Consider the following 47,995-nt stretch of genomic DNA (forward strand, 5'->3'; position numbering starts at 1 on the left):
TTTTTGCATGCATTAGGACTTAAGCTTGTTATTCAATTCTTGAAATATTACATTACTAGCACTACGCGTTAGTTAATACATGATTTTGTAGTGAAATGGTGGCAATTATCATGATTGTCACCATTTTGTCGAATGGGGGAAATCAATATGTTTGAAAAAAATAATGATTTATCGACCGAGTTAATTACAAAAATTGTTGTTCACTTTCATGTGGGCGAAAAATTATCGCCAGTAGAACGTCGATTTTTAAACCTTCCTTTTGATATTAGCAAGCTTTCATTGACTGATCAACAGGATATGAATCATCAATTACGCTTCTACGAAGAAAGTTTCGGGAAAATGACTGTGAACCAGGTGGCCATTAAAACTGCTAGAGTACTTGATAGAACGATTCATGATAGTGGTTAATGTTTTTGGAAATAGCCCTCTTGAGAGGTTGTTCTTGGATAAATTGATGGACTACTGTGAGATGACATCTGTTAAGGAAGTAAGCCGTACAGTTCATCTTGAAAAGCTTCCAAGAGATTATAAAAAGATGCGGTACTTTCAAAATATTGGAGACACGTGGAGTGCCAGAAAAATTGGAGACGCCTTAATGGATGATAAAGAACTGGTGGACAATCCCATTTTACTCAAGTCAATGGCGTTTAACTATTCAGGGCTGTCCGATCCGTTAGCGGCGAAGTCGATCATTGAGAGGGTCATTGACAAGAAGGTGACCTCCGCTGAAGGTAATGAAAACTTGGTTAGCGCCCAATACCTTCTGGCGCTTCTCTACTCAAGACACTTACCAAAGCAATTTAAAAGTTTGTCAAAGTCTAAGAAGATTCTAAACGAGGCTTATTCTACGTGTCTGAACGAAGAGATCCCTATGAGTAACCGCGATTTTGAGCGAATTTTTAATAGAAATGGGTATGCGTTGCTATTATTCTTTGAGGGCCACTTCAATGAAACAATTGACTTAATGAAAGGGCTAATTCGCGAACTACGCCCTTTGATTAAGGAAAATGGTTTTGCGAAGTTGCATTACGCGGTATTAAACTTTAATATTTTTCAAGTATATTTACGAGCAGAGATGTTGGAACAGGCAGAAAATCAACTGAGTTTACTGATTAGACTCGACCCCAATGACGTCGAGTATCGTTATACTGCTGTGCGCTTCTTTATTGAAAACAAAAGGTTTGAGGAAGCCTTGGAGGTATTGAAAGAAATTAAGGCGTCAGGTTCCGAAGATATTGTATATCAATCTAGCTATGAAGCCCAATGCTTGATTGAATTGGAAGAATACGAAAAGGCGCTACCCTTAACGAGAGCTGCGGTCCGTTACAACATTGAGCCTGAAGTTAAAAACCTATTTCTGTATAACTATCTCGTTTGTGTAATTAATTTGAACATGCCGGTTGATAAGGATTTTGTAAATAGATTTATTGAACAAAATGAAATCTATGAGAATCAGGTCCGAGAGCTGTGTCAATAATCGAAAAGAAAGTGAAGAGATGAAAAATGTAAGACTTTATGAAGGAGTATTGAGAAAGTACAAAAGCTTGTTCATCTATATAACAATGTTTTATTTTTCTATGGGCGTTTCGAAATATACGCAAATTCTGTACTTTCAGCAAAACGGCAAGTTAATAAACTTTTCACTGGCATATTCGGCGATGGCAATTGCTGGATCTTTTTCTTTCTTGATAACCAATAGACTAGAAAGAATGAGTTTGAGAAAGATTGCGAAAATCTTTGGATTAGTTTACGCAACAGGTATGATCCTGAGAGTTTTCTTTCAAAGTAGCTGGATAGCTATCATATCGGGCAGCATCTCGGGTTTTGGAGCAGCTATTCTAATCCTAGTAGTAAGAAAGTGGATTTATGCAGAGTCGGATGAAAATCCGGAGGACAAGCAGATCCTAATCTCGTCTCGATACACAATAATGCAAATTACGTCATTATTAGCAACACTAGTCACGGGACTGATTCTATTCATCTTTTCATCAAATAACGTCGTGTATGTCTTAATTTTAGTGACAACTGCCATGGCAATAATTTTATTGCCGGCCAATTCCGTTCCCATAGATGGTGAAATTAAAATTGAGAGAAAATCAAAGATTCTTGCATTGCCAGCTAATCGTGTTCGGGGATTATCGTATTTGGTTGCTGTCATCTTTATGGGCATAACAACCTCTATCGTTGATCCGATCACTCCGGCACTACTGCGGGCTGCTGGGTATAGCGTTGGTGCGGTAAGTGTCATCATTACCTCTTTAGGGGTGGTGACCATGTTGTCGGCGTTTCTGTTTCAACTACCGATTTTTAACAAGCAGCCAGCATATTATTTTTGGCTTATTGAGTTGTTTTCGGGGAGTATCATTATTTTCTGCGGTTTGATGACCCAACAGCAATACATTTGGATCATGGTTGCTTTTATCGTAATGTCCATCGAAGGTACAGGATTTTTTATGCTGAAAGAACTAGTGGAGTATGATATGTTTCCCAAGGAAGAAACAGTCGTATATCTGGGATTAGCACAATCCGGTTTCTTGATTGGAGATGCAATCGGCGCACCAGTAGGGACATTTCTCTTTCAGCTTGTAAATGGACGATTTTTGCTTATATTGTATGGAGTAATGGCGATGATTTGTGGCTTTTCGTATATGGAGCTTTCTAAAGCATTTGAACGAGATAAACTACGTGTTTGAAGTCAGAGAGACATTCACAATGATTTAGTTCGACTTTCAAAGAGCTTTCTCTGAAAGAGATAAGACAATGTTTTACCCGAAATACTCAACACCAAAATTTTTGCAAAAAATGACGAGTTTCTAAATCAATGTTTTTCGATTTAGAACTCGTCATTTACGTTTTGAAGCACTTTTGTCGGGCACACTTTTCTTTAAGATTTTTTGGGGACTAAGCATGGTATAATAGATGATATTCTAAAAGCTGAGGAGAAGTGGTGACTGACGGTGAAACGGCGCGAGGTGCAGCCTATCTATGAAAATACGTATCATCGTCGGCATCATCGCCGGTGGTGGGCCTTACTGGTGCTGATTCTGGTCGTACTGATTGTGGGCGTGGGCTGGACCCAGTGGCAGGCGCACCAAAAACAGCAATTGGCCAACTACCCGATTCGGGGCGTCACAATCAATCAGGACAGTGGCTACCTGGATTACCAACAATTGGCGAAACACGTCCAATTTGTCTATCTGCAAGCCACTTCGGGGGCAACCTACACGGATGATGACTTTAGCGATAACTATTCGCGTTCGCAGGGGGCGAGCGTCAAAGTGGGGGTTGCCCATACATTTAGCTTCACCACTTCGGCCAATCAACAGTACCGGCACTTCCACAGTACGGTCGGGCAGAATACTGGGACCCTACCAATCATGGTTACCGTGAACTATTATGGTAAGTATAATAGTAGTAACGTCGACATGGCCAAGCAGGGGCAGAAGCTGAAAAAGTTGGTCAGTGAGCTGGAATGGTATCATCAGGGCGTGATTATCTTCGCGACCAAACAAGTCCTGACCCAATTCGTTCAGCCAGTCTTGCCCGCACAAAATTATTGGGTCGCCGGCGGTAAATTGGCCGGACACAACGCACAGGTGAAGATGATTGAATACGATGCGGATGGTAGCGTCACGCAAAACGGCCAGAGCCTGCCAGTTGCCCGTTCCGTGTTCAATGGCAACCAGCACGCTTGGCAGAAGTTCACGGCTGATTGATGACGTATGGCTAAGAGTCACATGGCACTGGCCGCCTACCGTCCGCCAGCTATGGAGATGACTCCAGCCTGAGGAACGGTCTTCCGGTTCACTTCGATGCGTTGGTGGTTGACAGTGACACTGGATTAGGTCAATAGGCCAATTGTCGCCAAGCACTAAACTGATGGGTGGTTAATCACCTCTGTAGCCGGGAGTCCGCCAAATATGAGCTCAGCCGTGGGAGTTCCCTTAGCGGCATGGTTCTTGCCGGTTAGGGAACTGGCGACTTTGAGACGTGTTCTTCGGCTCAAGGTCGAGGAGACGAGACCGATCTTTGGCTCGTCCCGCCGCCCACCGCGATCCGGCTCATATTTGGCGGACGGGAGGCGGCCAGTTCAGACACTGTAAACAAAGAGCCCCAAAAGCACATGTTTAAGCACAACAAACGAAAATTAGCTCTGTAGAACCGAATGGGTTTTACAGAGCTAATCTTTTGCCAGGCCACAGGTGCGGGGCCGGTTATTTTTCATTGGGTTTGTCTGACTTAGTCGTCAGAGGTTTCATTGCATAAGTACAGTCGTCGGCTTCATCGAAAAAAGAAATTGGTTGGCGTTCATTGGCGTGGATCGTCAGATGATAGCCAAACTTATCTTGAAACGTAAGCTGCTGTTCATTGAGGTCTTTGACGCGGACCTGCAGTTGGTGGTCATCGATTTGCACGTCAAGATTAGGACTAATTTCTAGCCGGTGGCGGCGCTGGTTGTGGGGGTCAATGAACTGCCACGTGCCAACGTAAAAGAGCGGCGACGTGCTTGGTTGTGGGTCTTTCTTTTTGCGCAACGAAAAGCCGCCAGTCAATCCGGCAACCAGTGAAATTCCAAATAAGGCAATGTCTCGACCTTTCACCGGTAATCCCTCCCTTGAATTTAGGTTTCTTCTTACAATATAACATTTCTAACCCGAAAAACCGCAATATTTCTCTTGGATTTTTAGGAAACTTAATTCTCTGGCTATCGCCGAAGCACAGAGCCTGTTAAAATAAGGATTGCGGTAGCCGCCGCTGAATAAAATTAACTGAAAGTTTAGCTATACCAAATTCTAACAACGTTGCCGCATTTTTTCAATCAGTACGCCGCGTGAACGTGGATGACCGATTACCTGATGAAGTGTGGTACGCTAAAAGTGGTCTTAGTCATTTTCACTGATAACTATTAAATAGGAACTTAAACAATCTGGAGGGATCAACATGATTCGCATGGGAACAGTGGGCACCAACTGGATTACGCAACAATTAGTCGAAGCCTTAGCCCTCAGTGGGCAGTATGAACTGGCCGGGGTGTACTCGCGCCATCAAGAAACGGCGGACGCATTTGCTGCCAAAAATCACGCACAAGCTAGCTATACCAATTATGAAGAGATGCTCACCCAGTGTCAGCTGGATGTCGTGTACATTGCCTCGCCGAACAGCTTGCATTTCAAGCAAGCCATGGCGGCCATTGACCGGGATATTTCAATCGTGGTCGAAAAGCCAGCCTTCAGCAATCGACAAGAAATGGTGGCCATCCAAGCAGCACTGGCCCAACATCCCCAAGTAAAGTTCTTTGAAGCGGCGCGACACGTGCACACACCTAATTTCCAAGCTTTGGAAAAGGCACTGCTGGGCCTGCCCATGATTCAAGGAGCGGCGTTGACCTACATGAAGTATTCGTCACGCTACGACCTGGTCTTGGACGGCGAAGTGCCAAACGTTTTTAGCCGGCAATTTTCCGGTGGGGCGCTACAGGACCTGGGGGTGTATCCCATTTATCTGGCCATCGCCCTGTTTGGCCAACCGGAACACGTGCAGTATTACCCAACCCTGATTGCGACTGGGGCGGATGGCAAAGGGGTCGCCATGTTGCGCTACGCTGGCTTTGACGTGACCGTGTCCTTTGGCAAGACCAGTAATTCCGAAGCGCCATCAGAAATCTATGGCTTGAAGGAAACGGTCTCCTTGGACAGTGCGGGTGAATTGACCCACGTCGAAGAACGCGACGCTGCCGGGAACGTGCAGGAGCTGAGCGCCCCAGCGTTGGCCAACCCCATGTTACCTGAGGTGGTCGACTTTGCCCGCGTGTTATTGGCACCGGATGAACCGCAGAACCAAGCGGACTACCAGCGTTGGCTCCAGTGGAGTCTGACCGTGAACCAAGTACTCTACAGCCTGCGGGTCAGCGCTAACCTGCGTTTCCCAGCTGATGAGAACGACTAGAAAGGAAACAGCATGTTAAAACAATTTGAAAAACACTTTACGGATTTAGGGTACCAAGCCCCAACCGCTATTCAAACGGCGGTGTACGACGCCATGGTCGGCGACAAAAACGTCTTAGGCCTGGCACCAACCGGCTCCGGGAAGACCGTAGCCTTTACGTTGCCGGCCTTAGCCAATTTATTGCCTGGTGATGGGACGCAACTGATCGTCTTAGAACCCTCCCAAGAGCTGGCGATTCAGACCAGCCGCGTCATGCGCGATTGGGGGAAGCTGTTGGACCTGCAAGTCGTCGCCTTAACGGGGGGCGCCAACGTCAAACGGCAAACGGAACGCCTCAAGAAGCGGCCGGAAATCGTGGTCGGTACACCGGGCCGGGTCTTAAATCTGGTCAATGACCGCAAGCTCAAGCTACATTTGGTCTCGATGCTAATCGTCGATGAGGCCGATGACCTCTTGACGGGTGATACATTGGACACGGTGCGTGAGATTGCCCAGGCCACGCCGGCTGACGTGCAGTTGGGCTTCTTCTCCGCCACCGATACGCCGATTCTACACGAATTAGACAAGTGGTTCGGCCAAGACGTTGAACGCGTGGACGTCCGCGACCAGGACAACACGCAAGGCGAAGTCCGTCACGGCCTGCTACAAGTCGGGATGAACAAGCGTGATCAGATGCTCAAACGCCTGCTGGCGATGCCCAACTTCCGGGCGCTGGTCTTCTTCAAGCAGTCCAGCACGCTGCGGAAGACCGCCACGCGCTTTTATCACGACCACGTGTCTGCGGCTGGCTTGACCAGTGACCTGCGGCAGGTGCAACGAGAAAAGGCGCTGCAAGACTTCCGCCAAGGTCGGATTCGCTTATTGTTGACGACGGACGTGGCGGCGCGGGGGTTGGATATTCCCAAGCTACCAGCCGTCATCAACTACGACTTGCCGGATAAGGTCAATGAATACGTGCACCGGGTCGGGCGGACCGGCCGGATGGGTGAACCGGGGCAAGTCATCAGTCTAGGGGATGACCACGACCTGCGTGATTTGAAACGCCTGCTCAAGGACACGGACTATGACCTCGTGCCACTATACTTCAGTGGTCGGACGTTGACCACTGAACGTCCGACTGCAGCGACGGTCAAGGCCAACGAGACGGCCAAGGCCGAACGGACGGCAACGACCAGTGCGGCCGGACAGACGTCAGTAACCGCCGCTGTGCCCAAGTCTGGGGCTAAGGTCAGTGTCAAGGCGGCAGCCAAAGCCGAAACGCCTAACCCAAGTAAGAAAAAGAAGCACAAGAACCGGCACACCAAGAATAAAGGGATGCGCAAGAAGTGGCGGGACCACGACGCGCAGAACTAGTCCTTTACAATTTCCCAGATCCGTGTGAAAATTATAAGCGGATCTTTATTTTGGCCCTATAGCACAACTGGATAGGGCACTCGCCTCCTAAGCGAATGATCCCGGTTCGAGTCCGGGTGGGGCCATATTTCTTAAACTGGTGTCGTCTTAAACCGTCTCAAATCGTTGATTTGAAGCGGTTTTTGTTTTTTCTGAATAGCTAGAAAACGGTGCAGATTGATATTTTGGTGAACATTTTGGTGAACATCACCCGTTTTTAGCCCTTTTGTTCACCAACTTGTTCACCGAACGCCCCATCTCGCTTAGAGCCACAAGGGTTTTGCCAGCCTCGACTTTTTCCATTTCTCGAATCATATGGGAATACACTCGAATAGTTGTTGAGTAATTTGCATGTCCCAGTCGTTCAGAAATATAGTAGATTGAGACACCTTTATAAATTAAATATGAAGCGTGGGTATGCCGCAATCCATGGAACGTAATATCTTTTGCACCAATTTTTTTTAGCACCCGATGAAGTGTTTGATTAGCAGCAGTATCGTCAGGGACCTTGCCGATTTGACTCAGAAAAATTAAATTGAGTGGGTTATCGATTTCAAGTTCTTCTAACTTAATTAGTTGGAGCTTGTGGTAGTTTCGTAGAATCTCACTCATATGGGGCGTGATTTTAATGACTCGCTTCGACTGTGGATTCTTGGTGTCGGTGAAGTCCTTTTTACCAAGGGTATCCCAGGCCTTATTAATTCGTAACGTGTTGAACTTCTCTGAAAAGCAGTCCCAAGTTAGGCCGGCGACTTCACTAAATCGTGCTCCAGTCTGTAAGGAGACTAGAGCCATGAGTTTGGTAAGGTGGGCAATATTGATGTCGGATTCTAGAGCTCGGGTAAGCTTGTCAGCGTCACCAGCGTCTAGGTACTTCATCTCCTTAGGTTTTTCCGGGCGGCCACTTATCTTAGTGTGAGCAGTGAAATCACGCTTGATTAGGCCATCTTCAACGGCATCGCGCACGGATGCCCGAATTTGGACGTTAACCTTTTCAGAACTACTTAAAGATCGTTGCTTCTTTTCTTTGCCGTCTACTGAGAGGGGATTGGCGTATTCGTTTAGAAATTGCTGATACTCACTTCTAGTGATTTCATCGAGCCGTTTGCCTGCAAAGTTGTTCATGATGATACCAATAGTGTACTGGTAGCGTAGTCGGCTTGATTTAGCCAGAATTGGCTTCTTATACGTTTCATACCAATTCAAAAAGTAGTCGGTGAATAGTTGCTTACCGCCCTTGAGATTACTGCCATTTGAAATGTCTAGTTCATTCTCATTGGCCCAGTACTGGGCTTCTTTCTTAGTTCGAAAGCCACCCTTTGTTACGAATTCGCGAACGTCGTCCTTATAGTAGCTAATCTTTGCGGTCCATGTTTTACCGCGCTTTTGAAAACTTGCCATTTTGATTATCTCCTTAATTTATAAATTCACCTAGGCGGGTAGATTTACGGTTAAGGTTGTGGCAACACCTCCTTTAGTTGTAGAATTGATGAAAAGGGTACAGCTATGTATTCTTAAAACAGCTTGTAGATTCGTCCACAGGCTTATATGTTTTGGCGAGCGCATCCAACTTCTTGGCGGGAGGGGATGCGCTTTTTTTATGAATTAAAAACATAGGTGTTCAAAACGTTGGTGTATCAATTGTCACGCTTTTTCCCATTTAAATTCAGTACCATTTGTAAGCTTTGAGTGACCGATTTTCTTAGCTCCATAGTAAATTTGAGTCGTTGGCGTAGATTCTTCAGAAACATTGTCGCCCTGAAGCACTACCTGGGCGTTGGCGAGCTTTTGAGCATACTGGCCAACAACCGTTTTACTGTCCTTATCTAGTGACGCGAATTCTGAAGTGACTTTCACAATCAGTCCACGGCTGCTATATCCTAAGGTGTCGATATAAAGCGATGCATTGTATTCCTTTTTACCATTATTTGCATATCCTTGGTCTTCATTCAAACTGTCAATTAATCCAGAGTTATAAGATTTAAGCTCTTTTGCAGAGTAGCCTGCAAGAATATCATTCTCAGTTGTGGATTGAGAAGATGAACTACTACTGGAGCTGGAAGAGATTGAAGACGAACTTTCACTACTAGAAGAGGCTTCATTTGAGTCGGATGTTGGGAAAATAACAGTTAGCGCTAAAAAGAGTATCCAAAATCCGGCAGCATATCCTAAAATTTTTCCAGTAATTTTGGACTCTGTTTTATTACGTCGGGCTCGAAACCAGAGAAAGAGTAAGATAATGAGGACGATAAGAGATAGACTACAAAGCATACTAAAAATTGCCATTGTGGAACCTCCGAATATGTATTTTGCAGCTTTTAAAGCCATCAGCATTGTTGGGCTATCATCTTATTTTTGATGGCGGTTACATTTTACACGCTTTTAACAATGCTATTTTTATAAAAGTTAACGGTGTCTGAAAATATGACTACATAGCCCTTATACTCAAACGGTTTGGAGTACTGGGTTTTAAAGTAATCAATAGCATTTTTTAGAAATTCCTCAGGCAAATCAAGTTCGCTAGCTACATCGTAGGGTGTTTCAAGGCCCATCAGATAGCAGCGAAGTAGGTCATCAATGCTGACAACAGCCTTATAAGTCAGATTACGAGCCTGTAATTCTTGTTTGCGCTGATTTAAATTGTCTTTGTCTAAAATCATGCCCACACTGTGGAGAAAGTGCATGAATTCTTCAGTAAGAATTACTCGCTTATCAATTTCGGGCTGATCTGTATCAATGAAAATATATGGTTTTCCATTTTTGACTTTGAATGTGCCAAAAGCACCAATTTTAGATTTTAAATTGGGTACTTCGATAATGGCTACGTATTTTGAATACACGTCGATAAGTTGTTCAACTTTGCTTAGTGACAATGGCAACACCTACTTATTTTTCTTTTCGTAATCATCAATGAAACTATCCAAGATCTTGGATATATGTTTTGCCTCATCAGGAGTGATTCGGTGATTAGGATCAGCTTGGTGAGCTGCTAAAGTTTCGATGCTATTTTGGTCCTCTAGCTGAGCTTGAGTATATGCGAATACTCGTTGCTTGTGGATGTCGTCAAGTTGAATGAGATGTTCAACGAGATTCTTTCCTAGACTATCGATTACGTCTTTGGCGACCTTAGTTTCATTGCTACTCTTTGTAGGACCGAACATTAAATCTACCGGGTCCACACGAAGATAAGTGGCAACACGTGTTAACTTATCCGTTGGGGCATTATTTTTCCATTTACGTAAAGTCCCGTTTGAGAATCCCAGCGCTATTTCTATTTGTCTTATAGAGGTATTGCGCTCTTTTGCTGCCTGCTGAATGTACTGGTAGGTTGTCATTTTAAAACGTCCTTTATTGGTGAAATATTTTTATAGACTAAAAGTGCAAAAATAATCGTTGACATATAGACTTTTAGTCTATATACTTACTCATGTAAGTTAGTTTAATTAATCCAAACGGTCAATCAAACACCGGAAATTGCTGAAATAAGCAATTGGGTGGGAGCAACGACTGTTTTTAATATGCCCTAATTATAGGCTATAAGTCTATTTTAGGCAAGGGAAATTTAGACTGATTAACGAATTACAGTTAGAAAGGAGGTGACATCATGTATTCTACGATTCAAAAATTTGCAAAAAAACGCCATGTACCAATCAGCCGAATTGAGTCGGACCTCGGATTTGCAAATGGTTCTATCCGCAAATGGGAAACGGCAGATTCCATTTCTTTAAAGAAGGCGAAGTCCGTTGCTGAATACCTGCACATTGACCCGTATACGTTGATTCTTGCGGGTGTGGACATGGAGCGAATCGATTCTGAAAGATAAGGAGGATGAAAAGCATGTTAACAGCAAAATTATTGTTTTTGCTATTTATCGGCTGGCTAGTCGGTCACTATGGCGACAAGCTTTTCGACTAGGAGGTGTTGAACTATGAATGACTTAGTTCAAGGATTAGCCGCTCTATTCAAGCAGGCTTACCTGAAAGGTGTTGAAGACGGTCGGAAGGAAGTAACTGTCAGCACGAAACTTCTTGATCGTAAGGATTTGTACCCAGAATTTGGCATCAAGCCAGATACGGCCGACAAATACTATCTGTACCAGCCGGATTTTCCATTCGTGCAGCAGGGCAACAACCGAAAGTATTACGCACCAGCAGTACATCAATGGCTTCTTGACCACCAACAAACAAGTAACTAATACCTAGGCGGGTAGTGGTGGTTAAGGAAGAGCGGAGGTTACGCGTTGGAAGCAGTACTGATTTTTGTAGCAGTGTTCGGACTAGGCGGCTTGCTGAGAGTCGGGTATGAAAGGTGGCGAAGATAATGGACTTTGAACTGCAGAATATTGTACGGGATTATCTGATCTCATTGATTAAGACAGAAAACAAAAGCCCCGAGATGGCGGCAACCATCACGAAGCTTTATGAATTGTTGGTACTTTATTAATCCTCATCAAAAAGGACGGCCTTTACGTCCTTAATTCGGATTGAGACGATCGTACTTCCAATGATTGTCAGATCATCAAATACGTCGCCAATGGAGAATTGTGAACAATCGCTGGGTGTAAGTGTTACAAGCGTGCCACTCTTGGGCGAGTAATGTAACTCTTTGAATTTGTAAACAACGATTGAACCGCCTTCTCTTAGTAGCAATTTAATTTTCAAATTAATCACCTCCTCTTAAACAAAGTATATCAACTTTGAAGAGGGAAAAGAATTGGAGATTGGAAGATTTTTTATGGAACTATCTAATGTTACTAATCACAATCTGTGGAGGACGGCGCTTCAAACTTTTAATCCACAGAAAAAACCCGTTAGCGTTGCACCGCTAGCGAGCCTGAGAAAAACATTTATTTATCACTATCGTAATCGAAAGCGAGGTATTTTTCAATGAAGAAAAGTGAATACTGGTACCAGAAATTCTTAAGAACCCCAGTCGGGTATGAGAACTTAGCCGCTTACCGGTTTCAGCAATACGAAAAGTATTCGAAGGAGGAACATGTATGGCTAACGAACTAGCAATCGTTGAACCGGTAATTGACGTAAAGCCAATGCCAATCACAATCAACAACTTAGATCAGGTCCAACAGGCGGTTACGGCAATTGTCTCCAAGTACAACCAAGATTTTGTGGTTACTGTGGACAACGTCAAAGACGTTAAAAACATGCGGGCCGAACTGAACAAAGTGTCTAAGGCGATTGATGAAAAGCGTTTAACTATCAAGCGGCAGTACGCGGAACCGGTCAAGACGTTTGATGCTCAAATGAATTTGTTCAAGGAGCAGATTGATTCAGTAATCTCACCACTCGATACAAAGATTCGTGAAGTCGTTGCCCAAGAGCGGGCGGCTAAGCAAGAACGGGTTGAAGGGTTGATTGCTGAAATGGCTCCCAACTATGGTGTGGAAGCTGAGTCGGTTGATATCGAACCATCATGGCTAAATAAGTCAGCTACCAAGAAGCAGATTGTGGAAGGCATTGCCGGCACCATGACGCTGATGAAAAAACATGCTGACCAACTAGCAGCCGACTGCTCAACCATCACCAAGTATGCCGAAATTCAGAAAGTTGACCCGGCAGGTTGGGTTGACCAAGTGAAACAGGGACAAGACGTTGAATACCTGATGAGAGCTATCGACAACCAAGTAGAGCGGCAAGCCGAGAAGCAACGTAAGCTGGAAGCCAAGGCCGCTGAGGAACGCACCCACCAGCAAGCTAAGGGGGACACGGTAGTTGATACCAACACTGGTGAAGTGGTCTCACGAGCCGTTGTGCTGAAGATTACAGCTACCATTCCACAGATGAAGTTGCTCAAGAGTTATATGGATTCTGAGAGTATCAAGTATGAACGGGAGGGATAGCCGTGGAAATCCAACACGCAACTGATATTAAACGCGGTGAAGATTTCTCAGTGCTGATTTATGCGCAACCTGGTGTGGGTAAGACTTCCACACTACGTTATCTCCCCGGTCGAACACTAGTCATTGATGTTGATCGAACGACCAATGTTTTAGCAGGGGTACCCAATGTTGATGTGGTTAAGCTGGACACGAAGCACCCGCTAGAAGGGGCCCGCAGTTTGCTTGGCGAAATCTATAAGACGCAGCTCAGCAATTACGATAACATCGCGTTCGACAATATCAGCGAGTTTGAGCAAGCATGGCTAGGCGAAAAAGCCAATGAAGCTAAGACCAAGTCCGGTGCTGATATGGGCATCCCCCAGATGAACGACTATAACCAGTTTGGTTTCTATCTACCTGACATGATTCGGTTCATCAACTCGTGGCCGGGGGTCAATAAAGTCTATACGGCTTGGGAGACTACGCGCCAGATTGATACACCGACCGGCCAGACGTATAACCAGTTCGTGCCACAAATGCGAGAGAAGCTAGTAACTAACGTGATGGGATTGATGAATGTGGTTGGTCGCATGGTCATTTCTGACAAGACTGGGGCTCGGGGATTCATTCTCAAACCGTCGAATGCCGCATTTGCTAAGAATCAGTTGGACGACCGGAAGTTTGCACTACCGGAGACACTGTTTACTGAGATTGGTGGTGATGTGAATGTACCAACTCCATCCGTACCAGACAAAGCTGGTAAACCAGGCACGGCAAGCACTAGCGAAGGGTAATAAATCAGTGTTACTGCAAAGTCCGGCTGGGTCCGGCAAGTCAGTCATCATTGCCGAAATAGCGCGGCTAACGGTTAATAAGGGCGGCTCAGTGATGTTTATGGTCCACCGTAAGGAGCTCGTTGAGCAGATAACTAATTCATTCCGAGAGAATGAGGTTGATCTCACTCGATGCACAATTCTGACGGTTGGCAAAATTGCTAACCGATTAAGGATTCTACCGCAGCCAGCATTAATAATTACTGATGAATCACACCATTCTTTAGCTAAGACCTACCGAAAAATCTACGACTACTACGCCGGGGTACCACGACTAGGATTTACTGCAACGCCGTGGCGTCTAAACGGGAAAGGCTTGCACGATGTTTACGATGATATGGTGCTAGGCCCCTCGATTGATTGGCTGATTGAGAACCACTATCTGGCACCGTATAAATACTTCTCAGTAAAGCTGGTCAATGACGAGAAGTTGAAGAAGTCAAGTACCGGTGATTACACCAACAAGTCGATTGATGACGCGGTAGGCCGGACTATCTTCGGGGATGTCGTTAAGACCTATCAGGAAAAGACACCGGGCCAGCAGGCTATTGTTTACGCTCACTCGGTAGAATTCTCCAAAGAAGTAGCAGAAGCCTTTAGAAAGACTGGCATTGGCGCTGAACATACCGATGCGAAAACACCCACAGCAGAGCGAGAGAAAATCATGGCTGACTTTAAGTCTGGTGAGCTCAAGGTTCTCTGCAATGTGGATTTGATTAGTGAGGGTTTCAACGTCCCTGACTGTTCTGTGGTTATCATGCTCAGGCCAACCGAATCACTGGTGCTCTATATTCAGCAGTCGATGAGGTCAATGCGCTACAGGCCAAACAAGACGGCGACCATCATTGACCACGTTGCTAATTACTCACGGTTCGGGTTACCGGATGACGAACACACTTGGACGCTTGACGACCGAAAGAAACGTAAAAGCAAGACGAGTGATGCCCCACCAATCAGAACCTGTGAGTTCTGTTACGCGGTGATTCCAGCTTCGTCCACAGTCTGTCCGGTGTGTGGAAAAGCTATCCAGCGGACGGAAACAGAGATGGAGGTTGACCATGAAGTGAAGCTTGAACAGATTCATGGTCGGCTCGATATGAAGGCCGAGTACAATTCGGTCCGGTATGGTCGAATGAAGCCCAGTGAGGCGCAGACCATGGAAGACTTGCGGGGAATTGCGAAAGCCCGGGGTTATAAGCCAGGCTGGGCATGGTTCCAAGCTAAGCAAAGAGGATTAATTAAAAATTAGGAGGAATAAATAATGGCAGATTTTATGAATACGGATTACTCAAATAACACGGGTGGCGACTATGAAGCACTTCCCGCAGGAAACTACGAAATGATCATCAATAATGCTAAGGAAGACGCCACTAAGAACGGGGCAGAGACCTTACAGATTGATTTGCTGGTGCGAAACGATTTAGACAAAGTACCAGATTTGGCTGAAACCAATGCTAAGTTCCATAATCGTCACATCTTTGTGGACAACTGGAAACGCAAGGCAACCAACCAGTACGATCTGGATGGATTCCAGTACATTCTGCAAGCAGCGGGAGTGCCAGAAAACACGCCACTACACACGGTAGATGACTTTATCAAGCTCATCAGCGGTGCAGCAGTGCGAGTGTTCGTCAAACAAGAAGATAACACGTACAACGGCACCACGACCACGGTCAATCGGGTCGCTCCATGGAACTTTGAGGTTACGCAATTCCCTCAAGTACAGCATACGTACAAGGATAAGAAGAGTGGACCTACAGCAGGAAAACCAACGCCACCACCCGCTACGAATACTAGTGACCCATTCGCTAATACTGGCGATTCGATTGATATTCCTGACGACGATCTTCCCTTCTAAGGAGGAGTGCTGATGTATGAACGAATTCCCGAGGAACTCAAGTCCCTAAAAAGGTGGGGGCTTTACAAACTCAAATGGCAACCAGAGAAGAACAAGTATGCCAAGTACCCTAAGAATCCATACAACGGTGGGGATGGGAAGTCCAACGACCCGTCTACATGGTCGGATTTCGATACAGCGTTGCAAGCAATGGGTGACTACGGCATGGACGGATTGGGATTTTACTTCCAGCCTCCCTATGTGGGAATCGATGTTGATCACTTGGAACAAGACCTAGAGCGTTGGCAACGTGGCGAGACGGATGATAACGAGGTTCAGCACTTCCTAACTATCACCAAGTCTTACGCCGAAACTAGCGTATCTGGGACTGGCATCCACATCATCATTAAGGGCGAGATTCCTGGTGACCGGCGGCGGTCAGGAAATGTAGAAATGTACACTTCTGGCAGGTTCTTTGCCATGACGGGTAACCAGATTGGACCACATGACGGTATCAACCAGCCAGAACCCAAGCTGATTAAGCTACTGTATGACCGGTACCTAAAGCCCACTAATGTGGTAGCAATGCCGAACAACCAGCTTCCACAAATGAATGACCTGTCTGAAACGGAAGTCATCGCACGAGCCGAGGCGTCCCAAACAGGTCAGCGATTCAAACTTTTCATGGAAGGTGGCTGGGAGCAATTCTATACGTCACAATCCGAAGCAGACCTAGCGTTTGCTAACGACCTAGCTTTCTGGACAGGCCGGGACTTCGCCAAGATGGACAGTATTTTCCGGCAGTCTAGCCTACTCCGAGACAAGTGGGATGAGAAGCATGGTAAGACGACCTATGGGGTTGCCACTCTGAACAAGGCGATTAACGAAACGCGAGACGTTTTCAATCGTGGTAAGGCACCACTCAAATATGATTTTGAATTTGCTAACCAGGCAGAAATGAAGAAGGATGCACCGCCCCGTAGCTGGGACGACACTGGTAACGCTGATCGCTTCATGGACCGGTACGGAGAGTTAGTTAAATACTCTTTTACCGATAAGACTTGGATTGTCTACAACGGTAGCTACTGGTCAGTTGATGATACAGGACAAGTTCACAGCCTAGTGGACCGAGTAGTTGATGATCTTAAGCATGAGAAACTGGTTGTACCACCTGACAGTGGATTAACTGAGAAAGATGCGGAGAAGAAGTTTCAAACGCACATCAAGAAGTCTCGTTCTAATGCGGGTAAGAAAGCCATGATGGAAGAGCTGAAGCACCGGGTTCCTGTTCTCCACGGTGAGTTTGATAGTGACAAGACGCTTCTCAACGTAGCCAATGGTTATGTGGACCTATCAAGTGGGATTTTGAAGGATCACGATATCAAGAAGCTATTCTCACGACAGGCGGCGGTAGAGTATACCGATACGATTGACGCACCGGAGTGGACACAATTTCTTGACCAGATTTTCGACAGTGATTCGGAGCTGATTGACTATGTGCAGAAGGCGGTAGGCTACTCGCTTACTGGTTCCACAAAAGAGCAAGTCATGTTCATTCTTTATGGGAACGGCCGTAACGGTAAGTCAATTTTTATTGATACCATTGCAGATACACTGGGCAACTACGCCCGGTCGATGCAGGCCGATTCAATCATGGTCAAGAATAATAGTTCCGCTGCTAACTCTGACATTGCCCGACTTGAAGGAGCCCGGCTAGTCACATCTAGTGAACCTAATGATGGGTTGCGATTGGATGAAGGGTTAGTGAAGCAACTGACTGGTGGTGACACCGTGACGGCCCGTTACCTTTACGGGAAAGAATTTGAGTTCAAGCCAGAGTTCAAACTATGGCTGGCGACCAACCACAAGCCAATCATTCGGGGAACTGATGATGGTATCTGGCGGCGACTCATGCTGGTGCCATTCGCAGTTAAGATTCCGGACAACCGAGTGGACAAAGATCTCAAGTACAAGTTACAGCGCGAAGAGGTCGGCATTCTTAACTGGGCTGTCGAAGGTGCGCTTAAGTGGCAACGCGAGGGATTGAAACCGCCAGAGAGTGTGGTTCAGGCTAGCCAAAGTTACCGAAACGAAATGGATGTAACGACCGAGTTCATGGAAGAATGCTGTGTGGTTGGTAAAGGAGAGATGGCGCGGGCTTCCGAGCTGTATCGACGCTATAAATCTTGGGCTGATGATAATTCTCAGTACTTGATGAATTCGACTAAGTTTGGCAAGGAGATGGCTGACAAATATACCAAGAAACGTGATTCACAGGGCGTTTACTACGTCGGAGTTAGCTTAAAAGCTTTCATAAAACCGTTTGATATAGTAACTAGCCATCCCCGAAAACGATGAATGTAGGGTATGTAGGGTTGTGTAGCCATGTGTAGGCACTCGAACCCCTTGTCCCCGTTGAGCTGTGTATAGTTATGTATACTTTCTTCTATATATCATTAATTAATAATAATAAACGTATATAAAAGAAAAGGATAAAAGTGACTACATTCGCTACATTGCCTACATAGTCCATGTGTACCAAGGGATACAGGCTGTGTAGGCACTAAATTAGCCCTGCATTCGGCTACACGAAATGGAGGTAATCCTATCGAAAGTGAGGAAAAGTGGAGACCGGTTGACGGTTTTCCAGATTATGAAGTAAGCAACGGAGGAAATGTCCGAAGCAAAGGCATGTATCGGCCGTCTAAGAATGGATCGTTCTCTTTTCATCAGGGAACAGTCTTGCATCCAGCTACGTTGAAGACAGGGTACCGGAATGTGCTTCTTTACGGTCATGAAAAACGAAAAAATAAGCTGGTACACAGGCTCGTTGCAGAAGCATTTATTCCAAATCCTGAAAACAAAATACAGGTAAATCATTTGAATGGCGATAAAACTGACAATCGAGTGATTAATTTGGAATGGGCGACGCGTTCTGAAAACATCGTTCATGCTGTTAAAAATCACTTAACTTCTAGACCTAAGACTATATTGAAATTTACGCTTAACGGTGAATTTGTAAGTAGCTATTACTCGTTACGAGAAGCGGCTAGAAGTATGGGAGGACAATCTTCCGGTATTTGTGAGGCTGCTAAAGGCAAGAAACGTGGTCATCGGTATAAGGGCTTTGTCTGGAGGTATGAACATGGAGAGTGAACATTCCTTGCAGAATAGAATCATGTTGGCACTATCGCAGAACGGCTTTACCGTTTTTCGCAGCAATGCTGGCCGAGTTCGGACTGAGTCAGGAGCGATGATCATGTTATTTCCCAGAGGGTTCCCAGACCTCTGTGGGTTCCGTCATTCGGATGGTCGATTCTTCTGCCTAGAGATTAAAAACGAAAAGGGGCGGTTGCGCCCAGATCAGAAGCTATTTGCACAATTTATTAAACCTTTCCCAGTTCTGTACGGAGTGGCTAGAAGTGTGGATGATGCTCTAACGATTGTTGGAGGTGATTGACATGTCACTGAACGCAGAATTATTGTCCCATATTCAATCGGCTGAGGATGCGTACGGCCATGTAAGCAATTGGCCAGACTCGGTGGTTAAAAAGGCTCGCAAGTTGGCGGACCGCTACGGAAATGAGGCGGAGTATATCAAGCTGGAGGAACTTGCAGATGTTCGCGAACTGACAGAGCGAGGATTCTTTGTCACACACATTGGAATAAAATTACACCACAGCAGAGGCTGGGTGCTAAACCGTATGCCAGAAGACTTCGAGTACACCGCTACTGAGGAAGACCAGCGACTACTGAAAATCCATCAGGATAAAAGTACGAGAGAGGTTGGCAGACTGCTGCACCGTGATTTGAGCTGGGTGCGGGAAATGAGACGCCATTATGGATGGACGCAAGAACAACTAACTCAGGAGGATGACTAAGATCATGGAAAGCTTAAAGCATAAGCCAGAACAGTGGGATAAGCACCCCTGCCCATACTGTGGGGGTAAAGTTGTGTACGCCAGTAATGCCAATATCTATGGCGGGCGGGAATTTGGCAATGGCCGCTGTTACTTTTGTCTCAATTGTCAGGCCAGTGTAGGAGTTTACAGTGACGGGGCCAGCAAGCATCCAACACGTATGCCACTAGGTATTTTAGCGACACCCGAGATGAAAGAGCTGAAAATGCTATGTCATTCTCGGTTCGATAAAGTATGGCGGTCACACTGGTTGTCACGGAGTCGCTGCTATAAGCGGATGGCCCACCTTATGGGCATTGACTTAGATTACTGCCACTTTGGGTACTTCAACGAAGACGATTTAATGCGGGCGCTAACGATTATGGAGACTAATGACTGGTATATGGAGGAGAGCAATGAAAACTAGCGAGTTCACGAAGTTCATGAAGCAAACCGGTTATACGGTTCGTATGACTGGTCGCGGTCGATTGGCGATTGGAAGTGAAATTATTCCAGGAACAGCACTCATCGATGTACACCAAGTAGGTAAATATCAGATTCACGATTTACCCGATTATGTTGCTAATGTGGTGATGGATTACGCCGGAACGCCACTTAACGAGCGTGAGACCGAGAAACGTTGGAACATCATTTTAGGTCAGGATGTGGGTGGCGGTTCCTACTTTTCCGCATGGTATAAAAGGGGCTCTGGCTTTGGCATAACGGCGCTTGTTGATGAAAATTCTTTGAGAATGTCGGATTTTATTTTCACTGAATCTGAATTTTTAGCTTTAATTGCTCAGCTCAAACTTTTACCTAATGGCGATGTCTATGCAAAAATCGCTGAATTTGGGAAGCAGGAGGTTAAGCGATGATTGTCTACAACCACTTATACGCCTGGTCTGGACGCCGGGTTCAGACACTCGATGAGCTGCCATTCCTAGTCTCTAAGCTGTGCGCGGTGATTAGTGATGAATGTTGAAAACGTATTACAAGCCATGATTGAAAAGGGGCAGGAAAGTGATTCCAGAAACTGGGAAAATATTTACGCTAAAGGCTGACAACTCGATTTTTATTATGGTGGATGACAGGTTCTCAACGAAAGGGGTGACACCACTGGTCTTTATGAGGCCCGAGGGATTCTGGATGAATCTGACGCCAAGAGGAAAGTCTAACTTCTGGCACCGTCAGCTTAGTAAGGGATTTGAGTATCTAAGTGTGGAGCAGCTAGCCAGGCGAGCTACAGACGAACACTGGGCAGATAATTTGGGCAATTTACTGGAGGGATTCTAATGAGCAAACAACGAAAGCACATGAAAAAAACTTTGCGTAAGAAGAAACGGCGGATGACTGAACATGTACGGGAACACGCGAAAGGAGCGTAGACTAATGTACAGTTACAGTAGTCGGCCGAGCTGGATCATGGCTGAGGACAGCAATGGCAATCGAGTGTGGATAAACCTAAGTAAAATTGACTATGCAGTTGAAAACAATACTGGTTGGACGATGCTTCTTATCGGTGATATCAAACTGCTAATCAATATTAGTTTTGACAAGTTCGGCAAGATTTTAACAGGAGGGGCAGACAAGTGAAATACGCTGAGTTTATGGAAATTGCTTTAGCAGAAGGTTTTGAGCCACACGTTGCGCCTGATGAAATTGTGATGTTCGAAGACATGGGGCGCTGGGTAGTTACTATCAGCAAGGATAAGTGCAGTTACTGTGTCCGTTCGTTTTACTGGAAGCAGGTGTCACCCGAGTTTGCGGCGGCCATAGCGGAGTTTGCCGGAACAAGCTGGATTGAGCGTGATATGCCCGACGATGAGGAGGAGCCTGAATGACACAGTACGAACAGGTAGCGTTAACTGAACCTAAAGTGATTGAGAGTACGTTGGGTATTGGCAATAATCATGATGGGACGTATACGGTTACTGCCACTAAACAGTTTCCAAGAAAGAATGATCAGGTTGTAGCGATGAAATTCACCAAGAATGGGTTATCAGCCCTGACTGGATACCTGAGAATGCTTACGGAGGCAGAATAATGGACAATCTAATTAAGCAAATTGAAGCATGGTCTGTAACCCGCCACCTAGATGAGCAGCCATCCAAGAATCAACTGCTGAAACTGGTCGAAGAAGTTGGCGAACTGGTAGCCGCCCACAACAAGCAGCGCAAGGCCGAGGTTATCGACAGCGTAGGCGACATTCTGGTGGTCCTGACCATCTATTGTCAGCAACGTGGGTTATCTATCGAAGATTGCTTAGAAACCGCTTACGAGGAAATTAGTGGGCGTAAGGGAAGGCTAGTTGATGGTGTGTTTGTTAAGGAGGCAGATCTAAATGACGACTGATCAAAAAACATTCCGTCGTTACCTACTGACTGTCTTCGATGATCAGTGCAGTGACATTATTCGAAGCATGATGTGGATGAGCAATCACTTCCAGCGTTGGCCTAATACCGTGCGGGTGGCATATCACCGGCTAACGATTGCAGAGCGTAACGCGGTAGTACGGGAGGTGTTGATGAATGGCGATTGATTTATCGGATGAAACTGTTGCTAAGATTGTGGATGGACTAATCACACGGGGGCATAAGTTCTCTAAGATTGAGTCTGAGGAAGAGTTGCGGAACACTAAGTCTTTGCTGTCTCACTACCAGCTCTTAGAGAACCACTTGACGGTTGAACTACCCGAGGTAAAGGAGGATGTTCCACTATCGCAGTATGAACGGAGCCTGTACTCTTTACTGGGGTATCGGGTGCGGTCCAAAGAGATGATGGAGTTCGTCAACAATATTTTGAGCCGGTACAAGGAAATCTGCACGGCAGGGACGTTCGAAGACCGGCGCCGGTATGACGTGATTAAGAAGTTGTATCTGATTGATGGTAAGCAGACACGATTACAACTGGCCGACTTTTACCGTGTTGATGAGAAGACCATCCGGCGGGACGAACGCAAGGCTATCGATGACCTATCGATTATGATTTTCGGCATTGATGCGTTTAACGACATGTCCAAAACGCGCCGAACAAGTGTCCAGAAATAGCCGAACTAAAGAGTTACTATAGTAATATGGAATACATTAAATAGTCTATGTATCGCGGTGGTGGAATAGGTAGACACTGCTGACTATGAGGTTTTCGCATATCTCAGATCCGTATGCTTTTACTCATAGTTGGAGGCAATTGTAGGGTGCAAATCCTTACCCGCGATGTTGAAACAATAATTTCACACTCCTTCACACTTGCCCTAGCAGTAATGCTGGGGTTTTGTTATGCTTATGAAATAAAGGGGTGCTTAAAATGACAGCATTAAATGCATTGATTGATACTGATACAATTGTTTTATCAATGGACACACTCGTTTCCATGAAGGATTCAGAAGGTAAAACTGTGCCTCAGTATTTCACACAAAAATTTGAATATTTGCCGTTTGCTCAATCCGTAATTGCAGGAACAGGGGTTCTCGATGTTTTGAAAAAGTCTTTCAATGCTTCTAGGGAAATCTTAGCTTTTGAGGTTGATGTGTTAGCGGACAACATTTCTAAGTTTCTAAAAGAGGATGAGTGGGTTAGTAGCTTGCCTAAAGAGTTGACATCAACTATTTATGTTTTAGGATTTACTAAAGACGGGGAAACAAAAGCATTTGCGTTAAGGAGCACCAATAATTTCGATGCTCAAGTAATCGCTGCCGAGGGCCAGGCTACCGCAATTTTCAAGCCCGACTTAAGTAGTACGGATGGATTTTTTGATGAGTTAGAGGCTGCTAACCGAACTGAAGATGTGGATGAACGTTTAGTTAAATTGATGAGAGTAGAAAAGAAATATGATGATTTAGATCCATATGGTGTAGGCATCGGTGGAGAAAATATCAGATTGGTTTTTAATTCGGACGCCTCAGATGCAAGAATTAGTAAGATTGATGTTTTTGATGATTACGTTTCCCAGTATCAAGAAGCATATAATAACTTGTAAGAATGATAAAGGAGGCCTGCAAAATGCAGAAACTAACGATAAAGCAACAGAAGTTCATTGAATCATACATTGTCAGTGGTAATGCTACGCAGGCCGCTATTGAAGCTGGCTATAGCAAAAAGACAGCTGGACAAACTGGAAATGAAAACCTTAAAAAACCTGATATTTTGAAAGCACTTGAAAAACGGACGGAAGAAATTCGAGATGAAAAAATTGTTGATCAACGAGAGATAATGGAATTTATCTCTGCTACCCAACGAGGCGAGGTCAGAGAGGTAGTTGTTACGCCTAGTGGCACAAAAGTCGAGGTGCCCGCTAAAATCTCCGATAGGCTTAAAGCTGCTGAACTCATGGGTAAGCGTTACGCTATGTGGACGGAGAAGCGAGACGTAACCGCCACTGTCGGCCCCGTACAAATTACCGATGATATCCCCGCTGGGAGTGATGAGGATGGCTAAGATTAGTCTAGCTCACTCAATGGCGCCGAGCTTCTACCAGCTTCACCAAGACATCAAGCACCGTCAACATTCAAATTACTGGTTATCAGGAGGACGTGGGTCGACCAAGTCCTCTTTTATTTCGCTCGAAATTGTGTTGGGCATCATGAAGGATGTGGACGCCAATGCTGTGGTTATGCGGCGGTACGCATCTAACTTACGTGAGTCAGTCTATGACCAATATCTGTGGGCGATTGATACTCTAGGTGTCTCTAACCTGTGGGCAGACTCAGTGAGTCCTATGCAGCTGACGTACATCCCCACAGGTCAGCAGATACGTTTTAAGGGTGCCGACAAGCCGGAGAAGATTAAGTCACAGAAGTTCCGGCACGGCTACACGAAGTTCAAGCACTTTGAAGAAGTTGCTGACTTCAAAGGTTGGAAGGAAATCCGGAACATCAACCAATCTCTCAACCGGGGTGGATCGGATATCGTGACCTTCTACAGTTATAACCCACCGGCCAGCATAAATAGCTGGGTCAACCAAGCTCGCGAGGAGCAAGGCCGGCGAAACGATACACTGGTACACGAGAGCGACTATCTAAGCGTACCTAAAGCTTGGCTAGGGAAAGAGTTTTTGGCTGACGCTGAACAGCTTAAGAAGGATAATCCTAAGGCCTATGCACACGAATATTTAGGTGAGGTCACTGGGACGGGCGCCGAAGTTTTCAACAACCTAACCGTTCGTGAGATTACAGACGAAGAGATTAGTCACTTCGATAAAATCTATCATGGCATGGACTTCGGGTTTGCTCATGATCCGTTAGCCTATGGCGACGCATATTGGGACGCGGCACGACGCCGGGTCTTTTTGTTTAACGAAATTTACAGTGTTGGCATGACCAACCGCGAAGCAGTGACTGCCATCAAACGACTCAATCCGATGAATGAAGTTATTACTGCTGACTCAGCTGAGCCACGTACCATCGCTGAGTTCCGGGACTATGGATTGAACGTGGTTGGCGCTCGCAAGGGGCCGGGTAGTCGTGAGCACGGGTTCAAGTGGCTGCAAGACCTACGTGAGATTGTCATTGACCCTGTCCGGTGTCCTAACACAGCCAGAGAGTTTACCAGTTACGAGTTAGCTCGTGATGCTAACGGGAACTTCAAGGCTGGTTATCCTGATGGGGATGACCATTCGATTGATAAGACTAGATACGAATTAGAATCGTTAATGAAGAAGGGAGGCTTCAGGCCTTGGAAGTAAAGGCAATGAAACAATTACTAAAGAATACTGATGGCCGGCGGATTAAGTTTGCTCATCAGTTCAGCCAGTCACTCCGGTATTACTTCAATAAGAATGACATCACTAACAGAAATAACGGGGAGTCAAAACTCAATGAAGCTGGCAAAGACGAGCCACTTCGACAGGCTGACAACCGGGTCAGTAATAACTACCACCAACTCTTAGTAGACCAGGAAGCAGGTTATGTCGCGACGGTTCCACCTTCGATTGATGTGGAGGATGAGGCACTCAATGACAAGGTAAAGGACGCCTTGGGCGACAATTTTAACTTACGGCTCAATCAAATGGTGGTGGACGCTTCAAACGCCGGGGTCGCCTGGTTACACTACTGGATTGATGAGGACGGACAGTTCCGCTATGGTATCGTGCCGCCTGACCAGGTAGTACCAATCTACTCAAGTGACTTAGACCGTAAGCTGCTAGCACTGAGACGAAGCTACAAGCAACTTAATCCTGATACTGGGAAGTTCTTTAGAGTGCATGAGTACTGGACTGACAAGGACGTGACAGTGTTTAAATCAGGAACCGCAGACTATAACGACCTGTCTCTTTATGACGACCGTTTCAATATCTACGACGTCACAAGTGGGGATGAGACTGGTACTAGCGCAGTCTTACATCACGACCTAGGTCGAATCCCGTTCATTGCCTTCCCTAAGAACAAATATCGAAGACCAGAGTTACTGAAGTATAAAGGATTAATTGACGTCTACGATAACGTCTACAATGGCTTTGTTAACGATGTTGATGACATCCAACAAGTTATCTTAGTGCTAACTAACTACGGTGGAGAAGACCTGGCTAGCTTCATGAAAGCCCTGAAGGAAGACCACGCTATTAAGATGGACAACGTCGGAACTGGTGACAAGTCCGGCGTTGACAAGCTGACTATCGATATTCCCGTTGAAGCCCGTAACTCGCTACTCGAGATGACCAAGACAGACATCTTCGTCCACGGTCAAGGTGTGAATCCTGTCGACTTCAAAGACATTGGCAATGCGTCAGGAACAGCCATCAAAGCTCTATACGGCCATCTTGAATTGAAGGCGGCTAACACTGAGGCTTACTTTAGAGACGCGCTCACCGAGCTTATCCGGGCTATCCTGACGTGGCTCGGAGTAGCCGACGCAGACAGTCGGGCGATTACTCAGACTTGGACACGGACTGCTATCCAAAACGACTTGGAGCAGGCACAAATCGTGGCTCAACTCGCTCAGTACACCAGTGATGAAGCGATTGCTAAGGCCAACCCTATTGTGGAAGACCCACAGCAGGAGCTTCGCGACCGTCAAGACAATATCGTGAAGCATGACGGCTACGACAATCAGGAAGCTCTCAACCAAGTAGGTGGTGATGGGGATGACGACGAAGAGTAACCAGAAGTACTGGGAACGACGACATCTTCAGACTAAGGCAAAGCAGATTAAGTCGACTGAAGCTTACGAGAAGGCATTACAGCCTGAGCTTAATGGCCTTTATCGAGACCTACACGGTGAGATGGAGCAGTGGTATACCAAGTATGCCAACGCCAACGGAATCGACAAGGACGAGGCTAAGAAGGCTCTCAACGGTGTCAACACAAAACACTGGCAGCTAACCCTTAAGCAGTTTGAGGCGAAGGCGAAGTCTGGTGGCTATAAGGATGAGTTGGATTCTGAGTACTACCGCAGTCGGGTGGCTCGTTTGCAGGACCTGGAGGCACAACTACAGCAACACACGCAATCCTTTACTAGTCATCGTACAGATGTCATGAGAAACGGACTGGCCAAGCAGTATGACGACACATACATGCGAACCAATTTCAATATCCAAGCGTCCAAGGGAGCTATCACATCTAACTTCGCTCGGTTCAACGAGGCACAGCTTAAGATGGCGGTATCAAGTCCCTGGGGGAAAGATGGCAAGGACTTCTCTAAGCGTATTTGGAAGAACTATCAAAAGGAATTGCCTAGCTATCTGATGGACGCAGTACTTCGTGGGACCGTACTCGGTTGGAGCCCGGCCAAAGTTAGTCAAATGTTTCATGCAAGGTTTCAGGACATTAAGAAAGTCAACATTCATAACTTGGTAGTATCTGAAATGGGGCATGTTGCCGAAGAGGCTACAGCTAAGGGCTACGAAGAAAATGATATCGAGCAGTATGAGTATATGGCTACGCTTGAAAGCCATACTTGCGACATTTGTGGTCGCTTAGATGGCCAGATATTCCGGCTAGATAAGCGAATTGTCGGAATTAACTACCCGCTCATTCATGCCCGCTGCCGGTGTACTACAGTGCCTTATATGGACGATTTACCAGAGATGACTGGCAGATGGTATCGTGATCCTGAAACTGGCAAGGGCAAGCTGGTTAGAAATATGAAATTTGGCGAATGGAAGAAGCTAGTTAACTCTGGGGCTGAGATGCCTAAGCCAACACCATACAAACCCACTGGATATGCTATTAATCTAAATAACGTTTTGAGTAGTGATGATAATGAACGCTTAAGTGAGTTAGGGACTGATGTTCCAGAGACCTTCATGAAGATACTTGAAAAAGCACCTGAGAATATGAAGAAGCTATTTGCAACACGGCCAAAAGCAGTGGCGATTAGGACTTCATCTAACCAGGGTTCCTATTATTTAGCTGATAGTAAGCTAATTCAATTTGATAAAAAATCGTTTAAGGGCAATACCAGGTATGCAAAAGAAAACGATGTATTATTTCATGAACTTGCTCACAGCATTGACGATACTGGAGATGGTGCAATTCTACAGACCGTTCACCGCTATCTAAAAAGGTCGGTGAAAGATGCTGAGATTGTAACTTACTCTAACTATAGCCTTAAGCCAAAATACGGGTTACAGGATATGCTACACAAAGAAGGACTAGCAGCAGTTCAGTCTATCTATGATGAATTTCCTGATGTAGTATCTTCTTATAATGTGGAACGGGCTTGGAGAGAGCAATATATAGCCGATGACGATACAAATTGGCGACCTTTTGCTGATCTTTCAGATATGGTTGATGCTGCTACTAATGGCGGGTTATCGTTAGGTTTTGGTCATGGGAAAGGCTATTGGACGACCAAAGAGTATGGTGGTAACAAGAAAGTTACTAACGGTCATGCAGAAGCCGAGTTTTTCGCTGAATCAACATCAGCCACGATTAATAATCCCGAATCTTTAGCACAAATCAAGAAATATTTCCCTGAATCATATAAAATATACTTGAAGATGGTTGATGACATCATTAAAGAACGTAGCGAAAAAGGAGAGTGATGACATGTTACACTTTGAAATTGGTACTTCTGAAGTATTGAACCCTGTCCTTGACGCTTATACCGAACAATTCGGTGATGATTTTCCACTTTATAAATACCTTAATGTGACTCAAAATGATGAATACGATATTTCTGTGACTGGTGCTAAAAGGCTAGTTGATTTGATTAAACAGAGTATTAGTCAGAACCGGCCGGTACCAAAGCCGGATGATTATGATGACCGTGTATATTAACATGCTTTAACCTAACGCCCGCATAGGCGTTTTTATTTTGTCCTAAGCATGACGTAAAACTGCTTTTTGTTTTGCCTCCATTCGTGGTCGCACCACGTAAATCTAGCGAGAGAGGATGTTTGAAATGAAACGAGAATTTTTAAAGGGTTTGGAATTATCAGAAGAACAGATCAATGCCATCATGGCTGAACACGGTAAGTATGTGGAAACTTCGAAGTCACAACTGGCTGAACTGACCACCGAAACCGAGAGCCTCAAGACACAGATTGCCGACCGCGATAAAGATATCAAGGGGCTTAAGAAGGACGCCGGCGACAACGAGGTCCTGTCTAAGCAACTGACCGACCTCCAAGACAAGTACAAGACAGACACTGAAACTTTGACCCAACAACTGAGTCAGACCAAGCTGAACGGAGCACTGACTACCGCACTGACTGGTGCTAAGGTTCGCAATCCCAAGGCCGTGGAAGGATTACTTGATATGGACAAGGTTAAGCTGACGGATGACGGCAAGCTGGAAGGCCTAGACGACCAGCTCAGCGCTCTTAAGGAGTCTGATGGGTATTTGTTCGACGAAGGCCAGAAGGCAGGATACGAGCCTAAGGGTGGCAATGGCTCTGACGATAATAATCAAGTTCAAACCCTAGTTGACGCATTCAAATAACGGAAAGAAGGAAATATAATATGGCAACAATTAATTACGCTGAGGCTTATCAAGCCGCAATTCAGCAAGCATTCTATGATGGTCACTTGTTCTCAGCCAACCTGTGGAACTCTCCATCTAACAGCACTATCAAGTTCGATGGTGCCAAGCATATCAAGGTACCTCGCCTGACAATCGATGAAGGGCGCCGAGATCGGAAACGTCGGACAATTACGCAACCTAGTGCCAACTATTCCAACGACTGGGATTCATACGAACTGACCAATGAACGTTACTGGTCAACACTAGTAGACCCATCTGATGTGGACGAATCTAACATGGTTATCAGCATCGCCAACATCACTAAGCAGTTCAACCTCGATGAAAAGATGCCTGAAATGGATCGTGAAATGTTCTCAAAGCTTTATCAGCAAAAGGTAGCAGCGGCCGATGGTGGTTTACACACCGATACGTTGGATGAAAAGAATATCCTGACGGCCTTCGATGACATGATGGTTAACTTCGATGAACAACGGATTCCGCAAAACAACCGGGTGCTGTACCTGACGCCTAAGAACAACGCAATTCTTAAGCGTGCCGAAGCTATGAACCGTGAACTTAACCTGAAGGACCCTCAAAATGTTCAACGCACAGTCTACAGCATTGATGATGTGACGATTGTGGTCGTGCCATCTGACTTAATGCAAACGGCATTTGACTTCAGCGTTGGTTCTAAGGCTGTGGACGACGCCAAGCAAATCGAGATGTTCCTTATCTACAACGGCGTTCAGATTGCACCACAAAAGTACAGCTTCGTGGGCTTCGATGCTCCTAGCGCCGCTAACAGTGGTAACTACCTGTACTACGAACAATCTTACGATGATGTTCTGTTGTTGAAGACTAAGACGAAGGGTATCGAGTTTGTCACGTCTGACAAGGTGGCTGCCCCAAAAGCTTAGCCCCCGACAAGCCGACTAGTGCCAGCACAGTAGCTGAGATTACTGCCTGGCTTGACGCTAATAGTATCAGTCACGATGGAGTAACCTTGAAGGCTGACCTGTTAGCGCTGGTACCGGCGGACTAAAGGGGGAATCCACATGGATAAGCATCCACGACGAGACGAACTACTGACACAACTTGGGTTACTTAACCCTGATGACGGAAGTAATCCCAGCTATCAGGTCATGCTAGAATTTGGCCTGGATAAAGTGGTCAGCGATGTGGCTAACTACACGCATTTACCAGTTACTGAGCTCCCTGTTGAGCTTGACACAGTTTTGGTGGGCTTATGCCAGCAATTCCTAGTGACTCATCAATTGCTCACACCAGTAGCCGACCGAGATGGCGACGTTAAGACACTCAGCGAGGGTGACACGTCTGTCACATTTAAGTCAGTAAGTGAGGTGTACGCGGAATTGCAGTCGGTGAATTCATTGACTGATAACTACACCGCTCAGCTCAATAGTTTTCGGGTGGTGAAGCGATGAAGGCTGCATTTGACAAGATGGGCCAGCAACTCACTAAGTTGTGGTTTGACCGAGTTACCATCACCGGTGTCAAGACGGTCAAGGACGGTGTCTTCACTGACACTGTGCCTGTGACTATCGTTGAAAATGAGCCAGCTAAAGTGATTCTAAAAGGACTAAAAGCCAGCGAGCAGACGTTCTTCGGGACGGACGCTTACGATGCTAAGTTACTCATCCGAAACGGCCTGAAAATCCCCGCTGGTGCCGACATAGATGTGACTGATGTAAATGGTCAGCTCACTCATTACAAGCGTGCCAGCAGAGGCTATGCCGGGTATGTGAGCCATCAAGAAGTAGCTATGGTCCGGGATGAGAAGGCGACTGAGGAGGTGGAGTAGATTGGGTTTTATTACGATCCATGATGATGAATTCCAAGCTTGGGCTAAGGAAGTTCAAGTTAAAGCTGACAACCCTAACAAGTTAAAAGGGGAACTCCGCCAATCGTTGAAACGCGTTGGTGTTCAGGCACTACGGCGCGCTAGTAATTCGACCCCAGTTGATACCGGTAACTTAAGACGAAACTGGAATGCTAAAGGACCTATTTTCAACGGTTCTGCAATTTCACTCCAGTTATATAACAACGTAGAATACGCTAGTCATGTTGAGTACGGTCACCGTACTCGTGGTGGGGGTGGCTGGGTTGAAGGTCGATTCATGCTTCGAGATTCCGTTGAAGCAATCGGCAATGAGCTACCGTTGCTATTAACGCCTGGCTTCATGAGTGCTATGGAGGGGCTATTGTAAATGGATATTATCGAACGTATCGGGCAACTTTTGGAGACTATTTCTCCGGGAGTCCCTATCTATCGTGAGAATCAGAAAGGCGGTTTTAAGGAGCCGTCTTTTTATGTGTCTGCGATTGGGAGCCGGGGCCAACCAGAATTGTTTGGCCGACAAAAGCGAACGCATGGGTATCAGGTAGTCTGCTTTCCAGACCCGAAGAAACAGAATGCAGATATGGAAGTGATGGAACAGTTATTACTGGACCAATTTCTGACCCTCCCAGGCTTCGCTCACATTCGGGATCGTAACTTTAATCGAGTAGACGGAACGCTGACGATAGATTTTAATGTTGTGGTTTGGGCCCATCCTGTGGATGACACGCCAAAACAAGAAAAAATGAAGCAAACTGAAAGGGTGACGAAGAGTGACCGAAGCAAAAACTAAACGAGTAGCTAAGGCTACTTATGACAAGGCCGGACTGGTGAACAGTACCGGCTTTTATAATATTCAACGTGCAATTTTGAACATCACTTTAAAGGATGGTAAAGAATACACGCTGGACGAAGCAAAGAATCAAATCAAGAAATTTAAAGGAGGTATCTAGTATGGCTGGTGGAATTTGGACAACGCAAAACAAGGTGCGGCCAGGTGCTTACATTAACACCGTAGGGGCACCACAAGCTAAGGCAGATACTACTTCAGGCCGAGTGCTGTTAGTTAATGGCAGTCAACTGGACTGGGGCCCACAAGGGATTGTGGAGCTAAATAGCGGTAGTGATTTTCAATCAATCTTGGGTGCTCCATTGTCGGATAGCAAGTTGGCAACTATCCGGGAAGCCTTGAAGGGAGCTGTGACGGTCCTCTACCTGAATTTGAATGGTGGGACGGCGGCGACGATTAGCGATGAAGCTTTACCATGGAGCTTCACGGCCAACTATGCCGGAACTAAGGGTAATGACCTCACTGTTTCAGTTACGAAGGATCCTACTGACGAAACGCGGTTAACTGTGCAATTCCTTTATGGAACTACGGTTGTCGATGAACAAGTGATCCACACGACTACGGCTGCTGGCCTTAAGAGTAATGACTTTGTGACTGTGAAGCTGGCTGACGAAACGGGTGCCCAGACTAAGCTGGAAACGCTAGCCGGGAAGACTACGTACAAACTGGCGGGTGGTGTCACCACTCCTGTGGACGTAACTGATGTATTAAGTGACACGCTTGCTACCAAGACGTTTAATGTTGCTACGACGGCGGGCTACCCCGTTGAAAGCAATGTACATGCCTTGTTAGCACAGCTGATTGAAGACCTACGTGATAACGAGGGCTACAAGGTGACCGCAGTCGTTCCAGGCGTTGAGGGGTTGGACTACGACCATGAGGCTATTACCGCAGTAATCAATGGTGTTGAGCTGACTGACGGTGAAATGCTGGATGCGACTACAGCAGCGGCTTATGTAGCTGGGGTCGCGTCGGCAGCCGGAGCCACTGGCTCACTGACCTATGTCGCCTATCCTGACGCGGTAGACGCTAATCCACGGCTGACGAACGAAGCAACTATCCGCAATCTTGCGAATGGCTATATCGTGTTTACGGCTCGCCGGGATGGCACAGTTGTCGTCGAACAGGACATTAATACGCTCACCACCTATAGCGAAGCTAAGCCTAAGGATTTCCACAAGAATCGGACTATCCGGACGCTGGATGCGATTGCTAACGACACGCAAGACGTGTTTGAAGGCCAATTCATTGGCAAGGTTAACAACGACTCGACGGGTCGCGACTTGTTCAAAGCCAACCGGGTCGCATACTTGCGGACTTTAGAGACTGCTGGAGCAATTGGTAGCTTTGATCCAACTGATTTAAGTGTAGAAACAGGGGACGATAAGGATTCAATCCTGGTCACTTTGGGGATTACGCCGGTTGATGCCATGGAAAAACTGTACATGACAATTACGGTTTACTAGAAAGGGGCGAATGATAAATGGATAACGAAAGTGTTTCAACGGTTGGCCAATTTTTAAACGGTCGCGATACGATTTCAACTAAGGACGCTAAAGTCTTTGTTACGATCAACGGTAAGGTATTGCCGATGATTGAAGCCAACAAATTTAGTGCCAAGTTAGAAAAAAATAAGGAAGACGTACAGACACTGGGGAGCCGGTGGAAGCATAAGAAGGTTACCAGCGTAGAAGGTACTGGGACGCTTGGTGGCTACTTAATCACTTCGAATTGGGCTAAGTATGCTTTGCCATATATTCGTGGAGGCAAAGACCTGTATTTTGAAGTTACGTTGACCATTGAGGATTCAACCTCTAAGGCCGGCAAGCAGACGCTGCACTTCTCTGGGGTGAACCTGGATGATGTACCATTTGCTGACTTTGAAGCCGATGATGATGTTATGCAATGGGAATCAGACTTCACGTTTGAAGATGTTGAACTGGTTGAGCCATTCACTGGCTTCGATATTTAATTTAGGAGGAATTTAGCATGGCTGATCAAGTAAGTATTCAAGATTTTATTCAAAAGAACGAGGAAGAAACGGCTGAGGTAAAGTTGGACCGTTTTCCAACGCCATTCGTTTTGCGAGAACTCAGTATCTCGGAAGGTGAACGCTTGCGGAAACAAGCGACTAAGAAACAACGTAATCCTAAGAATGGTCAGGTAGAATCAACGGTTGACCAATCTTTGGCTGGTGAGTTGATGCTGGTTGCGGGGATTGTCCAACCAGATTTGGACAACAAGGAACTTCAAACCGCCTATGGTACTTTGGGTGATAGTCTAGGCACATTGAAGGCCATGCTAAAGATGAGTGAATTCGCGACGCTGGCTAAGAAGTTTAACGCAATCAATGGCTTTGATACCTCTGTTGATGATGATGTGGAAGCAGTAAAAAACTAATTGAGGCCGGCAACGGCAATGATTTCAAATATTACTTCTTCTCTATGAATGAATACCATTGGACGCCCCAGCAATGGGCTGGACTTTCACGGAAGGAAAAGGCTGTTGTGATTGCGGGCATTGATATTCGCATCAAAGAGGAAGAACAAGAAAGAAAACGAGCTGAACGGAAGGCTAGGTCTAAGCATTAGGTCTAGCCATTTCGTCGGTTAGAAAGGAGGTAGCCTATGGCGGACAAAGTTGTTAGTGCGACGATTAAAATTAACGATGGGTTTAGCGCAGCATTAAGCAAGCTAAGTTCAGGGGTCGGCCGTGGCTCTGCGGCGATGGATCAGTTGTCGGCTGGGGCCGGGAAGACTGGCGGCATGTTTAAGTCAATGTTAGGTGCCAATATCATTGGCGCTGGCGTCACGAAGGGTATTGGGATGATTACCAGTGGCGTTGGTAGCATGATGTCGGAGCTGAACGAGTCTAGTACTGCTTGGCAGACCTTTAATGGGAACATGGCCATGATGGGAAAGAGCCCCGCACAAATTGCTAAGACGCGTGGTGGGCTACAGAAATTCGCCCAAGATACTATCTATTCAGCATCCGATATGGCTTCCACATATAGCCAACTGGCGGCTGTAGGGACCAAAGGAACTGATAAGTTAGTCAAGGGGTTCGGTGGACTGGCTGCTGCTTCTTCTGATCCACAACAGGCGATGAAGACTCTGAGTCAACAAGCCACACAGGCCGCAGCCAAGCCTAAGATTCAGTGGCAAGACTTTAAGTTGATGCTTGAACAAACGCCAGCTGGGATGTCGCAAGTCGCTAAGACTATGCACCGGAGTACCGGTCAATTGGTCAAGGACGTTCAAGCCGGAAAAGTCAAGACCCAAGATTTCTTCGCTGCTATCGCCAAGACGGGGACAAACAAACAGTTCTCAAAGATGGCCACACAGTATAAAACTGTGGGACAGGCGATGGATGGTTTAAAAGAAACAGTCGCTAACCGTCTACAACCGGCCTTTGACCAAGTTAGTAAGGTTGGCATTAAGGCGATTAGTGGCTTTACCGATAGCCTTGGAAATGTAAACTTTGACGCTATCGGGACGAAACTAGTTCCGGTAGTTCAAGGCGTTGTAAATGCCGTTAAGACCGCTGGTCAAGCTGTTGGAGCCTTCTTTTCTTCGCTGGGCAAAACTGGGGCTTTAAGCTCAGTTGGCTCAGCCTTAAGTAGCATTGGTAAAGCTTTTGGGGATGTGATGGGCAAGTTGTCTAGCGGCGGTGGCAAAGATCCATTTGCCATGTTTAAGACACTAGGGAGCATCAGTGGCAGTGCCATTAAAGGGTTGGCTAACGGCTTAAAGGCGATTGCTGATGTAGCTGGGAGTTTGGACCCCACGGCAATCAAAGTTCTGGCCGCGGCGTTTATCGCACTCAAGATGAGTGCCAAGGGACTAGTTTTGACAGGCATTGTAGTTGCACTGACAACGCTAAGCAAGTTGAATCCCGGTGTTCTAAATGCTATTGCTATGGGGATTGGACTTCTGGCGACGGCAGTCTTGGCTTTCAAAGCTGTTAAAAATGTGAGTGGCATCATTAGCGGCATCGGTCACTCTCTCGGTGGTCTTGGTAAGGGCGGCGGACTTGCCAGTGCTGCTAAGTCATCCACGGCCGCTGCTTCAGGGTTCATTAAGCTAGGCGTATCATTGTTGCTTGTCGGTGCTGCGGTTGCCTTGGCCGGGGCCGGTCTGTGGATGATGGCTGAAGCCGTCACGTCGCTAGTTAGTGCTGGTTGGCCTGCTGTAGCTGTATTTGCGGGAATGGTTGTTGGGATTGGCATCTTAGCAGCTGTGGTTACAGCACTGGGACCGGCTATGATTGCTGGCGCGATTGGTTTCGGGATTTTTGGTGCTGCTTTGATTCTCATTGGGGCGGCTACGCTGATTGCCTCAGCAGGGATTGCCCTGTTAGCTACACAGTTACCTACGATTGCCGAATCGGGTGCTATGGCAGCTCTTAACATCGTACTGTTGGGTGGCGCGCTGGCGGTGTTTGGTGCGTTATCCATCGTCGCAGCGGCTGGATTGCTACTACTAGGTGTTGGTCTTGCCGTGGCTGGTGCGGGCTTTATGGTAGCGGCTGTCGGGGCGCTTCTATTTGGAGTGGCCATGATGGTTGTTGCCGTAGGTGTGACTATCGCAGCGGTGGGCATGATGATTCTGGCAGTCGCCTTGCCACTAATCGCCGCGTCAACCATGATTGCGGCTGTGGGGATGTTACTCATGGGTACCGCTATGGTTGTTGTGGCGGCCGTCGCCATGATTGCCGGCGCTGGAATGATGGTATTTGCGTTGGCACTGGTTATCGCCGCGCCACTCATGATGGTGGCCGCAGCTGGTGCTCTGCTACTGGGTGCAGCTTCTATCGCACTCGGGGCGGGGCTTGCTGTTGCTGGTGCCGGATTGATGGTTGTCGCCGCTGGATTACGATCAGTGACTTCGGCAGTTTCGGCGATGGTTTCAGCGTTTATCAGTGGGGTTGCCCGACTTGTGAGTGGTGTAACCTCTGGCATGGCAAGTGTTGTCTCAGCAGTGCGCGGTGGTATGCAACAAGCTGTGAGTGCAGCACAAAGTTTTGCTGGGGCGTTATTTAGTGCTGGGGTTAACCTGATTCAGGGCCTGGTCAATGGGATTAAGTCGATGATTGGCTCAGCTGTTAGCGCCGTGGCAAGCGTCGCAAGTAAGGTTGTTGGTGCAGCAAAGGGTGCTTTAGGCATTCATTCACCGTCAACGGTTTTTGCTGAAATTGGTGGCTACTTGGTACAAGGATTTGCAAACGGTATTACGGGCAGTTCTCAGTTGGCTAGTCGCGCAACTGGAGCAATGGCTCAGCAAGCGATTGGCGCTATGGACGCCTTAAACCACATGCCTAGTGCTAATCCTGGTAATCTCCTGGCCAACGGATTTAATAACGCGGCCACGGCGGTTGGTGGGCTTGTTTCTGCCATGCAAGGTATCAACGGCACGTCTGTGGATGTGAACGGTAATCTGAGTAGTAGTACCACTGGGAATGCGCCTCAGAGCACATTGTTTGGTAGTAACGCTGGTGGCTATTCCACAGTGGCAAATTACTCAGATACCAGTAGTTCCGAACAAAGCGGTACTAACGTTACAATTCAGCCGGGAGCATTTGTGCTCCAAAGCTCCGGCAATGCGGACTACGATGCGGAAACGATGGTTTCAAAGATTGAGACTTACCTGATTGGACTAAAGGAACGGAGGGGATAGCTAGTGGCGGGGATGCAGTTTAAGTTAACTAACAACAAGAACAAAACGTTTGCGCTGCCAGTTAACCCCAAAGAAATTCAGTTGGATTATGGTACTGATGATAAGACTGTATCTGTAATCAAGTTAGGTCAGATTAATCTTATTGGAGACGAAAAGCTCAAGACAATTGAAATTACCAGTACAATTCCAGTCAAGCCCAAGCAGGCCCATTACCTAAGCATTTCAAAGCCGTATGCTAAAGGGCAAACATACTTGGATAAGCTTTTAAAGATTTATAAATCTAAGAAGCAAGTACGGTTAGTAGTTACTAAAACGAAAATTAGTTTCAAGGGAATCATGACCGACTTCAAGTATGGTATGACTGAAGGCTACGCCGACGAGTACACCTATACCTTCAAATTGACTGAAAACAAGCCCCACAAGGCCAAGAAGGTCAAGACTTCTAAGAAGAAAAAGAAGAAGGTCGCTAAGAAAGGTAAATCCCGGTCGGCCCCGCCAGGTAAGGTGGGCCGGGGGTCTAAGGTTGTCGTGAATGGTCGGCTGCACGCTGGCTCGAATGGTTCCGGTCCCGGGATGACCGAGCGGAACGCCACTCGAAAAATTTCGCTGATTGCTAAGGGTGCCAAGTACCCGTACCACGTGACTACGCTTAGTGGCGGGGCCCGGGGCTGGGTATCTAAGTCAGCAGTAAAGGCGGTGTAGGTGATGGCAGTAACATTTTTTCAGTCACAGACGCCAGGTGAGAAGATTAAGTGGGACCTACGGGAAATTTTAAAGACTGACATCAAGTGGACGACCGATATAGACTTCTCAGCCGGACAGCTGACTTTTGGCCTGGTTGAAGTTGACGAAGGGTACACGCCTAAGAATGGGGATGTGATTTGGTTCAATTGGGACCATGATCACGTCTTTAAGGGTAAGATTTTCAAGGTTGATTATGATGAGTCCGAGGTATTTTCTGTAACGGCCTACGATAGTCTTCGATATTTTAAGAACCAGGATTCGCTTATCTGGCCGGTGTCGACTATCTCCCAGCGTTTTACCAAGGTGGCTAAGCTAGCTGGCGTAAAGCATAAGGTAGTGGACAAGTCGACACACAAGCTGGTCGCTGAGGTGGCCGACAGTAAGAGCTATTTCGATATGCTGAAAAGTTCATTTAAGTCTACGCGGCTGGCTACAGGACACCGGTACTTTCTGCACGATAACTATGGTGTGGTTGAGTTGCGGCGCTCGCCGTACAAAAAGCTCAAGAACATCATTGGTGATGGGTCACAGCTGACCGGGTTCTCATTTAGCAAAAGTATTGATGAAGCTGCTAACGTTGTTCGTGTAGTCCGAACTGACAAGAAAAAGAAGCAGAAGTCTTCTTCCACAGCTAAGGCCAAAAAGCAGACCGCGGCCCAGAAGAAGGCTGCTGACGTAGCTAACACTAAGCTGAAAACTGTCACGGTCGCCGGCAACTCAGTCGACCGCTGGGGGAAACTCCAGATTGTCGAGAAAGCCAAGGACAAAGCCAACGCGGCGCAAATGAAACAGAAGGCCAAAGATATTCTTAAGTCTAAGAATAAACAGACCTACACGTTGAAGCTGAACACGCTGGCCACCCTGTCAATGGTACCGGGCAACGAGGCACTAGTGAAGGTGAAAAGTCTGAAAGATATCGGATTAGGTAGCAAGTACCTGTTGATTACGAAGGCCATCCATACTTTTGGGACTACCAGTCATACAGCCGAATTGGAAATGAAGGTGCGTATTTAATGGCGGGAGAGACAATGTTGAACTGGTGGGCCAGTCGCGGTGGACCAGATAGTGAGTATTCGGATATCGTGTTTGGCACGGTCGTTGCCGAGGATCCATTGGCTATTCAAATTTCAAACCAGATGACGCTTACTGAGGCTTTCCTCAACCTAAGCGAAACCGTCACCGACCACAAGGTGAAAGTGAAGCTTGATGGTGAAGAGAAGACAGTCACCATCCTGGGGGCCCTCAAGAAGGGCGACGGAGTTACGATGATTCGCCAGGATGGTGGCCAACAATTTTATGTACTAGAGAAGACGGGAGGTGACGAAGATGAATGACGACGAACTAGAAGAAGTTGAGACCGAGGACGTGGTTGATGAGGTCGAAGATGAGGTTGAGGAGGAGACGCTCCCCAGTTACACGTACCTAGTCCGGGATGGCCGGGTCATCTCAATGGTGGATGGACAGGCTGCTATGGTACAAGCCGTGGACAAGATTCTCCGAACGGAGCGGTTTGTCTACCCCATCTACGACGATCAGTACGGCAACGACCTGTCTGAACTGATTGGTAAGGACTTTGACTACGCAGAAGTTGAAGTAGACCGAATGTTGACCGAAGCCCTGGAAGCCGACGACCGGGTCACTGATGTATCGATTGATGAGACTGAACGAGTGGATGCCACTACGCTACGAGTCGCCGGGTTCTGTGAGACCATCTTCGGCGCCATTCCGATTGAGAGTGAGGTGACACTTAGTGAATCCTGAAACGCTGATTGCAGAGTTAGAATCGCATGATTTTGATTACTTCATGGATTCCATGCTTGATGAAGTGTCCGACGGCGTGGATAAGCGGCAAGGGTCAATCATCTATGACACGATGGCCCCGGCTGCTACTCTGATGGCCGAGCAATCGCTGAACATGGCAAATATCGTGCGTGCCACATACACACAGACGGCTCCAGGCGAATTTTTGGACTACCGGGGACCAGAGAGAGGGCTAGCGCGTCAAACTGCCACCGCGGCACAAGTTAGTGCCAAATTTTTAGACTCAAAAGGTATTCCAGTCAGTAATGTTGAGATTGGCGACCAGTTTGCGAGTGTGGGTGAAGAACCTATTTTCTATCAGGTCACTGAGGTCAACGAAGACTTAACCGGGCTGCTTGTTGCTGAGGAGACTGGTACGCAGGCCAATGGCTATCTCGGACAGATTCTCCCAGTCACACCGAATGATGAGCTTAGCTGGGCTGAAATTCTGTCTGTGGATGTGCCAGCGAAGGACGACGAAACCGACGACCACTTCCGGGACCGCTTGCTCTCGCCAGATGCCTACAACGCTTATGGTGGGAACGTGGCCGATTATGCCGACATGCTGAGTCGAATTGAGTCAGTAGGTTCAGGCCAGATTTATCCAGTATGGCAGGGCGGCGGAACAGTCAAACTGGTCATCCTGAATAACGCCAAACGAGCCGCTAGCCCTGAACTGGTCAAGCAAGTCAAAGAGCAGATTGACCCGCCAGACGCCGAAGGGCAGGGCTACGGCCTAGCGCCTATCGACCATCTGGTGACAGTGGTTGCGCCCACAGAGGTACCGATTAGTATTGAGACGACTATCACACCGGACACGTCGACCACAGTCGAGAGTTTGAAAGTGGCAATTGAAGCGGGTATCGAGAGTTATTTCGCCCAACGTCGCGAAGCATGGGACGATATCGACAAGGTGACTGGCCGGGGGTACTCACTCACAGTCTACCGGTCACAAATTCTAACTGAAATCATGAAGGTAGAAGGGGTCATCAACGCAACGCTGCCGGTTCTTAATGGGGCCGAGAGCGATGTGAAGATGACCTTTACGAACGATACTTCTGAGCTTCCGGTTGTTGGTGAGGTGACGCTTAATGCTTAATCTAAAGGACTATCTGCCTGACTACTATGACGGTGTACGTGAGATGCAACGTCTCATGGAAGCCGAGCAGAAGATGGGTGACCAGTTCGGCGATTCAGAGGAACGGCTGCTGATGAACCAGTTTGTCATGCAGGCTGACTCTGAAGGTCTGGCGCTCTTTGAGTATCAGTTGGGACTACCAACTGATTACATCAAGTCGTTAGAGTCCCGCCAGTATGATGTGCTCATGCGTATTTTGCCGCCGCGGCCTATTACTATCCGATATTTCCGTGAATTGATTCAGTCGCTGGACATTATCGCGGTAGTGGACGTGGACCACATCAAGAGCCACATCGATACGATGAGTGAGGCCCACGACATCACGCCAGAGCAAATCAAGCGGCTGCGCTATCTGCTCAATGTGTATCTGCCGGTAAACATGACCTATCAGATTCGGACACAGACTCAGGTTGAGACTCAGCTAGACTTCTATCTGGGAGCGATTCAGAACGTGGCTGTGGCGACGGTGGTCATGCCCGACATGGACGCAGCTACTGACACGACGCAGGAGCTATATGTGGGAGCAATTAAACCCGATGTAGTTGTCGCAACTATGGTAAACGCAGAAGGAGGGGAGCATTTGAATGAGTAAATATAATAAGTCAAAACTGACGATGGCTGGGAAGCTGCTGGCCAGTTTGGCAGCCAATGGTAAGGCCAAGTTTGAGATTACCCGGGCGGCCTCCACAGCCGATGACCTTAATGGAGTTGATCTGGATAGCCTGGTGGCTTTGCCAAATGAAGTTCAGTCAGCAGATATTGTTGACCAAGTGAAACCGATTGATGGGAATGCCGCAGTAACGGGGACCGAGGTCCAATTTGTTAACGAAGGTCTGAGTGAGAGCTATCTTATTCAAGCTATCGGGTTATATGCCACGAAAGATGGTGAGGACAAGGAACAACTTTATGCAGTCATCACTGCTGAGACACCGGAGCTTATGCCAGACTATGCTGACAAGGTCTGGTTCCGCTTCACGTCGACCATCTACGTGATTGTTGGGGATGTGGCTAACGTCACAGTCAACATCACGCCCACAGGTTTAGCAAGTCGTGAGTATGTGGATGAGGCTATTGAGGCCCATAAGGTTATCTTGCCGGAGAGCTTGATGTACTCGGACAAGGACGCCACAGTGGACGCGCTGTGGAAGTATACGCAGGACCCAGTTAACTCAAACGGCAGTCCTTACGTGGCTAAAGAGACGGCTGATAAGGGCTATGTTCGGGACAATGGTGACAGTTCTATCACGTACGGAGACAATGTAACCATCAATCCGGCCGATAAGAGCCACGTGGTGCAACGGCGCGAGAACGGGACAGCCGAAGCAACCAACTATGACGCCGGTGATTTGACGATTGATAAGGATCTAGAAGTTCTTGGTGGCAAAGTTTTCCATGAGTCAGACGATTATCAGAGCTTCGGTGACACTCACGATAATGCGGTTATCTTTGTTGTTGAGGACCCGGCTACGGATACCGGGGCTGATGGAACGGCTAGCTAGGAGGTGTAGGGATGCAAGTTGGTAATAAGCGAGTTAAGAAAGTTCTGGTTGGTACTAATGTGGTCTATCGGGATTCTGATGGGTGGGTGCCATTGGAATTACCTGATGGGGTGTCTGGAAATGTTTTTTTTAAGAAATTAAATGAAACGACCGCACAAGTCACAGGAACAATCAGTGCGTACTTTAAGTCAAAGGCATCAATCACACCATTTATACTACCGGACGGTTACAAAGTAACGTCAATTAAGTGGGATTATTGGCCCGATGATGGAGTGTATATGCCAAGCTTTGCTGGAACGACGAATGGTTTTATTACCCCGTCCGTAGTTGATGGCGAAGTAGTTTTAACTAATGATACGCTTGCGGACTATTCAAATAATTGGGTTTCTTTTAACCAAATTACTACTACTAGTGGACCAGGTAGGTCTGCATCACCAGCAGTGATATCAATTTCAAAGGAGGCAGTGTCATGAAAATGAAGTTAACCCTATTTACCATGGGGGGGTAGAAATACCCCATTGAGCCACCGGATTGTGGGTGGTGTCTTATGACCATACACATTGGTGCGAATAAAGTCGTTAAAGTGATTGCTGGTGGGAATATACTTTTACCCGCCGATGATGTTTGGCAAGAATGTAAAACTGGTGAGGGATTCACGGGCACTCCAATTCTTATGAAATACGATAGTAAAACAGGCATTACAACCCTTTTTGGAAAGTTACTTCGACCTATGATGGCAAAAGAAAAATGGTCTGGTACATTTCTTACCCTGCCAAAAGGATTTCATTTTTCGAAATTGCCTGACAATCTTAGAATTATTTCCGTTGCTTCGGTTGCTGAGGCTAATCCAGCGATAGATGGTAGAAAACTTAACGGATCATACCAGTATCAGTTTTCTGCACCAATTCCTGGCTACTTTACGATTACATTTGGAACTATTAGCACCAGTAGTAATGTCGGTGATGCTAATGCGCAAGCGTCCGTTTATCAGACCGATGCAATCGCTCCAGACTAGAAAGGATGATTAAATATGTACAATGAATTCACAATTTGCGTAAATATTCGGGGGGGGGGGCACCCTCCAAAATTTCACTAACTAATTGGATTGTACCTTCCTTTGGGGGTGCTTTCTGATGGAAATGCGTATTGGTAATCAAAAGGTCACAAAGATGTTGATTGGTGGGCAAGTTTTATACGACAAAAAGATTCAGGATGCTTCTTGGATTGAGTGTCCGAATGATGGTGGGGACCAAGACTTTAAAGGTCTTACCTTAATGAAATGGGATAGCGCTACAAATACGGCACGCTTTAAAAGTAACGCAACTGTAGAGGTGCCAAAGTACTACACACTCGCCAATGCACTGAACAGATTGGCAATTACGCTGCCAGATGGATTCGAATTTTTAGGTAATGATAGCTCTATGCAGTTTAACTATCATTACAGTTCAATCGGGACAAGTTCAGAAAGTTATAACGTAACTTTTGAAAAAAATAGATTATGGGTTCGACTGACGAATGGCGGTCCCGATTCGCGTACGTTTTATCTCACTGTATCAAGCAGTAGCAATGAGGCTAAATTTGATGGTGAAATAATTCTTAATGTTAAAAAGACTAACTAGGGAGTGATAAGTGATGGAAGAAAAAACGATTAAGACCTATTGGAACCTGGACCCCGACAGTGGGGTGCCATTGGCTCAACCAACAGGCGAAGAAACTAAGGGATGGACAGTGTTGTATCTGCTGCCAGAAACTCTTGAATCCGTGCAGCGGTACTGGAAGAATTATGTATACACGGCCGGTGTTATGAAGCACACAGCTAATTGGCTGCCGGACCTAAGCATTGATCATCTCATTCACGAGAATGAAGTGGCCCAAGAAAACATTCAACAGCTTAAACAGACTATCGCTGTGTTGGGCGGTTCCCAAGCGCAAACGACCGTGGATGTGCAAGACGTTAAGGAAGATGTTACGGAAGTTAAGACGGCCACTAGTGCACTCGGAGGTCAGGTAGCTCAGATGATGGTTGCTCAGACACCGGCCACAGACGCAGAATAGGAGGATAAATCATGAATTACACGACAATCAAATTGTTTTCTAGCTGGGGCATGTTGACGCCGGACCTAAATTGGTACCGGGAACACGACTTCATCACTGACGAACAGTATAAGGAAATTTCGGGCACCGACTACAAGCCAGCAACGGCATAGGGGGTGCTTTTCTTATGGACAAGAAACTGTACCAGCATTATAAAAAGAATCAGTTCTGGTTCTGGTCCGCTGTGGAAACCTACGCAATTGCAATCGTCTTCATCATTCAGGTGAACTTCTTCGATTTGAAACCTCCAGCGAGAACTATGTTGGGTGTCTTAGATGATCCAGCATCTATTTTCCTGATTGCGGTGATTGGCACGTTTGCGATGGTCTATTCAATCTGGGACTTCCACTGGTTCTACGCGCGGCCAATCATGATTGGGTGCCTAGTTTTTGTGTGGATGAGTTTCTTTTTAGGCTTCCTAGTGCATGATATGGAGATGGGGGCGCTTATCAGTCCGGGGGCCGTGTTGACGGGCGGGGTGATTTGTCGGATTGTGAGCTATGCATTTACAGGGGATGATTAGGATCAGTGATAAAGTATTCACCGCCATTCTCTCAGCAATCTCGGCGATTGCAGTCGGGTATGTTCCGGTTTGGGTGGCACGAATCAACGCTGGTAAGCCCCCAACCAAGACTGATGAAATCAAGCGGCTAAAACGAGAGAACGAGCGGTTAAAGAAGGAAAACCAAAAATTGAAGGAACGAGGTGAGTAGCATGGACTATATCCAGCAACTCAATCTAGGAACGGCGGCCGAGTTGGCATTAACAACTTTGGTCGTTTTTGTTTTGACACAGGCAGTGAAGCAGACGAAGGTGTCGAATCAATGGATGCCGTGGTTGTCGATGGGAGTGGGCGTAGTAGTCGGTCTGTTGTCGGTATTTGTAACAGCTGACCATAACTTCCTGTCAGGAGCCGTTATGGGCCTGCTGGTAGGTGGCTTCACGTCTGGCCTGTTTGATGGCTTCAAAGGATTTCAGATTAAGGAGGACCATAAGTAATGGGGTATTCATTCAACCGCAGCTACGAACTAGCTGCTAACGCCGGGGATAATCGCAAGGCGGCGCACAAGTATATCATTGCCCATGACACCGGGAACGATAACAATCGCGGCATTGGCTCTGGGAAGAACGAAGCTTCCTATATGAAGGGGCACTGGTCCGCAGCCTACACACACGCTATTGTGGATGACCAGGGAATCTATATCGTTGGGACTCCCGGTTATGTCGCTTATGGCGCTGGAACGGTAGCCAATGCCAACTCACCATTCCAAGTGGAACTGGCGCATGTGGATAGTCAGAAACGCTTCAACGAAAGCTACAAGCGCTACGTGTGGGTGCTCCGGTATTACGCAAAGAAGTACGGGATTCCACTGACGTTAGACGGGGCCGGTGCTGGTATCAAGTCGCATAAATGGGTATCAGATAATATCTGGGGGGACCATCAGGATCCATACGGGTATCTGAGCAAGTGGGGTATCAGCAAGGCTCAGTTCGCCAAGGACTTGAAGAACGGTGTTGGCGGTTCAGCTTCCACGCCAGCTAAAAAGGCCACCTATTTGAAGGCAGCCAAGCAGGTCAAAGCAAAGACGAGTATTACTCGCTACCACGACAAGGCGTTCAAGAAGGCTGAGAAGAAGTTCACCAAAGGGACCGTCTTCGATGTTGAGTCTGTGGTTAGCTATGGGAAGATTACTCGATTTAAACTGGGTAATGGATTGTACATTACTTCCAACACCGACTACGTTAAGAAACTCAAGTAAACAACCGTGCGTTCTTTGAACTAGTTTAGTTTGTCTATGCTAGTGTAGGTGCTGGGCAAACAAAGGGCCATGCTAGCAACAACGTCGTTTGTTCAATTAAAGCCACTCTATCCATTGCGGGTAGGGTGGCTTTTTTTATTGTAAGTACAATATGTATGAACCCGCCTAGGTTTTGGTGAACAAATGGTGAACAAGCGGATAGTAAATGCTGATATAACGGGCTTACAGAGGCCCCTATACTCCGGGTGGGGCCATGAAAATTAAAGTATAATCATCCTGAACCGTTTTGAATCGTTGATTTGAAGCGGCTTTTGGCTTTCTGGGGTTGCAAAAAAACGGTACAGATGGAGAATTTGGTGAACATTAGCCCTTTTTTGACTTTTTGTTACCGGCTAGCCCGTCTCATTTAGAACCACAAGTGTTTTGTCGTTTCCTGTTTCTGCTCTAGGAAATAATTATCAAGAAGCTAGCATGAATGATCTTTGTTTTTAAAAGGAATTGCAATTTGTGTAGGATACTTGATATTACGAAGACTTTTTGGTATTCTACATGTATAGAAGACAACACTTCTGCTTCCCGTTAAATCGGCAGGTACGCCCTGAATAAGCAGAAGTTTTTTGTTTAAGGAGAATAATACCATGCCAAGTAAGGGCTTCTTGTCGCCAGAAGACCAGCGTGCGTTGCTGGAGAGTAGGGGAATTTCTTTTTCCAAGTCGTGTGAGATAGATGCGGCAAAAATTCAGGAAATTGGTTATTATAAGCTTAAGGAATTTGCGTATCCATTTAGTGTTTCTGACGATGCAGATGAGCCACAGTACAGGGGCTTAGACTTTCAATCTTTACTAGTTAGGTATTATCAACCTGAATTATTCACCAGAAACTCCAAAATCCCCATCAAACACATGATTCAAGTGCTTGATGGGAATTTTACGTTT

Annotated in this window: 64 protein-coding genes, 1 tRNA gene and 1 pseudogene; 60 read left to right on the forward strand and 6 right to left on the reverse strand. The window is 46.6% G+C overall.

Features of this window, described 5'->3' with window-relative positions; translation table 11 throughout:
* The first annotated feature begins 147 nt into the window (after positions 1 to 147).
* The 4 genes from NGM66_RS10580 (at position 148) to NGM66_RS10595 (ending at position 3,716) form a co-directional block, all read left to right on the forward strand.
* Positions 148 to 408: a hypothetical protein gene (locus NGM66_RS10580; protein WP_208909257.1), complete on the forward strand. Its 261-nt coding sequence runs from the start codon at positions 148 to 150 to the stop codon at positions 406 to 408.
* A gap of 34 nt (positions 409 to 442) precedes the next feature.
* Complete coding sequence (locus NGM66_RS10585; protein ID WP_208909258.1) at positions 443 to 1,477, forward strand: tetratricopeptide repeat protein; 1,035 nt, start codon at positions 443 to 445, stop codon at positions 1,475 to 1,477.
* Positions 1,437 to 2,693 (forward strand): MFS transporter, encoded by a 1,257-nt coding sequence (locus NGM66_RS10590; protein ID WP_258115664.1) that lies wholly within the window; start codon positions 1,437 to 1,439, stop codon positions 2,691 to 2,693. The genes NGM66_RS10585 and NGM66_RS10590 overlap by 41 nt, the downstream gene beginning before the upstream one ends.
* Positions 2,694 to 2,957: 264 nt before the next feature.
* Entirely contained in the window at positions 2,958 to 3,716 is a 759-nt protein-coding gene (locus tag NGM66_RS10595; RefSeq protein WP_208909260.1) for a GH25 family lysozyme, read from the forward strand.
* Positions 3,717 to 4,214: 498 nt separating this feature from the next.
* Here NGM66_RS10595 and NGM66_RS10600 read toward each other — a convergent pair whose 3' ends face one another.
* Positions 4,215 to 4,601 carry a DUF4828 domain-containing protein gene (locus NGM66_RS10600; protein ID WP_208909261.1) on the reverse strand — a complete coding sequence of 129 codons (387 nt, stop codon included), beginning with the start codon at positions 4,599 to 4,601 and terminating at the stop codon, positions 4,215 to 4,217.
* 340 nt (positions 4,602 to 4,941) lie between these two features.
* Here NGM66_RS10600 and NGM66_RS10605 point away from each other — a divergent pair, with 340 nt between their 5' ends.
* From NGM66_RS10605 to NGM66_RS10615, 3 genes are all read left to right on the forward strand, one after another.
* The gene (locus NGM66_RS10605) at positions 4,942 to 5,946 is read left to right on the forward strand and encodes a Gfo/Idh/MocA family protein (protein ID WP_258115609.1); all 1,005 of its coding nucleotides are present in this window, start codon (positions 4,942 to 4,944) and stop codon (positions 5,944 to 5,946) included.
* Positions 5,947 to 5,958: 12 nt separating this feature from the next.
* On the forward strand, positions 5,959 to 7,299 hold the full coding sequence (locus NGM66_RS10610; RefSeq protein ID WP_208909263.1) for a DEAD/DEAH box helicase: 1,341 nt from the start codon (positions 5,959 to 5,961) through the stop codon (positions 7,297 to 7,299).
* A 52-nt stretch (positions 7,300 to 7,351) separates the two neighbouring features.
* Positions 7,352 to 7,424: transfer RNA gene (locus NGM66_RS10615), tRNA-Arg, on the forward strand.
* Between the two features lie 121 nt (positions 7,425 to 7,545).
* Here the strand turns inward: NGM66_RS10615 and NGM66_RS10620 are convergent.
* From NGM66_RS10620 to NGM66_RS10635, 4 genes are all read right to left on the reverse strand, one after another.
* Entirely contained in the window at positions 7,546 to 8,739 is a 1,194-nt protein-coding gene (locus NGM66_RS10620) for a site-specific integrase (RefSeq protein WP_258115610.1), read from the reverse strand.
* Between the two features lie 243 nt (positions 8,740 to 8,982).
* A complete protein-coding gene (locus NGM66_RS10625; protein WP_258115611.1) occupies positions 8,983 to 9,624 on the reverse strand; it encodes a hypothetical protein in 642 nt (213 codons plus the stop codon).
* 86 nt (positions 9,625 to 9,710) lie between these two features.
* Positions 9,711 to 10,211, reverse strand: coding sequence for an ImmA/IrrE family metallo-endopeptidase (locus tag NGM66_RS10630; protein WP_258115612.1), 501 nt, complete (start codon positions 10,209 to 10,211; stop codon positions 9,711 to 9,713).
* Positions 10,212 to 10,220: 9 nt separating this feature from the next.
* On the reverse strand, positions 10,221 to 10,673 hold the full coding sequence (locus NGM66_RS10635; protein WP_258115613.1) for a helix-turn-helix domain-containing protein: 453 nt from the start codon (positions 10,671 to 10,673) through the stop codon (positions 10,221 to 10,223).
* Between the two features lie 269 nt (positions 10,674 to 10,942).
* Between NGM66_RS10635 and NGM66_RS10640 the strand changes: the two genes are divergently transcribed.
* Positions 10,943 to 11,161 carry an XRE family transcriptional regulator gene (locus tag NGM66_RS10640; RefSeq protein ID WP_258115614.1) on the forward strand — a complete coding sequence of 73 codons (219 nt, stop codon included), beginning with the start codon at positions 10,943 to 10,945 and terminating at the stop codon, positions 11,159 to 11,161.
* 105 nt (positions 11,162 to 11,266) lie between these two features.
* Positions 11,267 to 11,533, forward strand: a complete 267-nt coding sequence (locus tag NGM66_RS10645; RefSeq protein WP_258115615.1) for a hypothetical protein — start codon at positions 11,267 to 11,269, stop codon at positions 11,531 to 11,533.
* A gap of 244 nt (positions 11,534 to 11,777) precedes the next feature.
* Here the strand turns inward: NGM66_RS10645 and NGM66_RS10650 are convergent, their stop codons facing one another.
* A complete protein-coding gene (locus NGM66_RS10650) occupies positions 11,778 to 11,999 on the reverse strand; it encodes a hypothetical protein (protein WP_258115616.1) in 222 nt (73 codons plus the stop codon).
* Positions 12,000 to 12,224: 225 nt separating this feature from the next.
* Here NGM66_RS10650 and NGM66_RS10655 point away from each other — a divergent pair, with 225 nt between their 5' ends.
* The 51 genes and pseudogenes from NGM66_RS10655 to NGM66_RS10905 form a co-directional block, all read left to right on the forward strand.
* Positions 12,225 to 12,353, forward strand: coding sequence for a hypothetical protein (locus NGM66_RS10655; RefSeq protein ID WP_258115617.1), 129 nt, complete (start codon positions 12,225 to 12,227; stop codon positions 12,351 to 12,353).
* Positions 12,338 to 13,195 (forward strand): DUF1351 domain-containing protein, encoded by an 858-nt coding sequence (locus NGM66_RS10660; protein ID WP_203640715.1) that lies wholly within the window; start codon positions 12,338 to 12,340, stop codon positions 13,193 to 13,195. The genes NGM66_RS10655 and NGM66_RS10660 overlap by 16 nt, the downstream gene beginning before the upstream one ends.
* 2 nt (positions 13,196 to 13,197) lie before the next feature.
* Positions 13,198 to 13,968 carry an AAA family ATPase gene (locus tag NGM66_RS10665; protein ID WP_258115618.1) on the forward strand — a complete coding sequence of 257 codons (771 nt, stop codon included), beginning with the start codon at positions 13,198 to 13,200 and terminating at the stop codon, positions 13,966 to 13,968.
* Positions 13,901 to 15,256, forward strand: coding sequence for a DEAD/DEAH box helicase (locus tag NGM66_RS10670; RefSeq protein WP_258115619.1), 1,356 nt, complete (start codon positions 13,901 to 13,903; stop codon positions 15,254 to 15,256). Before NGM66_RS10665 ends, NGM66_RS10670 begins: the two co-directional genes overlap by 68 nt.
* Positions 15,257 to 15,268: 12 nt before the next feature.
* Entirely contained in the window at positions 15,269 to 15,865 is a 597-nt protein-coding gene (locus tag NGM66_RS10675; protein ID WP_258115620.1) for a DUF669 domain-containing protein, read from the forward strand.
* Between the two features lie 12 nt (positions 15,866 to 15,877).
* Positions 15,878 to 18,202: a phage/plasmid primase, P4 family gene (locus tag NGM66_RS10680; protein WP_258115621.1), complete on the forward strand. Its 2,325-nt coding sequence runs from the start codon at positions 15,878 to 15,880 to the stop codon at positions 18,200 to 18,202.
* Positions 18,203 to 18,451: 249 nt separating this feature from the next.
* Positions 18,452 to 19,000, forward strand: coding sequence for an HNH endonuclease (locus NGM66_RS10685; RefSeq protein ID WP_258115665.1), 549 nt, complete (start codon positions 18,452 to 18,454; stop codon positions 18,998 to 19,000).
* Entirely contained in the window at positions 18,990 to 19,304 is a 315-nt protein-coding gene (locus NGM66_RS10690; protein WP_203640709.1) for a VRR-NUC domain-containing protein, read from the forward strand. The genes NGM66_RS10685 and NGM66_RS10690 overlap by 11 nt, the downstream gene beginning before the upstream one ends.
* 1 nt (position 19,305) lies before the next feature.
* The gene (locus NGM66_RS10695) at positions 19,306 to 19,725 is read left to right on the forward strand and encodes a hypothetical protein (protein ID WP_258115622.1); all 420 of its coding nucleotides are present in this window, start codon (positions 19,306 to 19,308) and stop codon (positions 19,723 to 19,725) included.
* 4 nt (positions 19,726 to 19,729) lie between these two features.
* On the forward strand, positions 19,730 to 20,170 hold the full coding sequence (locus NGM66_RS10700) for a zinc-finger-containing protein (protein WP_258115623.1): 441 nt from the start codon (positions 19,730 to 19,732) through the stop codon (positions 20,168 to 20,170).
* Entirely contained in the window at positions 20,160 to 20,618 is a 459-nt protein-coding gene (locus tag NGM66_RS10705; RefSeq protein WP_258115624.1) for a hypothetical protein, read from the forward strand. Before NGM66_RS10700 ends, NGM66_RS10705 begins: the two co-directional genes overlap by 11 nt.
* Before the next feature lie 514 nt (positions 20,619 to 21,132).
* On the forward strand, positions 21,133 to 21,336 hold the full coding sequence (locus NGM66_RS10710; protein ID WP_258115625.1) for a hypothetical protein: 204 nt from the start codon (positions 21,133 to 21,135) through the stop codon (positions 21,334 to 21,336).
* Complete coding sequence (locus tag NGM66_RS10715) at positions 21,333 to 21,584, forward strand: hypothetical protein (RefSeq protein WP_258115626.1); 252 nt, start codon at positions 21,333 to 21,335, stop codon at positions 21,582 to 21,584. The genes NGM66_RS10710 and NGM66_RS10715 overlap by 4 nt, the downstream gene beginning before the upstream one ends.
* A complete protein-coding gene (locus NGM66_RS10720) occupies positions 21,581 to 21,787 on the forward strand; it encodes a hypothetical protein (RefSeq protein WP_258115627.1) in 207 nt (68 codons plus the stop codon). The genes NGM66_RS10715 and NGM66_RS10720 overlap by 4 nt, the downstream gene beginning before the upstream one ends.
* Entirely contained in the window at positions 21,787 to 22,095 is a 309-nt protein-coding gene (locus NGM66_RS10725) for a MazG-like family protein (RefSeq protein ID WP_258115628.1), read from the forward strand. The genes NGM66_RS10720 and NGM66_RS10725 overlap by 1 nt, the downstream gene beginning before the upstream one ends.
* A complete protein-coding gene (locus NGM66_RS10730) occupies positions 22,085 to 22,282 on the forward strand; it encodes a hypothetical protein (RefSeq protein WP_258115629.1) in 198 nt (65 codons plus the stop codon). The genes NGM66_RS10725 and NGM66_RS10730 overlap by 11 nt, the downstream gene beginning before the upstream one ends.
* Complete coding sequence (locus tag NGM66_RS10735) at positions 22,272 to 22,790, forward strand: hypothetical protein (protein WP_258115630.1); 519 nt, start codon at positions 22,272 to 22,274, stop codon at positions 22,788 to 22,790. The genes NGM66_RS10730 and NGM66_RS10735 overlap by 11 nt, the downstream gene beginning before the upstream one ends.
* Before the next feature lie 256 nt (positions 22,791 to 23,046).
* Entirely contained in the window at positions 23,047 to 23,718 is a 672-nt protein-coding gene (locus NGM66_RS10740; RefSeq protein WP_258115631.1) for a terminase, read from the forward strand.
* 23 nt (positions 23,719 to 23,741) lie between these two features.
* Positions 23,742 to 24,176, forward strand: coding sequence for a terminase small subunit (locus tag NGM66_RS10745; protein WP_258115632.1), 435 nt, complete (start codon positions 23,742 to 23,744; stop codon positions 24,174 to 24,176).
* Complete coding sequence (locus NGM66_RS10750) at positions 24,169 to 25,422, forward strand: PBSX family phage terminase large subunit (protein WP_258115633.1); 1,254 nt, start codon at positions 24,169 to 24,171, stop codon at positions 25,420 to 25,422. The genes NGM66_RS10745 and NGM66_RS10750 overlap by 8 nt, the downstream gene beginning before the upstream one ends.
* Before the next feature lie 5 nt (positions 25,423 to 25,427).
* On the forward strand, positions 25,428 to 26,837 hold the full coding sequence (locus tag NGM66_RS10755; protein ID WP_258115634.1) for a phage portal protein: 1,410 nt from the start codon (positions 25,428 to 25,430) through the stop codon (positions 26,835 to 26,837).
* Entirely contained in the window at positions 26,821 to 28,722 is a 1,902-nt protein-coding gene (locus NGM66_RS10760; RefSeq protein ID WP_258115635.1) for a minor capsid protein, read from the forward strand. Before NGM66_RS10755 ends, NGM66_RS10760 begins: the two co-directional genes overlap by 17 nt.
* Before the next feature lie 4 nt (positions 28,723 to 28,726).
* Positions 28,727 to 28,957: a hypothetical protein gene (locus NGM66_RS10765; protein WP_258115636.1), complete on the forward strand. Its 231-nt coding sequence runs from the start codon at positions 28,727 to 28,729 to the stop codon at positions 28,955 to 28,957.
* A gap of 124 nt (positions 28,958 to 29,081) precedes the next feature.
* Positions 29,082 to 29,621 carry a phage scaffolding protein gene (locus tag NGM66_RS10770; RefSeq protein ID WP_258115637.1) on the forward strand — a complete coding sequence of 180 codons (540 nt, stop codon included), beginning with the start codon at positions 29,082 to 29,084 and terminating at the stop codon, positions 29,619 to 29,621.
* A 20-nt stretch (positions 29,622 to 29,641) separates the two neighbouring features.
* Positions 29,642 to 30,559: a capsid protein gene (locus tag NGM66_RS10775; protein ID WP_258115638.1), complete on the forward strand. Its 918-nt coding sequence runs from the start codon at positions 29,642 to 29,644 to the stop codon at positions 30,557 to 30,559.
* Between the two features lie 138 nt (positions 30,560 to 30,697).
* A complete protein-coding gene (locus tag NGM66_RS10780; protein ID WP_258115639.1) occupies positions 30,698 to 31,087 on the forward strand; it encodes a head-tail connector protein in 390 nt (129 codons plus the stop codon).
* Positions 31,084 to 31,464, forward strand: coding sequence for a hypothetical protein (locus tag NGM66_RS10785; RefSeq protein ID WP_258115640.1), 381 nt, complete (start codon positions 31,084 to 31,086; stop codon positions 31,462 to 31,464). Before NGM66_RS10780 ends, NGM66_RS10785 begins: the two co-directional genes overlap by 4 nt.
* Before the next feature lies 1 nt (position 31,465).
* Positions 31,466 to 31,870 (forward strand): HK97 gp10 family phage protein, encoded by a 405-nt coding sequence (locus NGM66_RS10790; RefSeq protein WP_258115641.1) that lies wholly within the window; start codon positions 31,466 to 31,468, stop codon positions 31,868 to 31,870.
* Positions 31,871 to 32,293: a phage tail terminator family protein gene (locus NGM66_RS10795; protein WP_258115642.1), complete on the forward strand. Its 423-nt coding sequence runs from the start codon at positions 31,871 to 31,873 to the stop codon at positions 32,291 to 32,293. It abuts the gene before it with no gap.
* Positions 32,274 to 32,453 (forward strand): hypothetical protein, encoded by a 180-nt coding sequence (locus NGM66_RS10800; protein WP_258115643.1) that lies wholly within the window; start codon positions 32,274 to 32,276, stop codon positions 32,451 to 32,453. Before NGM66_RS10795 ends, NGM66_RS10800 begins: the two co-directional genes overlap by 20 nt.
* Before the next feature lies 1 nt (position 32,454).
* Positions 32,455 to 33,816, forward strand: coding sequence for a phage tail sheath C-terminal domain-containing protein (locus NGM66_RS10805; protein WP_258115644.1), 1,362 nt, complete (start codon positions 32,455 to 32,457; stop codon positions 33,814 to 33,816).
* Between the two features lie 17 nt (positions 33,817 to 33,833).
* Entirely contained in the window at positions 33,834 to 34,322 is a 489-nt protein-coding gene (locus tag NGM66_RS10810) for a phage tail tube protein (RefSeq protein WP_258115645.1), read from the forward strand.
* Positions 34,323 to 34,339: 17 nt separating this feature from the next.
* The gene (locus tag NGM66_RS10815; protein WP_208910145.1) at positions 34,340 to 34,750 is read left to right on the forward strand and encodes a phage tail assembly chaperone; all 411 of its coding nucleotides are present in this window, start codon (positions 34,340 to 34,342) and stop codon (positions 34,748 to 34,750) included.
* Between the two features lie 227 nt (positions 34,751 to 34,977).
* A complete protein-coding gene (locus NGM66_RS10820; RefSeq protein WP_258115646.1) occupies positions 34,978 to 38,025 on the forward strand; it encodes a tape measure protein in 3,048 nt (1,015 codons plus the stop codon).
* Between the two features lie 12 nt (positions 38,026 to 38,037).
* On the forward strand, positions 38,038 to 38,727 hold the full coding sequence (locus tag NGM66_RS10825) for a hypothetical protein (RefSeq protein WP_258115647.1): 690 nt from the start codon (positions 38,038 to 38,040) through the stop codon (positions 38,725 to 38,727).
* Positions 38,728 to 38,730: 3 nt separating this feature from the next.
* Positions 38,731 to 39,783: an XkdQ/YqbQ family protein gene (locus NGM66_RS10830; RefSeq protein ID WP_258115648.1), complete on the forward strand. Its 1,053-nt coding sequence runs from the start codon at positions 38,731 to 38,733 to the stop codon at positions 39,781 to 39,783.
* Positions 39,783 to 40,103, forward strand: coding sequence for a DUF2577 domain-containing protein (locus NGM66_RS10835; RefSeq protein WP_258115649.1), 321 nt, complete (start codon positions 39,783 to 39,785; stop codon positions 40,101 to 40,103). Before NGM66_RS10830 ends, NGM66_RS10835 begins: the two co-directional genes overlap by 1 nt.
* Complete coding sequence (locus tag NGM66_RS10840) at positions 40,096 to 40,530, forward strand: DUF2634 domain-containing protein (RefSeq protein WP_308707538.1); 435 nt, start codon at positions 40,096 to 40,098, stop codon at positions 40,528 to 40,530. The genes NGM66_RS10835 and NGM66_RS10840 overlap by 8 nt, the downstream gene beginning before the upstream one ends.
* The gene (locus tag NGM66_RS10845; protein WP_258115651.1) at positions 40,520 to 41,668 is read left to right on the forward strand and encodes a baseplate J/gp47 family protein; all 1,149 of its coding nucleotides are present in this window, start codon (positions 40,520 to 40,522) and stop codon (positions 41,666 to 41,668) included. Before NGM66_RS10840 ends, NGM66_RS10845 begins: the two co-directional genes overlap by 11 nt.
* Entirely contained in the window at positions 41,661 to 42,299 is a 639-nt protein-coding gene (locus tag NGM66_RS10850; RefSeq protein WP_258115652.1) for a putative phage tail protein, read from the forward strand. Before NGM66_RS10845 ends, NGM66_RS10850 begins: the two co-directional genes overlap by 8 nt.
* On the forward strand, positions 42,292 to 43,206 hold the full coding sequence (locus NGM66_RS10855; RefSeq protein WP_258115653.1) for a hypothetical protein: 915 nt from the start codon (positions 42,292 to 42,294) through the stop codon (positions 43,204 to 43,206). Before NGM66_RS10850 ends, NGM66_RS10855 begins: the two co-directional genes overlap by 8 nt.
* Positions 43,207 to 43,217: 11 nt before the next feature.
* Positions 43,218 to 43,679: a hypothetical protein gene (locus tag NGM66_RS10860; protein ID WP_258115654.1), complete on the forward strand. Its 462-nt coding sequence runs from the start codon at positions 43,218 to 43,220 to the stop codon at positions 43,677 to 43,679.
* A 74-nt stretch (positions 43,680 to 43,753) separates the two neighbouring features.
* Positions 43,754 to 44,221: a hypothetical protein gene (locus NGM66_RS10865; RefSeq protein ID WP_258115655.1), complete on the forward strand. Its 468-nt coding sequence runs from the start codon at positions 43,754 to 43,756 to the stop codon at positions 44,219 to 44,221.
* 118 nt (positions 44,222 to 44,339) lie between these two features.
* Entirely contained in the window at positions 44,340 to 44,825 is a 486-nt protein-coding gene (locus tag NGM66_RS10870; protein ID WP_258115656.1) for a hypothetical protein, read from the forward strand.
* 13 nt (positions 44,826 to 44,838) lie between these two features.
* Positions 44,839 to 45,261, forward strand: coding sequence for a hypothetical protein (locus NGM66_RS10875; RefSeq protein ID WP_258115657.1), 423 nt, complete (start codon positions 44,839 to 44,841; stop codon positions 45,259 to 45,261).
* Positions 45,262 to 45,272: 11 nt separating this feature from the next.
* Positions 45,273 to 45,413 (forward strand): XkdX family protein, encoded by a 141-nt coding sequence (locus tag NGM66_RS10880; protein WP_258115658.1) that lies wholly within the window; start codon positions 45,273 to 45,275, stop codon positions 45,411 to 45,413.
* A gap of 14 nt (positions 45,414 to 45,427) precedes the next feature.
* Positions 45,428 to 45,823 (forward strand): hypothetical protein, encoded by a 396-nt coding sequence (locus NGM66_RS10885; RefSeq protein ID WP_258115659.1) that lies wholly within the window; start codon positions 45,428 to 45,430, stop codon positions 45,821 to 45,823.
* Positions 45,816 to 46,013, forward strand: a complete 198-nt coding sequence (locus tag NGM66_RS10890) for a hypothetical protein (RefSeq protein WP_258115660.1) — start codon at positions 45,816 to 45,818, stop codon at positions 46,011 to 46,013. The genes NGM66_RS10885 and NGM66_RS10890 overlap by 8 nt, the downstream gene beginning before the upstream one ends.
* 1 nt (position 46,014) lies before the next feature.
* Positions 46,015 to 46,299, forward strand: a complete 285-nt coding sequence (locus NGM66_RS10895) for a holin (RefSeq protein WP_258115661.1) — start codon at positions 46,015 to 46,017, stop codon at positions 46,297 to 46,299.
* On the forward strand, positions 46,299 to 47,060 hold the full coding sequence (locus NGM66_RS10900) for a DUF5776 domain-containing protein (protein WP_258115662.1): 762 nt from the start codon (positions 46,299 to 46,301) through the stop codon (positions 47,058 to 47,060). Before NGM66_RS10895 ends, NGM66_RS10900 begins: the two co-directional genes overlap by 1 nt.
* Positions 47,061 to 47,698: 638 nt before the next feature.
* A pseudogene (locus NGM66_RS10905) lies at positions 47,699 to 47,995 on the forward strand (hypothetical protein); the annotation flags it as partial.

The organism is Levilactobacillus yiduensis (assembly GCF_024718525.1).
In the GTDB taxonomy this organism is placed as follows: Bacteria; Bacillota; Bacilli; order Lactobacillales; family Lactobacillaceae; genus Levilactobacillus; species Levilactobacillus yiduensis.

Excerpts from the sequence above, each read along its gene's own strand:
- NGM66_RS10580 (WP_208909257.1), top strand. The coding sequence starts at position 148 with ATGTTTGAAAAAAATAATGATTTATCGACCGAGTTAATTACAAAAATT.
- NGM66_RS10590 (WP_258115664.1), top strand. The coding sequence starts at position 1,437 with ATGAAATCTATGAGAATCAGGTCCGAGAGCTGTGTCAATAATCGAAAA.
- NGM66_RS10605 (WP_258115609.1), top strand. The coding sequence starts at position 4,942 with ATGATTCGCATGGGAACAGTGGGCACCAACTGGATTACGCAACAATTA.
- NGM66_RS10610 (WP_208909263.1), top strand. The coding sequence starts at position 5,959 with ATGTTAAAACAATTTGAAAAACACTTTACGGATTTAGGGTACCAAGCC.
- NGM66_RS10620 (WP_258115610.1), bottom strand. The coding sequence starts at position 8,739 with ATGGCAAGTTTTCAAAAGCGCGGTAAAACATGGACCGCAAAGATTAGC.
- NGM66_RS10625 (WP_258115611.1), bottom strand. The coding sequence starts at position 9,624 with ATGGCAATTTTTAGTATGCTTTGTAGTCTATCTCTTATCGTCCTCATT.
- NGM66_RS10635 (WP_258115613.1), bottom strand. The coding sequence starts at position 10,673 with ATGACAACCTACCAGTACATTCAGCAGGCAGCAAAAGAGCGCAATACC.
- NGM66_RS10640 (WP_258115614.1), top strand. The coding sequence starts at position 10,943 with ATGTATTCTACGATTCAAAAATTTGCAAAAAAACGCCATGTACCAATC.
- NGM66_RS10645 (WP_258115615.1), top strand. The coding sequence starts at position 11,267 with ATGAATGACTTAGTTCAAGGATTAGCCGCTCTATTCAAGCAGGCTTAC.
- NGM66_RS10655 (WP_258115617.1), top strand. The coding sequence starts at position 12,225 with ATGAAGAAAAGTGAATACTGGTACCAGAAATTCTTAAGAACCCCAGTC.
- NGM66_RS10660 (WP_203640715.1), top strand. The coding sequence starts at position 12,338 with ATGGCTAACGAACTAGCAATCGTTGAACCGGTAATTGACGTAAAGCCA.
- NGM66_RS10670 (WP_258115619.1), top strand. The coding sequence starts at position 13,901 with ATGTACCAACTCCATCCGTACCAGACAAAGCTGGTAAACCAGGCACGG.
- NGM66_RS10675 (WP_258115620.1), top strand. The coding sequence starts at position 15,269 with ATGGCAGATTTTATGAATACGGATTACTCAAATAACACGGGTGGCGAC.
- NGM66_RS10680 (WP_258115621.1), top strand. The coding sequence starts at position 15,878 with ATGTATGAACGAATTCCCGAGGAACTCAAGTCCCTAAAAAGGTGGGGG.
- NGM66_RS10690 (WP_203640709.1), top strand. The coding sequence starts at position 18,990 with ATGGAGAGTGAACATTCCTTGCAGAATAGAATCATGTTGGCACTATCG.
- NGM66_RS10695 (WP_258115622.1), top strand. The coding sequence starts at position 19,306 with ATGTCACTGAACGCAGAATTATTGTCCCATATTCAATCGGCTGAGGAT.
- NGM66_RS10700 (WP_258115623.1), top strand. The coding sequence starts at position 19,730 with ATGGAAAGCTTAAAGCATAAGCCAGAACAGTGGGATAAGCACCCCTGC.
- NGM66_RS10705 (WP_258115624.1), top strand. The coding sequence starts at position 20,160 with ATGAAAACTAGCGAGTTCACGAAGTTCATGAAGCAAACCGGTTATACG.
- NGM66_RS10710 (WP_258115625.1), top strand. The coding sequence starts at position 21,133 with ATGTACAGTTACAGTAGTCGGCCGAGCTGGATCATGGCTGAGGACAGC.
- NGM66_RS10720 (WP_258115627.1), top strand. The coding sequence starts at position 21,581 with ATGACACAGTACGAACAGGTAGCGTTAACTGAACCTAAAGTGATTGAG.
- NGM66_RS10725 (WP_258115628.1), top strand. The coding sequence starts at position 21,787 with ATGGACAATCTAATTAAGCAAATTGAAGCATGGTCTGTAACCCGCCAC.
- NGM66_RS10730 (WP_258115629.1), top strand. The coding sequence starts at position 22,085 with ATGACGACTGATCAAAAAACATTCCGTCGTTACCTACTGACTGTCTTC.
- NGM66_RS10735 (WP_258115630.1), top strand. The coding sequence starts at position 22,272 with ATGGCGATTGATTTATCGGATGAAACTGTTGCTAAGATTGTGGATGGA.
- NGM66_RS10740 (WP_258115631.1), top strand. The coding sequence starts at position 23,047 with ATGACAGCATTAAATGCATTGATTGATACTGATACAATTGTTTTATCA.
- NGM66_RS10745 (WP_258115632.1), top strand. The coding sequence starts at position 23,742 with ATGCAGAAACTAACGATAAAGCAACAGAAGTTCATTGAATCATACATT.
- NGM66_RS10750 (WP_258115633.1), top strand. The coding sequence starts at position 24,169 with ATGGCTAAGATTAGTCTAGCTCACTCAATGGCGCCGAGCTTCTACCAG.
- NGM66_RS10755 (WP_258115634.1), top strand. The coding sequence starts at position 25,428 with ATGAAACAATTACTAAAGAATACTGATGGCCGGCGGATTAAGTTTGCT.
- NGM66_RS10760 (WP_258115635.1), top strand. The coding sequence starts at position 26,821 with ATGACGACGAAGAGTAACCAGAAGTACTGGGAACGACGACATCTTCAG.
- NGM66_RS10765 (WP_258115636.1), top strand. The coding sequence starts at position 28,727 with ATGTTACACTTTGAAATTGGTACTTCTGAAGTATTGAACCCTGTCCTT.
- NGM66_RS10770 (WP_258115637.1), top strand. The coding sequence starts at position 29,082 with ATGAAACGAGAATTTTTAAAGGGTTTGGAATTATCAGAAGAACAGATC.
- NGM66_RS10775 (WP_258115638.1), top strand. The coding sequence starts at position 29,642 with ATGGCAACAATTAATTACGCTGAGGCTTATCAAGCCGCAATTCAGCAA.
- NGM66_RS10780 (WP_258115639.1), top strand. The coding sequence starts at position 30,698 with ATGGATAAGCATCCACGACGAGACGAACTACTGACACAACTTGGGTTA.
- NGM66_RS10785 (WP_258115640.1), top strand. The coding sequence starts at position 31,084 with ATGAAGGCTGCATTTGACAAGATGGGCCAGCAACTCACTAAGTTGTGG.
- NGM66_RS10795 (WP_258115642.1), top strand. The coding sequence starts at position 31,871 with ATGGATATTATCGAACGTATCGGGCAACTTTTGGAGACTATTTCTCCG.
- NGM66_RS10805 (WP_258115644.1), top strand. The coding sequence starts at position 32,455 with ATGGCTGGTGGAATTTGGACAACGCAAAACAAGGTGCGGCCAGGTGCT.
- NGM66_RS10810 (WP_258115645.1), top strand. The coding sequence starts at position 33,834 with ATGGATAACGAAAGTGTTTCAACGGTTGGCCAATTTTTAAACGGTCGC.
- NGM66_RS10815 (WP_208910145.1), top strand. The coding sequence starts at position 34,340 with ATGGCTGATCAAGTAAGTATTCAAGATTTTATTCAAAAGAACGAGGAA.
- NGM66_RS10820 (WP_258115646.1), top strand. The coding sequence starts at position 34,978 with ATGGCGGACAAAGTTGTTAGTGCGACGATTAAAATTAACGATGGGTTT.
- NGM66_RS10825 (WP_258115647.1), top strand. The coding sequence starts at position 38,038 with ATGCAGTTTAAGTTAACTAACAACAAGAACAAAACGTTTGCGCTGCCA.
- NGM66_RS10830 (WP_258115648.1), top strand. The coding sequence starts at position 38,731 with ATGGCAGTAACATTTTTTCAGTCACAGACGCCAGGTGAGAAGATTAAG.
- NGM66_RS10835 (WP_258115649.1), top strand. The coding sequence starts at position 39,783 with ATGGCGGGAGAGACAATGTTGAACTGGTGGGCCAGTCGCGGTGGACCA.
- NGM66_RS10840 (WP_308707538.1), top strand. The coding sequence starts at position 40,096 with ATGAATGACGACGAACTAGAAGAAGTTGAGACCGAGGACGTGGTTGAT.
- NGM66_RS10850 (WP_258115652.1), top strand. The coding sequence starts at position 41,661 with ATGCTTAATCTAAAGGACTATCTGCCTGACTACTATGACGGTGTACGT.
- NGM66_RS10855 (WP_258115653.1), top strand. The coding sequence starts at position 42,292 with ATGAGTAAATATAATAAGTCAAAACTGACGATGGCTGGGAAGCTGCTG.
- NGM66_RS10860 (WP_258115654.1), top strand. The coding sequence starts at position 43,218 with ATGCAAGTTGGTAATAAGCGAGTTAAGAAAGTTCTGGTTGGTACTAAT.
- NGM66_RS10865 (WP_258115655.1), top strand. The coding sequence starts at position 43,754 with ATGACCATACACATTGGTGCGAATAAAGTCGTTAAAGTGATTGCTGGT.
- NGM66_RS10870 (WP_258115656.1), top strand. The coding sequence starts at position 44,340 with ATGGAAATGCGTATTGGTAATCAAAAGGTCACAAAGATGTTGATTGGT.
- NGM66_RS10875 (WP_258115657.1), top strand. The coding sequence starts at position 44,839 with ATGGAAGAAAAAACGATTAAGACCTATTGGAACCTGGACCCCGACAGT.
- NGM66_RS10880 (WP_258115658.1), top strand. The coding sequence starts at position 45,273 with ATGAATTACACGACAATCAAATTGTTTTCTAGCTGGGGCATGTTGACG.
- NGM66_RS10885 (WP_258115659.1), top strand. The coding sequence starts at position 45,428 with ATGGACAAGAAACTGTACCAGCATTATAAAAAGAATCAGTTCTGGTTC.
- NGM66_RS10890 (WP_258115660.1), top strand. The coding sequence starts at position 45,816 with ATGATTAGGATCAGTGATAAAGTATTCACCGCCATTCTCTCAGCAATC.
- NGM66_RS10895 (WP_258115661.1), top strand. The coding sequence starts at position 46,015 with ATGGACTATATCCAGCAACTCAATCTAGGAACGGCGGCCGAGTTGGCA.
- NGM66_RS10900 (WP_258115662.1), top strand. The coding sequence starts at position 46,299 with ATGGGGTATTCATTCAACCGCAGCTACGAACTAGCTGCTAACGCCGGG.